This window comes from Cognatishimia sp. SS12 (assembly GCF_028369055.1).
GTDB lineage: Bacteria > Pseudomonadota > Alphaproteobacteria > Rhodobacterales > Rhodobacteraceae > Cognatishimia.
Genome location: NZ_JAQNCZ010000001.1, coordinates 732,801 through 788,162 on the forward strand (window position 1 = coordinate 732,801; position 55,362 = coordinate 788,162).

At 59.3% G+C, this 55,362-nt stretch carries 60 protein-coding genes and 1 tRNA gene (2 of these 61 running past the window's edge); 43 read left to right on the forward strand and 18 right to left on the reverse strand.

The genetic code is table 11. From position 1 onward, the window contains the following. Window positions 1-930, reverse strand: the 5' portion of a protein-coding gene (locus N6L24_RS03615; RefSeq protein WP_271843267.1) for an FAD-dependent monooxygenase. 246 nt of this gene lie to the left of the window's left edge; the window shows 930 of its 1,176 coding nt (coding positions 1-930); it begins with the start codon at window positions 928-930; its stop codon lies off the left edge, out of view. A 72-nt stretch (window positions 931-1,002) separates the two neighbouring features. Continuing rightward, window positions 1,003-1,425, reverse strand: a complete 423-nt coding sequence (gene dksA, locus N6L24_RS03620) for an RNA polymerase-binding protein DksA (protein WP_271843268.1) — start codon at window positions 1,423-1,425, stop codon at window positions 1,003-1,005. Window positions 1,426-1,595: 170 nt separating this feature from the next. On the opposite strand from dksA, the gene N6L24_RS03625 reads away from it, so the two are divergent. The 7 genes from N6L24_RS03625 (at window position 1,596) to N6L24_RS03655 (ending at window position 6,913) form a co-directional block, all read left to right on the forward strand. Further along, window positions 1,596-2,435 carry an AAA family ATPase gene (locus N6L24_RS03625; RefSeq protein ID WP_271843269.1) on the forward strand — a complete coding sequence of 280 codons (840 nt, stop codon included), beginning with the start codon at window positions 1,596-1,598 and terminating at the stop codon, window positions 2,433-2,435. Continuing rightward, window positions 2,435-3,808 (forward strand): DUF2927 domain-containing protein, encoded by a 1,374-nt coding sequence (locus N6L24_RS03630; protein WP_271843270.1) that lies wholly within the window; start codon window positions 2,435-2,437, stop codon window positions 3,806-3,808. The genes N6L24_RS03625 and N6L24_RS03630 overlap by 1 nt, the downstream gene beginning before the upstream one ends. Before the next feature lie 5 nt (window positions 3,809-3,813). Next, complete coding sequence (locus N6L24_RS03635) at window positions 3,814-3,981, forward strand: hypothetical protein (RefSeq protein WP_271843271.1); 168 nt, start codon at window positions 3,814-3,816, stop codon at window positions 3,979-3,981. A 3-nt stretch (window positions 3,982-3,984) separates the two neighbouring features. Next, complete coding sequence (locus tag N6L24_RS03640; RefSeq protein WP_271843272.1) at window positions 3,985-5,169, forward strand: vWA domain-containing protein; 1,185 nt, start codon at window positions 3,985-3,987, stop codon at window positions 5,167-5,169. Window positions 5,170-5,239: 70 nt separating this feature from the next. Further along, on the forward strand, window positions 5,240-5,578 hold the full coding sequence (locus N6L24_RS03645; RefSeq protein ID WP_271843273.1) for a hypothetical protein: 339 nt from the start codon (window positions 5,240-5,242) through the stop codon (window positions 5,576-5,578). Next, window positions 5,575-6,186 (forward strand): DedA family protein, encoded by a 612-nt coding sequence (locus N6L24_RS03650; RefSeq protein ID WP_271843274.1) that lies wholly within the window; start codon window positions 5,575-5,577, stop codon window positions 6,184-6,186. Before N6L24_RS03645 ends, N6L24_RS03650 begins: the two co-directional genes overlap by 4 nt. Window positions 6,187-6,217: 31 nt before the next feature. Then, window positions 6,218-6,913 (forward strand): M48 family metallopeptidase, encoded by a 696-nt coding sequence (locus tag N6L24_RS03655; RefSeq protein WP_271843275.1) that lies wholly within the window; start codon window positions 6,218-6,220, stop codon window positions 6,911-6,913. 4 nt (window positions 6,914-6,917) lie between these two features. Here the strand turns inward: N6L24_RS03655 and N6L24_RS03660 are convergent, their stop codons facing one another. From N6L24_RS03660 to tgt, 7 genes are all read right to left on the reverse strand, one after another. Continuing rightward, a complete protein-coding gene (locus tag N6L24_RS03660) occupies window positions 6,918-7,457 on the reverse strand; it encodes an RSP_2648 family PIN domain-containing protein (protein ID WP_271843276.1) in 540 nt (179 codons plus the stop codon). Further along, the gene (locus N6L24_RS03665; protein WP_271843277.1) at window positions 7,454-8,647 is read right to left on the reverse strand and encodes an RSP_2647 family RNA methyltransferase; all 1,194 of its coding nucleotides are present in this window, start codon (window positions 8,645-8,647) and stop codon (window positions 7,454-7,456) included. Before N6L24_RS03665 ends, N6L24_RS03660 begins: the two co-directional genes overlap by 4 nt. A gap of 66 nt (window positions 8,648-8,713) precedes the next feature. Next, entirely contained in the window at window positions 8,714-8,971 is a 258-nt protein-coding gene (locus N6L24_RS03670; RefSeq protein WP_271843278.1) for a hypothetical protein, read from the reverse strand. 3 nt (window positions 8,972-8,974) lie between these two features. Then, window positions 8,975-11,770, reverse strand: a complete 2,796-nt coding sequence (locus tag N6L24_RS03675; RefSeq protein WP_271843279.1) for a glutamine-synthetase adenylyltransferase — start codon at window positions 11,768-11,770, stop codon at window positions 8,975-8,977. A 133-nt stretch (window positions 11,771-11,903) separates the two neighbouring features. Further along, window positions 11,904-11,979: transfer RNA gene (locus N6L24_RS03680), tRNA-Val, on the reverse strand. A 157-nt stretch (window positions 11,980-12,136) separates the two neighbouring features. Next, on the reverse strand, window positions 12,137-14,539 hold the full coding sequence (gene lon, locus N6L24_RS03685; protein WP_271843280.1) for an endopeptidase La: 2,403 nt from the start codon (window positions 14,537-14,539) through the stop codon (window positions 12,137-12,139). A gap of 425 nt (window positions 14,540-14,964) precedes the next feature. After that, the gene (gene tgt / locus N6L24_RS03690) at window positions 14,965-16,095 is read right to left on the reverse strand and encodes a tRNA guanosine(34) transglycosylase Tgt (protein WP_271843281.1); all 1,131 of its coding nucleotides are present in this window, start codon (window positions 16,093-16,095) and stop codon (window positions 14,965-14,967) included. Between the two features lie 68 nt (window positions 16,096-16,163). Between tgt and rimK the strand changes: the two genes are divergently transcribed. The 9 genes from rimK to tpiA all read left to right on the forward strand — a co-directional run bounded on the left by rimK (window position 16,164) and on the right by tpiA (window position 22,761). Continuing rightward, window positions 16,164-17,576 carry a 30S ribosomal protein S6--L-glutamate ligase gene (gene rimK / locus N6L24_RS03695; RefSeq protein WP_271843282.1) on the forward strand — a complete coding sequence of 471 codons (1,413 nt, stop codon included), beginning with the start codon at window positions 16,164-16,166 and terminating at the stop codon, window positions 17,574-17,576. 54 nt (window positions 17,577-17,630) lie between these two features. Further along, window positions 17,631-18,518, forward strand: coding sequence for an SPFH domain-containing protein (locus N6L24_RS03700; RefSeq protein ID WP_271843283.1), 888 nt, complete (start codon window positions 17,631-17,633; stop codon window positions 18,516-18,518). Beyond that, on the forward strand, window positions 18,518-18,796 hold the full coding sequence (locus N6L24_RS03705) for an NfeD family protein (protein ID WP_271843284.1): 279 nt from the start codon (window positions 18,518-18,520) through the stop codon (window positions 18,794-18,796). The genes N6L24_RS03700 and N6L24_RS03705 overlap by 1 nt, the downstream gene beginning before the upstream one ends. Before the next feature lie 15 nt (window positions 18,797-18,811). Then, window positions 18,812-19,537 carry a gamma-glutamylcyclotransferase gene (locus N6L24_RS03710; protein ID WP_271843285.1) on the forward strand — a complete coding sequence of 242 codons (726 nt, stop codon included), beginning with the start codon at window positions 18,812-18,814 and terminating at the stop codon, window positions 19,535-19,537. Window positions 19,538-19,611: 74 nt separating this feature from the next. Further along, window positions 19,612-19,974, forward strand: a complete 363-nt coding sequence (locus N6L24_RS03715) for an SUF system Fe-S cluster assembly protein (protein WP_271843286.1) — start codon at window positions 19,612-19,614, stop codon at window positions 19,972-19,974. Window positions 19,975-20,112: 138 nt separating this feature from the next. Then, window positions 20,113-20,781: a hypothetical protein gene (locus N6L24_RS03720; RefSeq protein ID WP_271843287.1), complete on the forward strand. Its 669-nt coding sequence runs from the start codon at window positions 20,113-20,115 to the stop codon at window positions 20,779-20,781. Next, complete coding sequence (locus N6L24_RS03725) at window positions 20,774-21,508, forward strand: DUF3307 domain-containing protein (RefSeq protein WP_271843288.1); 735 nt, start codon at window positions 20,774-20,776, stop codon at window positions 21,506-21,508. The genes N6L24_RS03720 and N6L24_RS03725 overlap by 8 nt, the downstream gene beginning before the upstream one ends. A 34-nt stretch (window positions 21,509-21,542) precedes the next feature. Beyond that, window positions 21,543-21,893, forward strand: coding sequence for a HesB/IscA family protein (locus N6L24_RS03730; RefSeq protein ID WP_271843289.1), 351 nt, complete (start codon window positions 21,543-21,545; stop codon window positions 21,891-21,893). Window positions 21,894-22,014: 121 nt separating this feature from the next. Then, window positions 22,015-22,761: a triose-phosphate isomerase gene (gene tpiA / locus N6L24_RS03735; protein WP_271843290.1), complete on the forward strand. Its 747-nt coding sequence runs from the start codon at window positions 22,015-22,017 to the stop codon at window positions 22,759-22,761. A gap of 46 nt (window positions 22,762-22,807) precedes the next feature. Here the strand turns inward: tpiA and N6L24_RS03740 are convergent, their stop codons facing one another. Further along, the gene (locus tag N6L24_RS03740) at window positions 22,808-24,691 is read right to left on the reverse strand and encodes an SLC13 family permease (RefSeq protein WP_271843291.1); all 1,884 of its coding nucleotides are present in this window, start codon (window positions 24,689-24,691) and stop codon (window positions 22,808-22,810) included. Window positions 24,692-24,815: 124 nt separating this feature from the next. Here N6L24_RS03740 and N6L24_RS03745 point away from each other — a divergent pair, with 124 nt between their 5' ends. Continuing rightward, window positions 24,816-26,000: a cytochrome P450 gene (locus N6L24_RS03745; RefSeq protein ID WP_271843292.1), complete on the forward strand. Its 1,185-nt coding sequence runs from the start codon at window positions 24,816-24,818 to the stop codon at window positions 25,998-26,000. Here N6L24_RS03745 and N6L24_RS03750 read toward each other — a convergent pair. Continuing rightward, window positions 25,991-26,467, reverse strand: a complete 477-nt coding sequence (locus N6L24_RS03750; RefSeq protein WP_271843293.1) for an Lrp/AsnC family transcriptional regulator — start codon at window positions 26,465-26,467, stop codon at window positions 25,991-25,993. The genes N6L24_RS03745 and N6L24_RS03750 overlap by 10 nt on opposite strands. Window positions 26,468-26,610: 143 nt before the next feature. On the opposite strand from N6L24_RS03750, the gene cysG reads away from it, so the two are divergent. From cysG to N6L24_RS03780, 6 genes are all read left to right on the forward strand, one after another. Continuing rightward, window positions 26,611-28,005 carry a siroheme synthase CysG gene (cysG, locus tag N6L24_RS03755; protein ID WP_271843294.1) on the forward strand — a complete coding sequence of 465 codons (1,395 nt, stop codon included), beginning with the start codon at window positions 26,611-26,613 and terminating at the stop codon, window positions 28,003-28,005. A gap of 1 nt (window position 28,006) precedes the next feature. Continuing rightward, window positions 28,007-28,309, forward strand: a complete 303-nt coding sequence (locus tag N6L24_RS03760) for a DUF2849 domain-containing protein (protein ID WP_271843295.1) — start codon at window positions 28,007-28,009, stop codon at window positions 28,307-28,309. A 2-nt stretch (window positions 28,310-28,311) separates the two neighbouring features. Then, entirely contained in the window at window positions 28,312-29,982 is a 1,671-nt protein-coding gene (locus tag N6L24_RS03765) for a nitrite/sulfite reductase (RefSeq protein ID WP_271843296.1), read from the forward strand. Continuing rightward, entirely contained in the window at window positions 29,972-30,766 is a 795-nt protein-coding gene (locus tag N6L24_RS03770; RefSeq protein ID WP_271843297.1) for a phosphoadenylyl-sulfate reductase, read from the forward strand. Before N6L24_RS03765 ends, N6L24_RS03770 begins: the two co-directional genes overlap by 11 nt. After that, window positions 30,763-31,182: a DUF934 domain-containing protein gene (locus N6L24_RS03775; RefSeq protein WP_271843298.1), complete on the forward strand. Its 420-nt coding sequence runs from the start codon at window positions 30,763-30,765 to the stop codon at window positions 31,180-31,182. The genes N6L24_RS03770 and N6L24_RS03775 overlap by 4 nt, the downstream gene beginning before the upstream one ends. Window positions 31,183-31,291: 109 nt before the next feature. Further along, on the forward strand, window positions 31,292-32,152 hold the full coding sequence (locus N6L24_RS03780) for a ferredoxin--NADP reductase (RefSeq protein WP_271843299.1): 861 nt from the start codon (window positions 31,292-31,294) through the stop codon (window positions 32,150-32,152). A gap of 136 nt (window positions 32,153-32,288) precedes the next feature. On the opposite strand, the gene N6L24_RS03785 is transcribed toward N6L24_RS03780, so the two are convergent. Continuing rightward, window positions 32,289-33,122 (reverse strand): translation initiation factor 3, encoded by an 834-nt coding sequence (locus N6L24_RS03785; RefSeq protein ID WP_271843300.1) that lies wholly within the window; start codon window positions 33,120-33,122, stop codon window positions 32,289-32,291. 285 nt (window positions 33,123-33,407) lie between these two features. On the opposite strand from N6L24_RS03785, the gene infC reads away from it, so the two are divergent. After that, complete coding sequence (infC, locus tag N6L24_RS03790; RefSeq protein WP_334312310.1) at window positions 33,408-33,866, forward strand: translation initiation factor IF-3; 459 nt, start codon at window positions 33,408-33,410, stop codon at window positions 33,864-33,866. A 90-nt stretch (window positions 33,867-33,956) separates the two neighbouring features. On the opposite strand, the gene N6L24_RS03795 is transcribed toward infC, so the two are convergent. Further along, on the reverse strand, window positions 33,957-34,343 hold the full coding sequence (locus N6L24_RS03795; protein WP_271843301.1) for a GFA family protein: 387 nt from the start codon (window positions 34,341-34,343) through the stop codon (window positions 33,957-33,959). A gap of 101 nt (window positions 34,344-34,444) precedes the next feature. Here N6L24_RS03795 and N6L24_RS03800 point away from each other — a divergent pair, with 101 nt between their 5' ends. From N6L24_RS03800 to N6L24_RS03860, 13 genes are all read left to right on the forward strand, one after another. Next, a complete protein-coding gene (locus N6L24_RS03800) occupies window positions 34,445-34,807 on the forward strand; it encodes an ArsR/SmtB family transcription factor (protein WP_271843302.1) in 363 nt (120 codons plus the stop codon). Next, window positions 34,797-35,234 carry an SRPBCC family protein gene (locus tag N6L24_RS03805; RefSeq protein WP_271843303.1) on the forward strand — a complete coding sequence of 146 codons (438 nt, stop codon included), beginning with the start codon at window positions 34,797-34,799 and terminating at the stop codon, window positions 35,232-35,234. The genes N6L24_RS03800 and N6L24_RS03805 overlap by 11 nt, the downstream gene beginning before the upstream one ends. Before the next feature lie 22 nt (window positions 35,235-35,256). After that, the gene (locus tag N6L24_RS03810; protein ID WP_271843304.1) at window positions 35,257-35,631 is read left to right on the forward strand and encodes a DUF1761 domain-containing protein; all 375 of its coding nucleotides are present in this window, start codon (window positions 35,257-35,259) and stop codon (window positions 35,629-35,631) included. A 119-nt stretch (window positions 35,632-35,750) separates the two neighbouring features. Then, window positions 35,751-36,791: a dihydroorotase gene (pyrC, locus tag N6L24_RS03815; RefSeq protein WP_271843305.1), complete on the forward strand. Its 1,041-nt coding sequence runs from the start codon at window positions 35,751-35,753 to the stop codon at window positions 36,789-36,791. Between the two features lie 90 nt (window positions 36,792-36,881). After that, window positions 36,882-37,562 (forward strand): orotate phosphoribosyltransferase, encoded by a 681-nt coding sequence (locus tag N6L24_RS03820; RefSeq protein WP_271843306.1) that lies wholly within the window; start codon window positions 36,882-36,884, stop codon window positions 37,560-37,562. Between the two features lie 266 nt (window positions 37,563-37,828). Further along, window positions 37,829-39,313, forward strand: a complete 1,485-nt coding sequence (locus N6L24_RS03825; RefSeq protein WP_271843307.1) for a replicative DNA helicase — start codon at window positions 37,829-37,831, stop codon at window positions 39,311-39,313. A 135-nt stretch (window positions 39,314-39,448) separates the two neighbouring features. Then, a complete protein-coding gene (alr, locus tag N6L24_RS03830; RefSeq protein ID WP_271843308.1) occupies window positions 39,449-40,483 on the forward strand; it encodes an alanine racemase in 1,035 nt (344 codons plus the stop codon). Next, the gene (locus N6L24_RS03835; protein WP_271843309.1) at window positions 40,480-41,262 is read left to right on the forward strand and encodes an MlaE family ABC transporter permease; all 783 of its coding nucleotides are present in this window, start codon (window positions 40,480-40,482) and stop codon (window positions 41,260-41,262) included. Before alr ends, N6L24_RS03835 begins: the two co-directional genes overlap by 4 nt. Next, window positions 41,259-42,005 (forward strand): ABC transporter ATP-binding protein, encoded by a 747-nt coding sequence (locus tag N6L24_RS03840; protein ID WP_271843310.1) that lies wholly within the window; start codon window positions 41,259-41,261, stop codon window positions 42,003-42,005. The genes N6L24_RS03835 and N6L24_RS03840 overlap by 4 nt, the downstream gene beginning before the upstream one ends. Window positions 42,006-42,196: 191 nt before the next feature. Next, window positions 42,197-42,997, forward strand: a complete 801-nt coding sequence (locus tag N6L24_RS03845; RefSeq protein WP_271843311.1) for a DNA repair protein — start codon at window positions 42,197-42,199, stop codon at window positions 42,995-42,997. A 117-nt stretch (window positions 42,998-43,114) separates the two neighbouring features. Beyond that, window positions 43,115-43,540, forward strand: coding sequence for a paraquat-inducible protein A (locus N6L24_RS03850; RefSeq protein WP_271843473.1), 426 nt, complete (start codon window positions 43,115-43,117; stop codon window positions 43,538-43,540). A 17-nt stretch (window positions 43,541-43,557) separates the two neighbouring features. Further along, window positions 43,558-44,925, forward strand: coding sequence for a DNA repair protein RadA (radA, locus tag N6L24_RS03855; protein ID WP_271843312.1), 1,368 nt, complete (start codon window positions 43,558-43,560; stop codon window positions 44,923-44,925). Window positions 44,926-44,953: 28 nt separating this feature from the next. Beyond that, the gene (locus N6L24_RS03860) at window positions 44,954-45,508 is read left to right on the forward strand and encodes a CvpA family protein (RefSeq protein ID WP_271843313.1); all 555 of its coding nucleotides are present in this window, start codon (window positions 44,954-44,956) and stop codon (window positions 45,506-45,508) included. A 236-nt stretch (window positions 45,509-45,744) separates the two neighbouring features. Here N6L24_RS03860 and N6L24_RS03865 read toward each other — a convergent pair whose 3' ends face one another. Next, window positions 45,745-46,260 carry a hypothetical protein gene (locus N6L24_RS03865; RefSeq protein WP_271843314.1) on the reverse strand — a complete coding sequence of 172 codons (516 nt, stop codon included), beginning with the start codon at window positions 46,258-46,260 and terminating at the stop codon, window positions 45,745-45,747. Next, on the reverse strand, window positions 46,257-47,120 hold the full coding sequence (locus N6L24_RS03870) for a minor capsid protein (protein WP_271843315.1): 864 nt from the start codon (window positions 47,118-47,120) through the stop codon (window positions 46,257-46,259). The genes N6L24_RS03865 and N6L24_RS03870 overlap by 4 nt, the downstream gene beginning before the upstream one ends. A gap of 573 nt (window positions 47,121-47,693) precedes the next feature. Here N6L24_RS03870 and purF point away from each other — a divergent pair. The 6 genes from purF to N6L24_RS03900 all read left to right on the forward strand — a co-directional run bounded on the left by purF (window position 47,694) and on the right by N6L24_RS03900 (window position 53,226). Then, window positions 47,694-49,211: an amidophosphoribosyltransferase gene (purF, locus tag N6L24_RS03875; protein WP_271843316.1), complete on the forward strand. Its 1,518-nt coding sequence runs from the start codon at window positions 47,694-47,696 to the stop codon at window positions 49,209-49,211. 4 nt (window positions 49,212-49,215) lie between these two features. Continuing rightward, window positions 49,216-49,680: a DUF1284 domain-containing protein gene (locus N6L24_RS03880; RefSeq protein ID WP_271843317.1), complete on the forward strand. Its 465-nt coding sequence runs from the start codon at window positions 49,216-49,218 to the stop codon at window positions 49,678-49,680. A gap of 31 nt (window positions 49,681-49,711) precedes the next feature. Further along, on the forward strand, window positions 49,712-50,356 hold the full coding sequence (locus N6L24_RS03885) for an SDR family NAD(P)-dependent oxidoreductase (RefSeq protein ID WP_271843318.1): 645 nt from the start codon (window positions 49,712-49,714) through the stop codon (window positions 50,354-50,356). Window positions 50,357-50,473: 117 nt separating this feature from the next. Beyond that, window positions 50,474-51,262 (forward strand): 5'/3'-nucleotidase SurE, encoded by a 789-nt coding sequence (surE, locus tag N6L24_RS03890; protein WP_271843319.1) that lies wholly within the window; start codon window positions 50,474-50,476, stop codon window positions 51,260-51,262. Next, window positions 51,252-51,899 carry a protein-L-isoaspartate(D-aspartate) O-methyltransferase gene (locus N6L24_RS03895; protein ID WP_271843320.1) on the forward strand — a complete coding sequence of 216 codons (648 nt, stop codon included), beginning with the start codon at window positions 51,252-51,254 and terminating at the stop codon, window positions 51,897-51,899. The genes surE and N6L24_RS03895 overlap by 11 nt, the downstream gene beginning before the upstream one ends. A gap of 127 nt (window positions 51,900-52,026) precedes the next feature. Next, complete coding sequence (locus N6L24_RS03900) at window positions 52,027-53,226, forward strand: peptidoglycan DD-metalloendopeptidase family protein (protein ID WP_271843321.1); 1,200 nt, start codon at window positions 52,027-52,029, stop codon at window positions 53,224-53,226. 50 nt (window positions 53,227-53,276) lie between these two features. On the opposite strand, the gene N6L24_RS03905 is transcribed toward N6L24_RS03900, so the two are convergent. The 3 genes in view from N6L24_RS03905 to tatB are tightly spaced (each overlapping or abutting the next) and all read right to left on the reverse strand, a layout consistent with a single transcriptional unit that may run on beyond the window. Further along, window positions 53,277-54,137, reverse strand: coding sequence for an ATP-binding protein (locus N6L24_RS03905; RefSeq protein ID WP_271843322.1), 861 nt, complete (start codon window positions 54,135-54,137; stop codon window positions 53,277-53,279). Beyond that, entirely contained in the window at window positions 54,124-55,023 is a 900-nt protein-coding gene (gene tatC / locus N6L24_RS03910) for a twin-arginine translocase subunit TatC (protein WP_271843323.1), read from the reverse strand. The genes N6L24_RS03905 and tatC overlap by 14 nt, the downstream gene beginning before the upstream one ends. Then, a protein-coding gene (gene tatB, locus N6L24_RS03915) for a Sec-independent protein translocase protein TatB (RefSeq protein WP_442872572.1) crosses the window boundary here: on the reverse strand, window positions 55,023-55,362 show its 3' portion. Its footprint extends 20 nt past the window's final position; the window shows 340 of its 360 coding nt (coding positions 21-360); its start codon lies beyond the right edge, outside the window; it ends in the stop codon at window positions 55,023-55,025. The genes tatC and tatB overlap by 1 nt, the downstream gene beginning before the upstream one ends.

Genomic DNA, 55,362 nt, shown 5'->3' on the forward strand with positions numbered 1-55,362 from the left:
CACCAGCACCCAGGCATCTTCGATGGCCATGACTGCCCCCTGCGCCATGAACGGCAAGGTCGGATGCGCCGCATCCCCCAGCAGCACCACATTGTCCTGATGCCAACGCGGGGCCACCGGGTGGCGAAACAGCCCCCAAAGGCCAGTGGCTTTCACCTCAGCCAGCATCGCGGGCACCGCCCCGCCGAAATCGGCAAAGGCCGCGCGCATATTGTCTGGCGAATCGCGCAAGGCCCAGCCTTCCTCTACCCAATGGCTGCGCTCCTGCACTGCGACCAGATTGACCAGGCGACCGCCGCGCAGCGGATAGCTCACCAGATGGCGTTTCGGTCCCATGTGGATCTGCGCAACATTTGGGTGATCAAAGCGATTGGGCACCGTCGCCCGCCAGGCGCATTGGCCGGTAAAGAAGGGCGCAGATGTCCCATTGAGCACGCCGCGCGCCACCGAATGCAGCCCATCTGCCGCCACCACCAGATCGGCAATCAATTCGGCACCATTGGCCAGCATCACTTTGGGGCGGGGCCCCGGCACGACGGTTTTGGCCTTTTGCAACAGGCGGAGTTTCACGCCGATCCCCCGACAGGCCGCGGCCAGCCGGTCGATCAAATCGGCGCGATGCATAAACAGATGTGCGCCCGTCGCGTCACCGCCAACATCGATGCGTGCCACGGTCATTCCGGCGCGGTAATCACGCAATTCAACGGCTTTGGCTGCGACGCCCAGTTGGCGCATATCCTCCCCCAGACCAAGCGCATCCAGGACACGCAGGCCATTGGGGCTGATCTGCAAACCCGCGCCCACTTCGCTGATGGTTTCGGCCTGTTCCAGAACGGTGACAGAGGCCCCGCGATGCGCAAAGGCCAGCGCGGTTGTCAGCCCGCCAATGCCACCACCGATGACCGCAATATGCATACCCAAAAGACTCATAGGCCCCTTTTGGAACGAAAAACGCCGAGACAAAAGCCCCGGCGCATTCATATTCGGTCTGACACGCGCGAATTAATCGTCGCGATGCACCTTTTCACGGCGCTCGTGACGCTCTTGCGCCTCAAGTGTCATGGTCGCAATCGGCCGTGCATCCAGACGTTTCAGCGAAATCGGCTCACCGGTTTTCTCGCAGTAGCCGTATTCGCCCTCGTCGATACGGCGCAGTGCGGCATCAATTTTGGCAACCAGCTTGCGCTGGCGATCCCGGGTGCGCAGCTCGAGCGCGCGGTCGGTCTCTTCGCTGGCCCGGTCGGCAATGTCGGGAATCGCCCGTGTGTTATCTTGCAGGCCTTCGATGGTGTCGCGGCTGTCGGCAACCAGGTCTTGCTTCCAGTCATTCAACTTGCGACGAAAGTATTCCAACTGCCGTTCATTCATGAACGGTTCATCATCCGCGGGACGGTAATCATCCGGCAGGAAGGTTTCAGCTTTCATTTCCGCTCCCTCTCAATGGGCAGGTTCAAGTTCGAAATTCACTTGTCCCTGTCTCCCGTAGCGGGGATGTATCTCAGTGATTGCAGATTGTCACTACCCCTTACGTCGCATTGCAGCGAATTTCGCTTCACGTTACGTTGACGCCACGATTGAGCGCAGCAGGACCAAAAATGAAGTTTGAAGGCACGCAGAATTACATCTCAACCGCTGATCTTACGATCGCCGTGAACGCAGCCGTCACGCTGGAGCGCCCCCTGCTGGTCAAAGGTGAGCCGGGCACAGGCAAGACAGAATTGGCCAAACAGGTGGCCGACGGCCTGGGCCTGCGCTTGATCGAGTGGAACATCAAATCCACCACCAAAGCCCAGCAGGGCCTTTATGAATATGACGCCGTCAGCCGCCTGCGCGACAGCCAATTGGGTGAGGCGCGCGTGCATGATGTCAAGAATTACATCCGCAAGGGCAAGCTCTGGGAGGCCTTTGACGCGGATGAAAAGCTTGTGCTGCTGATTGATGAAATCGACAAGGCCGACATTGAATTCCCCAATGACCTTCTGCAGGAACTCGATAAAATGGCGTTCCACGTCTATGAGACCGGGGAAACGATCACCGCCAAACATCGCCCGGTCATCATCATCACCTCAAACAATGAAAAAGAGCTGCCAGACGCCTTTCTGCGGCGCTGTTTTTTCCACTACATCACCTTTCCAGATCCGGAAACGATGAAGGCCATCGTGCGGGTGCATCATCCCAATATCAAAGAGGCGCTGCTGACCGCGGCATTGACCGAATTTTACGACATCCGCGAGACGCGCGGACTCAAGAAAAAACCCTCCACCAGCGAGGTGATTGACTGGCTCAAGCTGCTGCTGGCCGAAGACCTCTCGCCCGAAGATTTGAAACGCGATGGTGCCAATATTCTGCCCAAGCTGCATGGCGCGCTTTTGAAGAATGAGCAGGACGTTCAGCTGTTTGAACGCCTTGCGTTTATGGCGCGGGCCAAACGCTGATGCTGACACGGACAACCCGAATTGTTCTGGCCACGAGCCTGCTTCTGGCAGCCTGTTCACCCGCAAGCGCACCGCCCCCGATCGCGGGCGCGACCGTTGCCGAGACCAGCTTGCCGCCCGTCAAAAGCTTTCGCGCCGCCGCTGCCGCCCCCACGGAACGCGCCAACAGCGACATTGCGCGCGATTTCCTGGACCTCAGTTTTGCCTTGGAAAGCGGGCGCAACCTGCCGGTGCTGACCCGCTTTGATGAGCCGATCACCGTCAAGCTCACCGGGCGCAACACGCCGATCCTGCGCAATGATCTGGCGCAGCTTTTGGCGCGGCTGCGCACCGAAGCGAAAATTGACATTCGGCAGGTCAGCGAGGGCCGGGCCAGCATCACGATCGAGGCTGTGGCCAAACGCGACATCCGCCGCGCCCTGCCCCATGCGGCCTGTTTCGTTGTGCCCAACGTCAGCAGCCTGGCGGAGTACCGCCGCGCAAGGGGGGCCGCCCGCACCGACTGGGCCGCGCTGCGCAGCCGCGAGCAGTTGGCGATTTTCCTGCCCTATGACACCAGCCCGCAGGACATGCGCGACTGCCTGCACGAAGAACTGGCGCAGGCCATAGGCCCGCTCAACGACCTTTATCGTCTGGATGACAGCGTCTTTAACGATGACAATTTCCATGCGGTGCTGACCGGCTTTGATATGCTGATCTTGCGCGCGTATTACGATCCGATGTTGGCCAATGGCATGACCCGCACGCAGGTCGCCGCGCGTCTGCCCGCCATTCTGAGCCGCCTCAACCCCGGCGGGGATGCGCGCCCCGTCCGCCTGCGCGGAGAAACCAGTCGCGCATGGATCGACGCCATTCAAAACGCGCTTGGGCCCAGCGGCACAGGCGGCAAACGCCTATCGCACGCCACCCGCGCGCTGAGCATTGCGCAGACTGCAGGCTGGAATGATCATCGCCTTGCCTTCAGTCACTACGCGCTGGCGCGTCTTTATCAGGGGCAAGATGGCGCGCGCTCAAACCATCACTACCGCGCCGCCGCCCGCGCCTTTGAAACCAGCGCGCCGGCTGGGCCGCATCTGGCGATTGTCTCAACGCAACTTGCCGCTTATGCGCTCAGCGATAACAAACCCGGCGATGCCTTGACCCTGATCGAGGCCAGCCTGCCCGCCGCCTACGAATATGAAAACGCGGTGCAGCTGGCGTCTCTGCTGATGCTGAAATCCGAAGCGCTTTCGGCACTGGGACGCGAGACCGAAGCGGATGCCGCGCGGCTGGACAGTCTGGGCTGGGCGCGCTACGGCTTTGGCCCCGATTGGGCGGTGCGCGCCAAGCTGCGCGAGGTCGCCTCGCTCAATCCTAAGAACAGGAGCTTCTGACCCTCATGATCGTAATTATCGCAGCGCTGCTTGGCGCGTTGATCGGCACCACCACCGCCAAACGTCGCGGCGGCCGCCTGCCCGACATCCTGCAATATGCCGTTGGCTATGCGCTGGCTTTCACAGTGGCGGGCGTCATCCTGACGCTGGTGATCGAAAAATCGCTGACCTAACCCATGTTTCAGCCGCTGTTTGACAACCTGAGGCAAGCGGGCGTGCCTGTCAGCCTGCGCGAATATCTGGGGTTTCTGTCAGCGTTGAAAACCGGCCTGGTCACATATGACACCGAGGCCTTTTATTATCTTGCCCGCACCATCATGGTGAAGGACGAGCGCAACCTGGATAAGTTTGATCGCGCCTTTGCCGCAACCTTTGAAGGCTTGGGCGAAATCAGCGCCGAAAATGTGCTGGACGCGCTCGACCTGCCCGAAGACTGGCTGCGCAAGATCGCCGAAAAACATTTGAGCGATGCCGAAAAGGCCGAGATCGAGGCTTTGGGCGGGTTTGACGCGCTGATGGACACTTTGCGCGAACGGCTGAAAGAACAGCAGGGCCGCCACCAGGGGGGCAACAAATGGATCGGCACAGCCGGCACCAGCCCCTTTGGGGCCTACGGCTATAACCCAGAAGGCGTGCGCATCGGCCAGACCGAAAGCCGCCACCAACGTGCGGTCAAAGTCTGGGACAAACGTCAGTTTCGCAATCTGGACGACAATGTTGAACTGGGCACCCGCAACATCAAGGTCGCGCTGAAACGGTTGCGCCGCTGGGCGCGGGACGGTGCGGCAGTTGAATTGGATCTGGACGGGACCATTCGCGCCACGGCCGAACATGGGTATCTGGATGTGCAAACCCGGCCCGAGCGGCGCAATGCTGTCAAAGTCCTGCTTTTCTTAGATGTCGGCGGCTCGATGGATGCGCATATCAAAGTGGTGGAAGAGCTGTTTTCTGCGGCGCGCGCGGAATTCAAGCACATGGAATATTTCTATTTCCACAACTGCCTTTATGACGGCCTCTGGCGCGACAATGCCCGCCGCTGGGACGCGCAGACCCCCACCTGGGATGTGTTGCGCACCTATGGCAGCGATTACAAATGCATCTTTGTTGGCGATGCCTCGATGTCGCCATATGAAATCGCCTATGCGGGCGGGGCCAGCGAATTTTGGAATGAAGAGCCCGGGCAAACCTGGCTTGAGCGCGCGCGGACCCAATGGCCAGATCACCTATGGATCAACCCGGTGCCAGAACCCCATTGGCCCTATACCAAGTCCATCCAAATGATCCGCGACATCTTTGAAGATCGTATGGTGCCCATGACTTTGGCAGGGCTGGAGCGCGGCATGCGCGAATTGGCCCGCTGACCCTTGCCAATCCTGTTGCGCTGGCGTTTGATCACAGGGTGATATCGACCGCCCGGAAAGCCCCTGCCCCATGCTGCGCCTGATCAAATCCCATCCCATCGCGGCCACTGGTTTTGCGCTGGCCCTGGCGCTGACGCTGTTCTTCATGGCGCGGATGGTGCTGGACCTGCTCTATTGGGCCGATCCGGCGCATCGCAATCAATCCCCCGAAGCCTGGATGACACCGCGATACATTGCCCATTCCTGGGGGCTTGATCCCAAGGATGTGCGCGCTGTTGTCGGCCTTGGCCCCGAACGTCCGCGCGCGCGCCCAACGCTGGATTGGATTGCGAAATCCCGCGACGTCCCCGTTGAAATTGTGCTGGAAGAAGTCAACGCTCTGCTGACCCAGAAAGGGGCCAAGAAATGAGCGAGGCCCTGATCAGCGCCCTGGCGACCTATGGCAGCGCGCTGCTGTTCATCACCACTTTGCTGAGCTGTCTCGCCCTACCGGTGCCTTCTTCTTTGCTGATGCTCAGCGCGGGCGCATTTGTGGCCACCGGGGATCTGGCCCTGTCAACGGTTGGCCTGGCGGCGCTTGCCGGGGCAATTTGCGGCGACCAACTGGGTTATGTCCTGGGCGCGCGGGGCCGCGGGGCGCTTGTCAGCTTCATGAACCGCACAAAGCCCCGCGCCCGCATGATGGCCCGCGCTGAGGCCTATCTGCACAAATGGGGCGGGCTTGGGGTGTTTCTGTCGCGCTGGCTGTTTTCGCCGCTTGGCCCCTATATCAACTTCGCCGGAGGCGCGGCGCATATGTCCCATTGGCGCTTTAGTCTGTTTTCAGTGCTGGGCGAAATCGTCTGGGTCGGGTTTTATGTCGGGCTTGGCTATCTATTTGCTGACAATTTGGCGATGGCCTCAGAACTCGCTGGCGACATGCTGGGGGTTCTGGCCGGGCTGTCCTTGATGTTTGGTTTTGGGTTCTGGCTCTATCATCATCACCGCAAAAAGCAGGCCACCGTGACGGCCAATTGACCTGAGGCCGCCCACACCCCATATCTGACATATGTTGCGTTTCACCCCCATCCTGCTGGCGATTCTCTATGCCATTGTGGTTTATAGATTTTCCGCCTGGCGCACCGCAAAAATGCTGGATCAGCAGTCTTCGCGCCTTGCGGACCCGGCGCTTGAGCAATTGATCAGCAAGATGGCTTCGGCCCTCGATCTGCCACGCATCCGCGTGCACATCTATGAAATTGAACCCGTCAATGGGCTGGCTGCGCCCGATGGGCGCATTTTCATCACGCGCGGCTTTTACAAGAAATACACCCACGGGGAGGTCACCGGACCAGAAATCGCCAGCGTGATTGCCCATGAGCTTGGCCATGTGGCCCTGGGCCATTCGCGGCGCAGGATGATCGACTTTTCGGGCCAAAACGCCCTGCGCACCGCGCTGGCCATGGTGCTCTCACGGATCATTCCGGGCATCGGCGGCTGGATAGCCAATATGCTGACCACGCTTTTGGCTGCGCGCCTCTCGCGCTCTGATGAATATGAAGCGGACGAATATGCCGCCGCGCTGCTGACCAAATCCGGCATCGGCACCGCGCCGCAAAAATCCCTGTTTCACAAGCTTGAGGCCCTGACAGCCGGCGCAGGCGGCGCGATGCCCGCTTGGCTTCTCAGCCACCCCAAAACGGCGCAGCGGATCGACGCGATCGACAAACTCGAAGATAAATGGGGCGTGAAACGCGACGGATAACGCCTTAAGCGTAGAGCTTCGCCAGCCGCGGGAGCCGCGCCTTTTTCAACAATGCGCGCTTTTCCCAAACCTTCCCCGAAAGGCGGTTGGCCTCGGCTAAAACCTCATCCACCACGGTATCCACCAGCTCAGGCGTCTTGTCCCATTGCCCGCGCAGCAGCGTATCCGGGTCAATCCGGGTCAGCCCCTCTTCGGCCAGAATATGTCTGGGGAAATCCTTGGCATTGACCGTGACGATGACATCACAAGACCCGGCAATGGCGGCAGCCAGCACATGGATATCTGCCGGATCTGGCAAATACAGCCGCGCCTCCAGCCCCTCGGGCCAACGCAGGGCATGGCTTGGCCAATCCGATTTCAGCAGGGCAATTTCTGCCCGCGCTTGCGCTTCGCCGGTGGGGCCAAGTTTGCGCGCCGCCCGCGCCCATTCTTCCAAAATGCGATCTGACCAACGCGGTTCAAACGCGCCGCGTTTTGCCACCCCAAGAAGCAGCGCCCGCATCACGGTCGGATACATCACGCAGGTGTCCAGCAGCGCCCTCATAGACGGAAGAACAGCGCCTTCAGATAGCCGCTTTCCGCCAGCTGTGGCATCAAGGGATGATCCGGCCCGGCAAAACCCGTGTGGATCAACTGCCCGCGCCGACCGGCCCGGCCAATGCCGCGCGCCGAGGCATTGCGAAACAGCGACAGCTCGGCCGCGTGCGAGCAGGAACAAAGACCCAGATAGCCGCCCTCAGCCACCAGCGGGGCCGCCAGACGCGCCACGCGCTCATAGGCGCGCAGCCCTTTTTCGAGCGCGGGTTTATTGGGGGCAAAGGCAGGCGGATCACAGATCACCACGTCAAACTGCGCGCCCTCCTCCGCCAGCGCTTCAAGCTGGGCAAAGGCATCGCCCTTGCGGGTTGTGAACCGATCCGTCATGCCCGCTTGGGCCGCGCCTTCTTCGGCCAGCGCAAGCGCCGCTGCAGAGCCATCCACAGCAACGGCACTGGCCGCGCCGCCCGCCAGCGCCGCGAGGGAAAAGCCGCCGACGTGTGAAAACACATCAAGGACCCGCGCGCCGCGCGACAGGCGCGCCGCAAAGGCATGGTTGGGGCGCTGATCAAAAAACAGCCCGGTTTTCTGCCCGCCCATCAGATCAGCCATATAGGTTGCGCCATTCATCGTGACCGGCACCGGGGCTGCCGGGGCGGTACCAAGCAGAACAGCGCTGTCCTCGTCCAGCCCCTCAAGGCTGCGCGCACGACCAGAGCCGTTTTTCAGCACCGTGGTCACGCCCGTCACTTCGGCCAGGGCGGCGGTCATCTGCGGCAGCAGCGCCTCGGCCCAGGCGGCATTGGGCTGCAACACACAGATATCGCCAAACCGGTCGATCACCACGCCGGGTAGCCCATCAGTTTCGGCATGCACCAGACGATAGAACGGCTGATCATAAAGCCGGGCGCGCAGCGCCAGGGCCCGGGCGAATTTCGCAGCAAACCAGGCTGTGTCGATCTGCGCCGCTGGATCACGATCCAGCATACGGCAGATAATCTTGCTGGCCGGGTTGACCGCAACCAGCCCCAATGGACGGCGCTCTGAATCTTCGAGCACTGCAAGGCTGCCAGCGGCGAGTTTTTTGGTGCGCCGGTCAACGACCAGCTCGTTTTCATAAACCCAAGGGAAGCCATGGCGCAGGGCCCGCGCATTGGCTTTGGGTTTCAGGCGAACGGTGGGGAAATCAACTGTCATGGCCGCTTCCTACTGGCAATTTGCCGTTAAGAAAAGCGCGAAACCCCGCAAGGCCTGAACGCTGCTCTAACGCTGGCGGCGCCAGCCGCCGCGCCGGCGTGTGCCCGCGCCTTGCATCTGCACTGTGCCTTCGCGCAAAATCTCTGTCATCGGGTGGTCGGGATGCGCGCGGCCATAATGATCCAGAAGGGTCTGGATCTCGTCCTGCGCGGCCATGTCCGAGGGCAGACCCAGCGCCCAGTCAAGAAAAATACTGCGGCATTGCACCGTGTTGATGCCGTCGATCGCATAAGCTTCTTTGATCAAACCCTTGGGATCAAACATGATTTACCCTTTCATTTGCGCCGGACGTGCCAATGCGGCCTCAATCACCGCGCTCGCCTTTGCGGCAGCATCTGACAGCAGCGCTTCCAGCGCAGACAGACTTGGCGCATGCAGCACCCGTTGTAAAAAGGCGCAGCCACCCGCGCCGAGGTCTTTGGGGTCAGGCGCCGAACTGCCCAAAAGCCGGGTGGCAATCTGCAAGGTCAGATATTGATCATAGACCGTTTTCAAAGTGTCCGCTTCGTCCCCGGACAACCAGCCGCACGCAGCACCCGCGTCAAGAGCCGCGCGAATGTCGCAATCCGCGCAGCCCGCCATCAGGGCCGCGGCCTGCGCCGTCAATTCGATATCCTGTAGCCGCCCCGCGCCGATCTTTGCATCCAGCGGCCCGGCACTGCTTTTCGCCGAGGCGATCTTAGCGCGCATGTCACGCACATCGGCGCGCAGTTTCGCCTCGTCTGATGGCTGTGCCAGCAGCTGGGCGCGAAACGCTTCGACTTCCTCCATCAGATCCGCCGCCCCGGTGACGGCCCGCGCGCGGGTCAGCGCCAGATGCTCCCAGGTCCAGGCCTGGTTTTTCTGATAATCCTGAAACGACGCCAGTGAGGTGGCCACCGGCCCCTGCGTGCCAGATGGGCGCAGACGCATGTCCACCTCGTAAAGCCGCCCTTCGGCCATCGGCGCACTGAGCGCTGTGACCAACGCTTGCGTCAGCCGGGCGTAATACATGCGACTGGGCAAAGGCCGTTTGCCCTCTGACATCTCAACCCCGGCGGGATCATAGATCACGATCAGATCAAGGTCAGAGCTTGCGTTCAACATCCGCGCGCCCAGCGACCCCATGCCCAGTACCATTGCGCCGCGCCCGGGCATTGGGCCATGTTTCTCGGCAAACTTATCGGCGACCACCGGCCAGAGCGCGCCAAGCACAACATCCGCCAGTTCGGCATAATGTCGGCCCGCTTCCGGCGCCGTGATCAAACCGCGCAGGTGATGCACGCCAATGCGGAAATGCCATTCTTTTGTCCAGCGCCGCGCGGCATCCAGCTTGCGTTCGTAATCATCGCCTTCGGCAGCCAATCGGGGCGCAAGGCTGTTTTGCAATGCCTCTGCGCCGGGCCAGTCGGCGAAAAATGACCCGCCAATCACCGCATCAAATACCCCGGAATTCCGCGACAGATAGCGCGCAAGTTCTGGCGCAGTTCCAACAATATCAATCAGCAGATCGACCAATTGCGGGTTGGCTTCGAAGAGCGAAAACACCTGCACACCCGCAGGCAACCCGGCCAGAAAGCCATCCAGCGCCAAAAGCGCCTCCCCGGGGCGGGCGGTGCCCGACAGTTTTTGCAGCAATTCCGGGCGCAGGCGGTTGAAAATTTTTACCGCGCGCTCTGATCGCAGGGCCGGATAGCTGCGCCAACGCTCCAGCACGTCGGGGTCAAAGGCATGACTGGGTTCGTCTGGCGCAGGTGCCATCGCATCGGGCGCGAAGAAGCCTTCGGTCAGCTCATGCACCTCTTCGATCCGGGCGCGGATATCATCGCGCAGCGCCTGCTGGTCCAGCCCCATCAGGCAAGCGATCCGCTCGATCCCCTCTGCGGATTTGGGCAGATCATGGGTCTGGGCATCATTGATCATCTGAATGCGATGCTCCAGCTCGCGGTGTGCGCGGTAATGCGCGCTCAGCTTGGTGGAAACATCCGCGGGCACCCAGCCCTTGCCTGCCAGCGCGCCAAGCATCGGCACGGTCTTGCGCCCGCGCAACTCAGGATCACGCCCCCCGGCGATGAGCTGGCGGGTCTGTGTGAAAAACTCGATCTCGCGAATGCCGCCCCGGCCGAGTTTCATATTGTGCCCTTCCAGCGGCTGATGACCGCCCAGCCCCTTGTGTTCGCGAATGCGCAGGCGCATGTCATGGGCATCCTGAATGGCGGCAAAATCCAGATGCTTGCGCCAGACAAACGGGCGCAGGGCCTCAATGAACCGCGCCCCGGCTGCCACATCGCCGGCGGCGGGCCGCGCCTTGATGTAAGCGGCACGTTCCCAAGTGCGTCCAAGGCTTTCGTAATAGCGCTCTGCCGCCTCCATGGCGAGGCAAACGGGCGTCACCGCCGGATCGGGGCGCAGGCGCAGATCGGTGCGAAAAACATAGCCTTCGCCAGTCAGATCGCTGAGCATCGCCATCGCGCGGCGCGTGGCTCGCACAAAGCTGGCGCGGGCATCATAAAAATCCGCCGGGTCAAACCGAGTTTCATCAAACAAGCAGATCAGGTCGATATCGCTGGAATAATTCAATTCATGCGCGCCCATCTTGCCCATGGCCAACGCCACCATGCCGCCGCAGGTGGCGATGTCATCCTCGCTGGCACCCGGCAGTTTCTTGCGTCGAATCTCGGTGGCGATGGTCGCCTGCAACGCCAATTGGCACGACAGATCCGCGAAATCCGTCAACGCGCCCGTGACCTTTTCCAAGGGCCAGACCGCTGCGATATCCGCCAATGCGGTCATAAGCGCCACGCGGCGTTTGGCCTGTCGCAGTGCAAAGGGCAATTGGTCCGGTGCCGTGGCGCGCAGGTCTTCAAAAATGGTGTCCAACGCCGTGTCCGGTGCTTCCAGCGCTTGAGGCAGCCAGTCGGCCTCGCGCCTTAAGAGCGTGTTGAGGTAAAAACTGCTGCCCGCAACCCCCGCCACAAGCGCCGCAAGATCGCCGGAAAACATCGGGTAGAGCGCGGCGGTTTCCTGCCCCAGATCAGCATCAAAGGCGCGCGGCAAACGGGTGATCGCAGATTGAAATTCCATGCCCAAAGCATGCGGCGCGGCGCTGTGAGCGTCAACATCAGGCAGACGCACTTGGCATGAAAAATTCGCAGGATCATCATGCAGCAACCGATCATTTGAACGGATGGCAAGGCAATCATTTCAATTGGGGAAATGGTGGGTCGTGAGAGGCTCGAACTCCCGACATCTTCGGTGTAAACGAAGCGCTCTACCAACTGAGCTAACGACCCGATGACGCGGCTTTTAGCTCTGGCGCGCCGAGGCTTCAAGCGGAAAATGCATCAATGCGGCAACTTCTTTTGCGCCGCTAAACGCCCAAAAAAGGCCCATAAAAAAACGCGCCCATGGGCGCGTTTAGTTTTTATATCAATGCGTTATACGCAAGATTTAATGTGTCACCGCGCCGGCTGCACTCTCAGGCTTAAGCGCCGCTGCCGCAGCTTCTTCGGCGGCTTCGTCCCATTCAACCGGCTCAGGCTTTGCGACAAGCGCCTTTTCCAGCACTTCGGAGACATGGGTGACCGGGATGATATCGAGCCCCTCTTTCACATTGTCCGGGATATCGGCGAGATCTTTTTCATTCTCTTCTGGGATCAGCACGGTTTTGATCCCGCCGCGCAGGGCCGCCAGCAGTTTTTCTTTCAGCCCACCAATCGGCATGGCATTGCCGCGCAGCGACACCTCACCCGTCATCGCGATATCCTTGCGGATCGGAATGCCGGTCAGCACAGACACAATGGATGTCACCATCGCCAAACCCGCCGACGGGCCATCCTTGGGCGTGGCCCCATCGGGCACGTGCACGTGGATATCCCATTTCTCAAACATCGGCGGTTTGACCCCGATCCGCGGCGCAATCGAGCGCACATAAGACGAGGCTGCATCGATGGATTCTTTCATCACATCGCCCAGCTTACCCGTGGTCTTCATCCGCCCTTTGCCGGGCAGTTTGAGCGCTTCGATATGCAGAAGATCACCGCCGACGCTGGTATAGGCCAGCCCGGTGACAACACCGACCTGGTCTTTGCTTTCAGCCAGACCATAGCGATATTTTTTCACGCCGAGGAAATCATGCAGGTTTTCCGGGGTGACAGTGACTGTCTCCTCTTGGCCCTTCACGATCTTGGTGATCGCCTTACGCGCTGTCTTGCCAATCTCACGCTCAAGGTTCCGCACGCCCGCTTCGCGGGTGTAGGTGCGGATCATTTCCTGCAAGGCTTCCGGCTCCAGCGTGAATTCCTTGGCTTTGAGGCCGTGGTTCTTCACCTGCTTCGGAATGAGGTGACGATGCGCAATCTCAGCTTTTTCATCCTCGGTGTAACCCGCCAGCGGAATGATCTCCATCCGGTCGAGCAATGGCCCCGGCATGTTGTAGCTGTTGGAGGTCGTCAGGAACATCACATCAGATAGATCATATTCCACCTCAAGGTAGTGATCGACAAAGGTGCTGTTTTGCTCTGGATCCAGAACCTCAAGCATGGCGGATGCGGGGTCGCCCCGGAAATCCTGCCCCATCTTGTCGATTTCATCGAGCAAGATCAGAGGGTTGGTGGTTTTCGCCTTTTTCAACGCTTGAATGATCTTGCCGGGCATGGAGCCAATATAGGTCCGGCGGTGGCCACGAATTTCGGATTCATCGCGCACGCCACCCAGCGAGATGCGAATAAATTCACGTCCCGTGGCCTTGGCAACCGATTTCCCGAGCGAGGTTTTCCCCACGCCTGGAGGGCCCACGAGGCACAGGATTGGCCCCTTGAGTTTGGCAGAGCGTTTTTGAACCGCCAGATATTCGACAATGCGTTCTTTTACTTTTTCCAGCCCAAAGTGGTCCTGATCCAGCACATCCTGCGCCTTGTTCAGATCCTTTTTGACGCGGGATTTCTTGCCCCACGGGATAGACAGCATCCAATCCAGATAGTTGCGCACCACCGTGGCTTCGGCGGACATGGGCGACATATTCTTGAGCTTCTTCAGCTCTGCGTCAGCCTTTTCACGCGCCTCTTTGGACAGTTTGGTCGCTGCAATTTTCTCTTCCAGCTCCTGGATTTCACCAGAGCCATCCTCGCCATCGCCCAATTCCTTCTGAATGGCTTTCATTTGCTCATTCAGGTAATATTCGCGCTGGGTCTTCTCCATCTGGGATTTGACGCGGGTTTTGATCTTTTTCTCGACCTGCAGCACGGACATTTCGCCCTGCATCAGCCCATAGACCTTTTCCAGCCGTTCGGACACAGACAGGGTTTCCAGCAGCTCTTGCTTCTGGTCCACTTCGACACCCAAATGACCGGCCACCAGATCGGCCAGACGCGCCGGCTCTTCGGTGTCCGAGACGGCATTCAGCGCCTCTTCAGGGATGTTTTTCTTGACCTTGGCATAGCGCTCAAACTCATCCCCGACAGAGCGCAGTAGCGCTTCGATCGTGGTGGCGTCGCCCGGAATTTCGCTGAGGTATTCTGCGGTGGCTTCAAAGAAAACATCGTTTTCGATGAAATCATTGATCTGCACCCGTGCCTGCCCTTCGACCAGCACTTTGACGGTGCCATCAGGGAGTTTCAGCAGCTGCAGCACATTGGCCAGCACGCCGGTGCGATAGATGCCTTCGGCTTCCGGATCGTCCTCGGCGGGATCAATCTGGCTGGCCAGAAGGATTTGCTTGTCGTCCTGCATCACCTCTTCGAGGGCGCGCACGGATTTTTCCCGGCCCACGAAAAGCGGCACGATCATATGTGGAAACACCACGATGTCGCGCAGCGGCAGAACGGGATAGGAGGAATTGAGTGGCTCTTGCATGCTCGGTCCTTATCTTTGGCAAGACAGCCCGGTCCCGCTTGGCGGCAACGCTCGCTGTCTCCTCTTCAGAGGCTTTATTTGGGAAGGCACCCGCGGCCTTTCAACCTGTGCCTCATTATGTTGCCTCCCAGAATGCCTGCTGATCGGAGGGATCACAAGGGAGGATTTGGCGAGATTCATCCCATGTTAATGCAGACCCGCAAACTTTGGCCGATGACAGCAGAATTTGATCGCCCACCGCGCGTGTCGCCCAAAATTCGGTCTGCGCCGAAACGTCAAAGGGCATTTGACACGTTTGAAGGCAGGCCATAAATTGAGTTCAGATACGGCGCGGGTCCGCCCGCGACCGCTTCCCGAAAGGGACACAGATGCAGAGGAGTGGGTCACCCGCTCCTCTGTTTTCGTTTCGCACTTAAGTTTTAGCCTTAAAGCGGCTCAATATCGCCCTGCGCGCGGCCAGCGTGGAAATCCTTTTCCCAGGCGTCAAATGTGCCGGCGGAAATCGCATCGCGCATACCCTGCATGATGTCCTGGAAATATTGCAGGTTATGCCAAGTCAGCAGCATGCCAGAAATCATCTCGTTGCTGCGGAACACATGGTGCAAATAGGCACGGGAATAATTCTGACAGGCCGGACAGCTGCAATTTGCATCCAGCTGGCGCGGATCGTCCGCGTGGCGCGCGTTTTTGATGTTCACCACCCCGTTGCGGGTAAAGGCTTGGCCCGTGCGGCCCGAACGGCTGGGCAACACGCAATCCATCATATCGACGCCGCGTTTCACCGCGCCAACGATATCATCGGGTTTGCCAACGCCCATCAGATAACGGGGCTTATCCACCGGGCAGAAATCTGGCGCATAGTCCAGACAGTCAAACATCGCCTCTTGGCCTTCGCCCACGGCCAGACCGCCGATGGCATAGCCTTCAAAACCAATCTCTTTCAGCGCCTCAGCGCTTTCTTCACGCAGGTCCTGCTCCAGCCCGCCCTGCATGATCCCAAACAGGGCATGGCCGGGCCGGTCGCCAAAAGCCTCGCGGCTGCGTTTGGCCCATCGCATCGACAGCTGCATGCTTTCCGCAATGCGTTTGCGATCTGCGGGCAAGGCCGGGCATTCGTCAAAGCACATCACAATGTCCGAGCCCAAGAGACGCTGAATCTCCATTGAGCGTTCCGGCGTCAATTCATGTTTTGAACCGTCGATATGGCTTTTGAAGGTCACACCCTTTTCGGTCAGCTTGCGCAGACCGGCCAGCGACATCACCTGAAATCCACCGGAATCCGTCAGAATCGGGCGCTCCCAGTTCATGAATTTGTGCAGACCGCCCAGACGATCTATGCGTTCCGCCGTGGGGCGCAGCATCAAATGATAGGTGTTGCCCAGCAGGATATCGGCTCCGGTGGCGCGCACGCTTTCCGGCATCATGGCTTTGACTGTCGCAGCCGTGCCAACCGGCATAAAGGCCGGCGTGCGGATCTCGCCGCGTGGCGTATTGATCACGCCGGTGCGTGCCTTGCCGTCGGTTGCCTTCAGTTCGAAGTTGAAAAGCTCTGCCATCTCGTATTCCTGCTGCCGTAAATCACCGCTCTGCCGGTGATTCCCCCTAATGCCAAGGAGCCACGCCCATGTCCACCACCGAGCCGCGCCCAGATCTGACACTGGGCTGGGAGGAATGGGTGTCGCTGCCCGATCTCGGCCTGCCTGCCTTGCGCGTCAAGGTTGACACCGGCGCGCGCACGTCCGCGTTGCAAGCCTCTGATATCGAGGTGTTTGGCCCGCAAGACGCCCCCATGGTGCGCTTTGCCGTGCATCCGATCCCCGGCGATGAGAGCCTGATCATCGCCTGCTCGGCCCCCATAAAGGACCGGCGCGAAATCACCTCGTCCAACGGGGAAAGCGAAATGCGCTATGTGATCGAAACTGCGCTGGCGGTAAACGGCCAGAGCTGGCCTGTGGAACTAACGCTGACTGATCGGCGCGGCATGGCGCTGCATATGCTGCTGGGGCGGCAGGCGCTTGAGCATGTCACCGTGCAGCCCTCCGAGCGGTTCTGCCAGCCGGAGCTCGACTATTCGGTCTATTCCACTGCGCAGATCCGCCGCACCGCGCCGCGCCGGGCGCTGCGTATCGCCGTGCTGAGCCGCGAGGACAATTATTCCACCCGCCGGCTGGTGGAAGCGGGCGAAGCAAAGGGGCATACGGTTGAGGTCATCGACACCACCCGCTGCTATATGGCGATCAATACGTTGGCACCGGAAATTCACTATGATGGCAAGCGCTTGCCGCGCTATGACGCCGTCATCCCGCGCATCGGGGCCTCGATCACCCAATATGGCACCGCCCTGCTGCGCCAGTTTGAAACCATTGGCACCTATTGTGTGAATGGCTCAGCGGGGATCACCGCAAGCCGAGACAAGCTGCACGCCCATCAGGTGCTGGCGCGCCAGCGTATCGGCATGCCCGCGACGGCCTTTGCGGCCTCCCCCAAGGACACCCAGAATCTGATTGGTATCGCCGGGGGCGCGCCGCTCATCGTCAAGCTGCTGGAAAGCACGCAAGGCAAAGGCGTGGTTCTCGCGGAAACCCCCAAGGCGGCGGAATCCGTCATTACCGCCTTTCGCGGGCTGAAGGCCAATTTTCTGGTGCAGCAATTCGTCAAAGAGGCGGCGGGCGAAGATATCCGCTGTCTTGTGGTTGGCGGCAAAGTGGTTGCCGCGATGAAGCGGTCCGGCAGCGAAGGGGATTTCCGCTCCAATCTGCATCTGGGCGGCTCCGCGACTGCGGTCAAGATCAGCAAGGAAGAACGCACCACCGCCCTGAAAGCGGCGCGCGCCTTTGGGCTGACCGTGGCCGGAGTCGATTTGTTGCGGTCCTCATCGGGCCCCAAAGTGCTCGAAGTTAATTCCTCCCCCGGTCTTGAAGGGATCGAGAAAATCAGCGGCAAAGACATCGCCGCGCTGATTTTCAATGAGGTTGAGGCCAATGCCCGCCCTGCCCCGCAACGCCGCCGCAAAGAGATGCGCGCCGCCGCCTCTTGACCCCACCGCCCCCAAGGCCGATCTTGAAGCCATGATTTACATAAGGAATTTCTGATGTCCGACGATCTAACCCCGTTGCTGTCTGGCAATATCGTGCTGCTTGTGGCGGCGGCTTTTGTGATCATTGTGATCCTGAAAGGCGTGCGCATCGTGCCGCAGTCTGAAAAACATGTGGTCGAGCGCTTTGGCCGCCTGCGGTCGGTACTGGGGCCGGGCATCAACTTTATCGTGCCGTTTCTGGATGTGGTGCGGCACCAAATCTCGATCCTTGAACGGCAGCTGCCCACCGCCAGCCAAGACGCGATCACCAAGGACAACGTGTTGGTGCAGGTCGATACCTCGGTCTTTTACCGCATTATCGAACCGGAAAAGACGGTCTATCGCATCCGCGACGTGGATGGCGCAATTGCCACCACCGTGGCCGGGATCGTGCGCGCTGAGATCGGCAAAATGGATCTGGACGAGGTGCAATCCAATCGCTCCGCTTTGATCGCCACCATCAAAACGCTGGTGGAGGACGCGGTGGACAATTGGGGCATCGAAGTGACCCGCGCGGAAATTCTGGATGTCAATCTGGATCAAGCCACCCGCGATGCGATGTTGCAGCAGCTGAACGCCGAACGTGCCCGCCGTGCCCAAGTGACAGAGGCCGAAGGCGCAAAGCGCGCGGTTGAATTGCAGGCCGATGCTGAACTTTATGCGTCGGAACAATCCGCCAAGGCGCGGCGCATTCAGGCCGACGCCGAAGCCTATGCCACAGGCGTTGTGGCGCAGGCCATCAAGGAAAACGGGCTGGAAGCCGCGCAATACCAAGTAGCGCTCAAGCAGGTTGAGGCGCTGAACGCGCTGGGCAATGGCGACGGCAAGCAAACCATCGTGCTGCCCGCCGCCGCATTGGAAGCCTTTGGCGATGCGTTCAAATTGCTGAAAGGCGGTGCATGATGGCGACGGTGATCACGCTCTGGTGGGTCTGGATCGCGGCCGCCTTTGTGCTGGGCATTCTGGAAATGGTCCTGCCCGGCTTTATCTTTTTGGGCTTTGCCATTGGCGCGGCGCTGGTGGGGTTGGCGATGCTTGGCCCGCTCGCGCTGCTGTCGCCTGCTGCCATTTTGCTGATCTTTGCTGCGCTCTCGTTGGTCGCTTGGCTGCTTTTGCGGCGGTTCTTTTCCCTGCCGCAGGGCCAGGTCAAAACCTTTGATCACGATATCAACGATGGCTGAAAGCAAGAAATGCCTGTGAGCGCCGATCCCTATCGCCACCACCCCGGCCTACGTGGCCGGATCATTGACCCGCAGGAGTCGTTTTTTCGCGAGTTCCGCGTTGAAACCATTCTGGCCGCGCACCCCGAGCTTGAGCCAATCAGGCCGCATCTGCATTCTGACGCCACGCGCGATGCAAACCGGAAGGCCGCGCTGGATGGCCACATGCATGAGGATCTTTGGGTGTTCGCCTATGGGTCGCTGATGTGGGATCCGGCCTTTTATTTTTCCGAAGTGCGCCGCACATTTGTGCCCCAGTATGCGCGCCGTTTTATCCTGCGCGAGGTCTATGGCGGGCGGGGCACCAAAGAGGCACCGGGTCTCATGGCCGCGCTGGATCACGGGGATGGCTGTGATGGGTTGCTGTTCAAAATTCCGCAGGCCCAGATTGAGGAAGAAACCGAAATTCTTTGGCGGCGCGAACTGGTGGCCCCCGGCTATGTGCCGACGTTTGTCACCGCACAGTTTGCCGATCAGACCGCGCAGGCGCTGACCTTTGTCGCTGATCACGACGCAGAGCAGATTTGCGGCGATATCAGCCACGCCGAGCAGATCAATTGCCTGGCAAATGGGGCCGGGATCCTCGGCACCAGTCTGGAATACCTGGAAAACATCGTCGCGCAATTTGATGCGCTGGGGATCAGCGATCCGCATTGCACACAGCTTTTGGCGGACGCACGGGCCGCGCAGGCCGCGCTTTAGCGGCTTTATCCTGCCCTCTGGACGTTGCACCGCATATTCCCTATATCAACACTCAGGAATAGACAGGTAAGCAAATGACTCAGGAATCTCAGCCGATCGAGGGCACGCCCCTTATTGCCCCCTCCAGCACCGACCACCCGCTGCACGAAGCGGCGGTTGAGGCCTGCCGGAGCGTCTTTGACCCCGAGATTCCCGTCAATATTTATGATCTGGGTCTGATCTATACCATTCTGATCAATGAGGAGTCCGAGGTCAGCGTGACCATGACCCTAACCGCGCCCGGCTGCCCGGTTGCCGGTGAAATGCCAGGCTGGGTGGAAGAGGCGATTTCTGGCGTTCCCGGCGTCAAGACCGTTGATGTGCAACTGGTCTGGGAGCCCCCCTGGGGCATGGAAATGATGTCTGACGAAGCCCGATTGGAATTGGGGTTCATGTAAGCAGCGGCCCTTCGGGGCCGTTTTTTGTTGTGCATCCTGATTGGGATACCCCCCAGATTAGCACGCATTTTAGGGTGCATATCTCATAAAGCACCCAAAAAAGGTTGCATTACTCCACATGCACCCTATTATAGATGCATGTCACACTATCGTTCCTCCGTCCTGACGGGCGACTTGGTGAAATCCTCCAGGTTGACCCCGGCCCAGATCACCCAAGCGTTTGACGCGCTGGGCCACTGCGCAGAGGTGGCCGCCACCTGGCATGGTGCCCCGCTCAAATTCACCCGACACCGCGGCGATGGCTGGCAGGTTTTGCTGCACCGCCCCCGCTATGCCCTGCGCACCGCTTTGTTTTTCAGGGCCACAATAAAATCGCTTGGCCCTGAGTTTGACAGTTACATCGGCATCGCCACTGGCGAGGCGGCCATGACGATGACTGCGGATTTGAACGATCGCAACGAGGCAGTTTTTGTGCAATCCGGCCATGCCCTTGAGGACATCAAAACCAAAACCGGCAAAGCCTTGGCGACATTGAAATCCATGAACAGCTTTGCGCCGAAACTGGCCTATGCCACACCGGGTGCCGAAGCCGCGGCTGTTGCGCTGGCCGATCACATCGCCGAGGACTGGACCCCCAACCAAGCTGAGGCCATGGCGCATATGCTGTCGCCAATCCAAGACATGTCCTATACCGATCTGGCAAAGACATTAGACAAATCCAGACAGGTGGTGACAAAAACTCTGCTTTCTGCTGGATATCAAAGCCTTTATCTCGCGCTGCATTTGCTGGAAAACCAAGATGATTGAAACCTTTGTCGCCCTTTTTGCCGCCCATGTGCTGGCAGATTATGTGTTTCAATCCGGTATTATGGCCGCCAACAAACATCGGCTTGCCCATTTGGCGCTGCACGGTCTGGTCGTACTCCTGACCGCCACGCTCATCACCGGCACATTTGGCGCGCCGGTGGTGGTTCTGACCGCGCTGCACGTCACGACAGATGCCATCAAGGCGCGCGCTGGCCAGACCATAGCCGCGCATTTGGCCGATCAACTGGCGCATCTGATCACCCTGGCACTGATTGCGCTTGCGGTACCCGACCTCTGGCACAGCGGCATCTGGGCCAACGGACAGCTTGCCCCTGCCCCCGTTTGGCTGCCGCATGGGCTGCTCCTGATCTTTGGAGCGATCTATGCCACGCGCGCCGGCGGCTTTGCCGTTGGCCTTTTGATGGCCCCGTACGGACCAGAGTTTTCGGCCGACAGCCTGCCGGGCGGCGGCAAGATGATCGGCCTGCTGGAGCGCGGGCTGATCTATGTGTTGACGCTCGCAGGGCTGCCAATTGGCATTGGGTTTCTGATCGCGGCCAAATCTGTGTTACGCTTTGAAAGCCCCAAAGAAGGTGCCATCGCCGAAAATCGCAAACGCTCAGAATACGTCATCATCGGCACGCTGGCCTCTTTTGGGTGGGCCATTCTGGTCAGTCTTGCCGTGGTTTTTCTGCTCGGGCAATTACCAGACCTTGGCATTGACTGACTAAAACACTAAGTAAGCAGGAAAGGAGAACGCAATGTTCGGCATTCCAGGCAAACAGGCGGTGACAATCACCCCAAAGGCGGCAGCACAAATCGTCAAGCTGATGCAGAGTGACGGTCACGAAGGGCTGCGCATTGGCGTTAAGAAAGGCGGCTGCGCTGGCATGGAATACACCATGGAATATGTCGACAGCACCGACCCGATGGACGAGGTCGTCGAGCAAGACGGCGCGCGGGTCATGATCGCCCCCATGGCGCAGATGTTCCTGTTTGGCACCGAGATTGACTATGAAACCTCGCTGCTGGAATCCGGGTTCAAATTCAACAACCCCAATGTCACCGAAGCCTGCGGCTGCGGCGAATCCATCAAATTCGCGGATATGTAAACGCCGCGTTCCGCCGCTGTTCCCTGATGTGCGACATTTGCGTTAACGCCAACGGGTTGACGCCCTCACCCGTTCTGCCCAAAAGACTTTCAATGGATTTTTGAATGGGAAGGGAGGCGACATGCGCCGTAAACTCGCCGCGGGCAATTGGAAAATGAATGGCCTTGCGGCCAATCTGACAGAGCTGGACGCCATGAAAGCGGCGGCCGCAGCCGATAAGGTAGACGTGCTCATCTGCCCCCCCGCCACGCTGATCAGCCGCGCCGCCGACGCCGCCGCCGGCAGCTCCATTGCCATCGGCGCGCAGGATTGCCATGCCAACGCCTCTGGCGCGCATACCGGCGACCTCAGCGCCGCCATGCTGGCGGATGCCGGCGCAAGCCATGTTATCACCGGCCACAGCGAACGCCGCGTGGACCACAGCGATAGCGACGCGGATGTCGCCGCCAAGTCGCAGGCCGCTTTTGACGCGGGTCTGATTGCCGTGATTTGCCTGGGTGAAAGCCTGGCGCAGCGCGAGGCCGGCGACACGCTGGACGTTATCGGCACGCAGCTCGCCGGCTCCACCCCCGACAGCGCCACCGCCGCCAATACCGTCATTGCTTATGAACCTGTCTGGGCGATTGGCACCGGCAAAGTGCCAACCTTGGAACAGATCGCCGAGGTGCATGATTTCATCCGCGCCAAATTGGTAGCCCGCTTTGGGGCCGAGGGCGACGGCATGCGCATTCTTTATGGCGGATCGGTCAAACCCGGCAATGCAGATGAGATTTTTGCTGTCTCCAACGTCGACGGCGCGCTGGTGGGCGGCGCAAGCCTGAAGGCCAGCGATTTTAACGCCATCATCACCGCGCTCGGCAACGCCTAAGCGGTCGCAAGCCATGGGAACGCGCCCAGAAAACGGGGCGCGTTCATTAATACACTAGGTTCATCACCGTCAGCGACACCAGCAGGAATAGCACGGTCATGATGCCGCCACTCTTGACGAAATCCATCACCTTATAGCCCGCAGGCCCCATGATCAGCGCGTTCACCTGATGGGTCGGGATCAGAAAGCTGTTGGAGGTGCTGATCGCCACTGTCAGCGCAAAAATCCCCGGATCGCCGCCCGCCGCCATCGCGATGGACACTGCCAAAGGTACCAAAAGCACCGTTGCCCCGACATTGGACATCACCAGGGTGAAGACGGTGGCGAGCACCGCAACCCCGGCCTGCAGCCCCCAAAGCGGCCAACCATCCAGCAACGCCAGAATTTGCTGCGCGATCCAGGCCGCCGTGCCGGTATTTTGCACCGCCTGCCCCAAGGGTATGAGACTGGCTAAGAGAAACACGGTGGACCAACTGACCGCTTCGTACGCTTCGTCAATGTCCAGCACCCGGGTCACAATCATGCCCGAGGCCCCCACCAGCAGGCAGAGCGACAGGCGCACGTCACTGAATAGAATGAGCGCAAGCGCAATTGCGAAAAACAGCATTGCCCAACCCAGTTTGCGCGGGCGCAGCTCTTCACGGGGGAAATCCTGCGTCACAACCACGAAATCGCGGTTTCGGGTCAGGCGGGTCAGCGATTCCCAGGTTATATGCACGACCAGCGTGTCCCCAGCCTTATAGGGCACTTCGGCAATGGCTGTGGGTTCGTGATCTTCGGTCTCAATATAGCTGAGCGTTTCCTCGTCGCGGTGAATCGCCAGCATCGACGCGGTGTAGGTCTTGCGGAACTTGATCTCATGCGCAGTCTTGCCAATCAGACTGGAGCCGGGCGGAATGACCAGCTCGGCCACCCCGGATTTGGTGGAGGCATAATCTTCGGCAAAAACTTCGAGATCCTTGTGCAGGGTGAAATCTTCGTTCAGCACCATGGCGCGAATCTCGCGGATCGGCCCCAGCACCGCCAAACGGCAGGGCGTTTCAATCTGCGTGGTGATCAACGGCGCAAACCAGCGCTGCCCGCTGACCGCAGAGCCAATCACATAGACATGATATTTCTGCATCAGCTCATCAAAGGTCAGGCGCTGGCACGGGTGACGTTCCGGGATCGAAATTTCGACAATATCGGTGTGCAGGCCATAGATGTTGCGCAGGTATTCCTTCAGCGATTGCGCTGATGTCCCGTCCCCCGTCTTGCTGCCCTTGGGCAGAACCCAGCGACCAAAGACCACGAAATACACGATCCCGGTCAAGATCAGGCAAAGACCGATCGGCGTCACCGAAAACAGGCTGAACGGGGCCATCTGTTGCCCGTCGGGCAAGCCGGAATTTGCCGAAATAATCAAATCATTCAGCAGGATAAGAGGCGACGAGCCCACCATGGTCATGGTGCCGCCCAAGATGGCGCAAAACCCCATCGGCATCAAAAGCCGCGACAGCGGAATTTCCGTGCGCACCGAAATGCGGCTGACCACCGGCAAGAACAGCGCCGCTGCGCCGACGTTCTGCATAAAGGAAGAAATCACGCCGACCGTGCCCGAAATGATCGGTATAATCCGCCCTTCGGTTGTGCCGCCGCGCTTTAAGATCACGGCAGCGACCTTGCCCATGATTCCGGTCTTGTCGAGCCCCGCGCCAATGATCATCACCGCAATGATCGACACCACCGCATTTGAGGCAAAACCGTCAAACAGCTGGGCCACATCTGCGACATTCGCCGTTGCGGGGAATTGCGAAATAAGCCCCAAAAGCACCATCACAATGATGGCGGCCAAATCGATCCGAACGATTTCAGAGACAAACAAAAAAACCGTGAATGCCAGAACTCCGAGCACCACGGTCATTTCAAACGTGAGTGTTACTGCTTCCATTGCGCCTCCTGTGTAATTTTATTGCACGCCAATTGCGAGACGCGCAATATTCCGCCGGGAAATTTCTTCACATATTCAGCAAATTCGACTTGCGGCGCCTTAAAACCGCGCTGAAACTGCGCGCATGAAAACGCTGCAGCAATCGCCCACCGATCCGGATTTCGTCCAAAACCCCTATCGGTTCTATGACCGCGCGCGCCAAGACGGCGCGGTGCATTTCTGGGACGACTATGGCATGCCGGCCGCCTTTTCCTACAGCACCGTGTCGATGCTGCTGAAGGACCGCCGATTGGGCCGTGAAATACCCGCAGACCAACGCCAGCCCCCGGCCCAGCACACCGCCGCCTTTTACGCGGTCGAAGCGCATTCGATGCTGGAACTTGAGCCACCGCGCCACACCCGCCTGCGCGGGCTGGTCATGCGGGCCTTCACCAGCCGCCGCATACAGGATCTGGGCCCAGAGATCCGGGCGCTCTGCCGCTCGATCTGCGCGACCTTTCCGTCAGACCCCTTTGATCTTATTGACCTCTATGCCAGCGAAATCCCGGTGATCGTGATTGCAAGGCTGCTGGGCGTGCCCGAGGACATGCGCAGCCAGCTTCTCAGCTGGTCCCATGCCATGGTGGGCATGTACCAGGCTGCCCGCACCCCCGAGATGGAATATGCCGCCGCCGAGGCCGCGCAGGCCTTTTCCGATTTTCTGCGTGGCTATATCGACCTGCGGCGCAGCCAGCCCGGCGATGATCTGATCAGCGAGCTGATTGCGGCTGAAGAAGATGGCACCCAGCTTTCCACCGAAGAACTGATTTCAACCTGCATCCTGCTGCTAAATGCGGGGCACGAAGCCTCAGTGCATACGCTGGGCAATGCGGTGAAAACGCTGCTGGAAACCGGCGCAGATCCGGCCCGCCTCCTTACCAATGATCGCGTGGCCACCACGGTGGAAGAGCTGATCCGCTATGATCCGCCGCTGCATATGTTTACGCGCTATGCCTATGACACGATTGAGGTGAACGGCGTCACACTCAAGCCCGGTGATCAGATTGCCCTGATGCTAGGCGCGGCCAATCGTGACCCCGCGATGTGGGAGGCCCCGGGCCGCTTTAATCCTGATCGGCCCATTCAAACCAATATGGCCTTTGGCGCTGGCCGTCATTTTTGCATCGGCGCAGCGCTAGCGCGGCTTGAGCTGCAAATTGCGCTGCAGGTGTTGTTTGAGAGCTGCCCGAAGCTCACATTAACCGAACCGCCGCGCTACGCGAATATCTACCATTTTCATGGGCTAAATCGGCTAATGGTTCAGGTCTGAGGGGTGCTCAGCGGCAAAAGCGTGGTGGATTTGATCTCTTCCATCGACAGGAGCGCGGTCACATTATGCACCCGCACCTCTGAGATCAGCGCCTGATAGAACACGTCATAGGCACGCGCATTTGCGACGCGCACTTTCAGTATGTAATCAATATCGCCCGCCAGTCGGTGCGCCTCTTGCACTTCTGGGCGATCCTGAAGCGCCTTGAGGAACTTTGCCTGCCAATCGGCCTCATGGGCGCTGGTGCGGATCAGCACAAAGAAACAGGCCTCAAATCCAAGCGCCTCTGCATCCAGCAAAGCCGTTTGTTGCTTGATGATTCCGCCCTCGCGCAGCTTGCGAATACGATTCCAAACCGGCGTCTTGGAAGAGCCCACACGACGGGCAATTTCGTCCAGAGACAACGCCGCATCGCGCTGTAGCTCATCAAGAATTTTCCGATCCATATCGTCTATTCGCAACGCCATTCTCAATTCCTCAGCTATTCAGAACTTTTCGCCGTATTTTCACGATCAGCGAAACGTTTGTTTTAATTTTATCCGACATCTAGCGAATATGGGGAACAATTTCCTATATTGCACTCAAAGTCAAACGCCAAAGGCCACGTCCGATGAAACACTTTCCCATCTTCCTGTCTGTGAAAGGACAGCGCATTGCCCTTTCGGGCGGCGGGGATGCGGCTGTGGCCAAACTGCGTCTGCTGTTGAAAACAGAGGCGTTGCTGACAGTCTATGCCGAAAACGCCACTGCTGAAATCCGCGATTGGGCGGCGGCTGGCCGCCTGACGCTGATTGCGCGCAGCTTGCGTGCGGGCGATCTGGCGGGCGAAGTGCTGTTTTACGCGGCAGACGAAGACGCTGCTGAGGACGCGCGCACCTCGGCCATCGCGCGTGCTGCGGGCGTGTTGGCCAATATCGTCGACAATCTGGAAGACAGCCAATTCATCACCCCGGCAATTGTTGATCGCGACCCGGTCACAGTGGCAATTGGCACCGAAGGCGCCGCGCCGGTTCTGGCCCGCGCAATCAAAGCCGATCTGGAAGAGCGTCTGCCGAGCCATCTGGGCCTGCTGGCGCGTGTCGGCAAAGGCTTTCGCAAAGCCGCAGAGGCCCTGCCCTTTGGCCGCGCCCGCCGCGCCTTTTGGGCGGATTACTATTTCAAAGCAGGCCCGCGCGTGGCCGCCAACGGTTCGGTTGCCGCGCAGCAGGCGCTGGATGAGCTGCTGTTTGAGCACCTCGCGCAAGATGCCGCGCAGGGCCATGTGGCCTTTGTCGGCGCTGGCCCCGGTGATCCCGAATTGCTGACGCTGAAAGCGCGCAAAGCGCTGGATACCGCGGATGTGGTGATCTACGACCGTTTGGTTGCCCCGGAAATTCTGGAACTTGCCCGCCGTGAAGCGCAGCTGATCGATGCCGGCAAAACCCCATACGGGCAGCACACCCCACAAGACACCATCAACGAGATGATCGTTTCGCATGCCAAAGCAGGCCATCAGGTTGTGCGTCTGAAATCCGGTGATGCCACCGTCTTTGGTCGTCTGGACGAAGAGTTGACCGCCTGCGACGCGGCCGGCGTGGCGTATCACGTGGTGCCCGGCATTACGGCGGCCTCTGCCGCTGTGGCCTCCATCGGGCAAAGCCTGACCAAGCGCGGCCGCAATTCTGGCGTGCGCTTCCTGACCGGGCATGATGTGGCAGGCTTTGCCGATCATGACTGGCGTGAGCTGGCGCAGCCCGGCCAAGTCGCGGCCATCTATATGGGCAAGAAAGCCGCGCGCTTCATTCAGGGCCGCCTGATTATGCATGGCGCCGACCCTGCCACCGAAATCACCGTGGTGGAAAACGCCTCGCGCGCCGATCAGCGTGTGCTGGCGACCACGCTTTCCGCCCTTGCAACCGATTTGGCGACCGCAGCGTTCAGCGGCCCGGCCTTGACTTTCCTTGGCCTCTCCCCGCGCGCTGCACAGACGTCGCTGACCAAGATTCAACAACAGGAGCTCGCCTGATATGGCCCGCGCTTTTACACCCAAAGTTGTCACCGCAAACCACCTTCTGGAAGGTGACGTGATCTATATGACCGCCAGTGGCGACTGGACCCGCGAGCTGCGCGACGCTGAGCTGCTGACCGACGAAGCGGATGCGGATCTGCGCCTGCTCGAAGCGCAGCAGCAGACCGCTGTGACCGTTGGTGCCTATCTGGCAGATGCAAAATCCGGCCCCGATGGCCGCCCCGAACCCACCCACTTCCGCGAAGAGTTCCGCCGCACCGGCCCTTCGAACTACTTCCACGGCAAACAGGCAGAGGCATAATCATGTATCAGTACAACGACTTTGACAGCGCCTTTCTGGCTGAACGCAACCGTCAGTTCCGCGCCCAGGTGGGCCGCCGCATCGATGGCTCGCTGACCGAAGATGAATTCCGCCCACTGCGCCTGATGAACGGGCTGTATCTGCAGCTGCACGCTTATATGCTGCGCGTGGCCATCCCTTATGGCACGCTGTCTTCGGCGCAGATGGACAAGCTGGCTCTGCTGGCTGAAAAGTGGGACAAAGGCTATGGCCATTTCACCACCCGCCAGAATATTCAATACAACTGGCCAAAGCTGAACGATGTGCCAGATATGCTGGACGCGCTGGCAGAGGTGAACCTGCATGCGATCCAAACCTCGGGCAACACCATCCGCAACGTGACCGCAGACCATTTTGCGGGCGCATCGGCTGACGAGGTGGCCGATCCGCGCCCTGTGGCGGAATTGATCCGCCAGTGGTCCACAGATCACCCGGAATTCCAGGCGCTGCCACGCAAGTTCAAAATCGCTGTCTCCGGCGCGCGTGACAATGACCGCGCGGTGATTATGGCGCATGACATCGGCCTTTATATCGTTGAAAACGACGCAGGCGAAGTTGGCTACCAGCTGGTGGTCGGCGGCGGTCTGGGCCGCACGCCCATGATCGGCAAAGTGCTGAAGGATTTCATCCGCCAGGACGATCTGCTGGCCTATCTGGAAGCAACCGTTTCGGTCTGGAACCTGCTGGGGCGTCGCGACAACAAATATAAGGCACGCATCAAGATCACCGTACACGAGCATGGCATCGAAGAAATCCGCCGCCGCGTGGAAGATCGCTTTGCTCTGATCCGCCCGACGTTTGGCGGCTTTGACGTCGCATTGCTGAAAGAGATCGAAGCGTTCTTTGCGAACCCGGAATTCACCAGCGCGCCGGTCGATGCCTATACCGCCGCCTATGATGCTGACCCGCTGTTCCGCAGCTGGGCCGATGCCAACCTGTCGGCGCACAAAAATGACGACTATGCGATTGTTACCATTTCGCTGAAGAAACACGGCGAAACACCGGGCGACGCCAGCGCCGCGCAGATGCGCGCCATGGCCGAACTGGCCCGCCAATATGGCCATGACGAGCTGCGCATCAGCCATGAGCAGAACGTGATCCTGCCGCATGTGCATAAATCCCATCTGCCGGCGATCTATGCCGCGCTGAAAGAGCAGGATCTGCACACCGCGAATATCGGCCTGATTTCCGATATCATCGCCTGCCCCGGTATGGATTATTGCGCGCTGGCAACCGCCCGCTCGATCCCTGTGGCGCAGCAGATTGCAACCCGCTTTGACGAACTGAAGCTGGAGCATGACATCGGCCATCTGCAGATCAAGATCTCGGGCTGCATCAACGCTTGTGGCCACCACCATGTCGGTCACATCGGCATTCTTGGCCTGGACCGCGCGGGCGTCGAAAACTACCAGATCACCCTGGGCGGTGACGCGACCAACACGGCGGCCATCGGGCAGCGCGTTGGTCCGGGCTTTGCCTATGATGAAATCGTACCGGCAATCGAACGCACGGTGCGGGGCTATCTTGACCTGCGCGAGGACGAAAACGAGACGTTTATCGAAACGTTCAACCGCGTCGGCCTCGCCCCGTTCAAAGCCTATATTTACCCTGAGGCGCAGGCCAATGCCGCATGATCTCATCACAGACAGCTCGGCTGTGTCCGCTGTGAACCTGAGCGCGTCGGATCAGCCTGATCCGCTGCGCGAAAAGGTCGCCGCGCTCAACAGCCGCTACAAGCACCACTCGGCCACCGCCGTGCTGGAGCGTGCGCTGAAAGACCCTGATGTGGGCAAGCTGACCATGGTCAGCTCCTTCGGGGCGGAAAGCGTGGCGCTGCTGCATCTGGTGGCCATGGTGGACAATTCGGTGCCCGTGCTTTTTGTGGACACCGAAATGCTGTTTGCCGAGACGCTCGAATATCAGCTGGAAATCACCGAGCGGCTGAACCTCAGCAATGTGCAGGTGATCCGCGCAAGCGCTGCGACGCTTGATGCCGAAGACCCCGATGGCACGCTGCATCAGCGTGACACGGATGCCTGCTGTGCCCTGCGCAAAACCCGCCCCTTGCAAAAGGCGCTGCGCGGTTATGATGGTTGGATCACCGGACGCAAACGTTTTCAGGCGGGCACGCGCGCGCAGCTCGAATTCTTTGAGATCGAAGATTTCACCGGCCGCATCAAGGTGAACCCGCTGGCCTTTTGGGCCCCCGAAGATGTACGCGCCTATCTGGAAGAAAACCGCCTGCCGAAACATCCGCTGGTGGCCAAAGGCTACCCCTCGATCGGCTGCGCCCCTTGCACAAGCCCGGTGAAACCGGGAGAAGACCCAAGATCAGGCCGCTGGCGCGGTCAGGATAAAACCGAATGCGGCATCCATTTTGTCAATGGCAAGATGGTGCGCAAAGGAGAAACAGCATGAGTGTGATTGTCACCGATTCCGGCTTTGCCGCCGATGATTGGACCAAAGGCTTTGTGGCCGAGTTTGAAACCGCCGCGGCCAATGATGTGGCCGCGCTGGATCTGGCCTCTGACACCAGCCCGGAAAGCCTGAGCAACCTGCTCAGCTCGGTTGAGATGATCCGGGTGGATTTCCCATCGGCGGCGGACGGGCGCGGCTTTACCATTGCGCGCCAATTGCGCCTGATGGGCTACAAAGGCCGCTTGCGGGCCAAGGGACACGTGCTGGCGGACCAATACGCCATGGCGCGTCGCTCGGGCTTTGACGAGGTGGAAATCTCGGACGATCTCGCCGCGCGTCAACCCGAAGACCAATGGCTGTTCCGCGCCGACTGGCAGGCCCACGATTATCAGTCGCGCCTGCGCGCCAAGAGCTAACGACAAAGGGCAATTGCACGCAGCTCATGCCGGAGTTGCCGAGATTGCCCTTTTTACCTGACTAGAAACTGTTACATGGAGGGCGGGTAATACCGCCCGATTTGACGATATGAATGAGCAAACCGCAGTGACCGAAGCATCTGCCGTAGCGGCACCCAAAAAACCCGCCCTGCCTGACCCGCAGACCGTGACCGAAGTGAAACATTGGACAGATCGTCTGTTTTCTTTCCGCTGCACCCGTCCGGCCTCTTTGCGATTCCGGTCTGGTGAATTTGTGATGATCGGTCTGATGGGCGATCCTGACCCCAAGACCGGCAAGCAGAAACCTTTGCTGCGGGCCTATTCCATCGCCTCCCCGTCCTGGGATGAAGAGATGGAATTTTACTCGATCAAAGTGCAGGACGGTCCGCTGACCTCCAAGCTGCAGCACATCAAAGTCGGTGACGAAATCATCCTGCGTCCCAAACCCGTGGGCACATTGGTGCATGACGCGCTGATCCCGGGCAAACGCATCTGGTTCTTTGCGACCGGCACCGGCTTTGCGCCATTTGCCTCGCTGCTGCGCGAGCCTGAGACCTATGAGAAATTCGACGAAGTCATCATCACCCACACCTGCCGCGAAGCCGGTGAGCTGACCTATGGTGCGGAGCTGATCGAAAGCCTGAAGCACGATGAGCTGCTCAATGAGGTGATCGGCGAAGGCTTCTGGAAGAAGATCAAATACTACCCGACCACCACCCGCGAAGAGAGCCCGAAGATGGGCCGCATCACGGACCTCATGCGCTCTGGCGAAGCCTTCAAAGACCTTGGGGTTGAGCCGCTGAACCCAGACACCGACCGCGCGATGATCTGTGGCAACCTGGCGTTTAACCTTGAGCTGAAGGACCTGTTTGAGAACACCTATGGTCTGGAAGAAGGCGCAAACTCCAAGCCAGCGCACTACGTGGTTGAGAAAGCCTTCCTCGACTAAAACGTCGCGACGTTGAAAGAACAACAAAAGCCGCCTTTCGGGGCGGTTTTTTTGTGGCTGGGGCCCGTGGCCGCGACAAAAGAAAACCGCATGGCCAAACGGCCACGCGGTTTCCGATGTGTTTATGCGCTAAAGCTTATTGTTCTGGTGCAATGCCCAAAGCTTCGCGGATGGTGCCAAGCGCGTCGCTCAGCAGCGCCGGATCGTCCTGAACACGCTGCAGCGTTTGCTCCAGTACCGTTTTCTGCAGGGCTGGCAGGTCGACACCCTCAAGCACTTTCGAGACAGCCTCCATGTTGAAGTTCTCAACAGTCAGAAGATCCGTCAGAGCCATGTCTTGGCCCTCAACCTCAACCATCGTGTCGGCGCTCAGCTCAGCATCCGCGGTGCCTTCCATCGCCTCGGTCTCGGCCATGGCTTCTGCGTCAGCTGTCGTCTCAGCATCCGTCGCGCCCTCGACCGCTTCGGCGGTCTCGCTCATCGCCTCTTCCGTGGCCTCGGCAGTCTCACTCATCGCTTCTTCGGTGGCTTGCGCCGTTTCGGCGACCGCCTCTTCAGTCGCTTCTGCAGTCTCGCTCGCGGCCTCTGCGGTGTCCTCAGCCATGTCTGCGGCGGTGGTTTCCGCAGTTTCGGCTGCGTTTTCGGTGAGGTTCAGCGCTTCGGACGCGGCGTTTTCCGCCTCAGCGACCAATTCGTCAGCCTTGTTTTGCGCTTCTTCAACCAATGCCTTGGCTTCATCCTGCACCTGCTGCACGGCCTCTTCCGCCGCTTCGGTCACAGCCTCAACCGCGGTTTCCACTTCGGCCTCAACCTCAGCAACGGTCTCTTCGGCCTCAACTGGGGCTGGCGCTGTCACTTCTGCTTCGGCCTGCACCGCGGTCGTTGTCTCGACCTCTGGCTCATCCGTAATTTGCCAAATGGCAACCCCGCCAACGACGGCTGCAACGGCAACCCAGATCAAATTCTTCATGGGATCTACTCCAATTCTATTGTCTTCTCGCGAATGCGAGACATATTTCCCGTGTCACATCAATTGTATCACGAAGAAAATAGAACAAGGGGAAAGCCGCGATATTTGCATCAAATCCGCTGATTATCGGGTTGAATCGGCTGAAAGCCACCTATAGTTTGTGGCATCAAATCTGCTAATTATTGAAGGATCAAAACCATAGCCCGCAGACCACATAACGCGCCTCCGCAGCGCGATACAGGCCCTCGCATCAATGATCGCATCCGTGCACCGGAAATTCGACTGATTGGCGCAGAAGGCGAAAACCACGGTGTAGTCAGCCCCGCCAAAGCCATGTCGCTGGCGCGTGAGGTCGATCTGGACCTGGTCGAAATTTCGCCAAATGCCACGCCGCCCGTCTGTAAGATCATGGACTATGGCAAGTTCAAATACGAACAGCAAAAGCGCGAATCCGAGGCGCGTAAAAAGCAAACCACCATTCAGGTGAAAGAGGTGAAATTCCGCCCCAACACCGACACGCATGACTACGAAGTCAAAATGCGCAATGTGGTTAAGTTCTTGGAAAAGGGTGACAAGGTCAAAGTGACCCTGCGCTTCCGTGGCCGTGAAATGGCGCACCAGAACCTGGGCCGTGAGCTGCTGGAACGTGTGGCCGAGGACACCAAGGAATTGGGCAAAGTCGAAAACTTCCCCAAGATGGAAGGCCGCCAGATGGTCATGCTGATTGGGCCGCTGGCGAAATAAGCCGCGCTCAATTTGACAGTTTGAAACCCCGGCCCTCGTGGTCGGGGTTTTGCTTTTGGCGACAGTTGGGTGCCTCAGCTGCGCCGCGTTTCAATATTTCTGAATTTGCTCGGCCTGACAGGTGATGTCGTAATACCCCGCCTTGTCTTTGACAAAGATATGTTTCGTCAGCTGCAAATCAGCCCCGGGATCGATGCAGCCTGCCGCAATGGCCAGCCGATCGCCGCCGCCCTTCATCTTGTAAAACAAGCTTGATCCGCACTCCGCGCAGAACCCGCGCTGCGCAAAGCCCGACGATTGATACCACCGCAGCCCCGACTTGTCCTGAAACACCAAAGCGCTTTCCTGCGCCACGGTCGAGGCCCAGACATGGCCGCTGGTGCGGCGGCACTGCGAACAATGACAGGCCGTCACCTCCCGCCGCACCGCAGTGACCGTAAATGTGACAGCCCCACATTCGCATCGCCCTGATGGCATCCTGACCTCCTGTCTTTTGTCCGCCCCGCAGCCTGCTGACGGACCGCGCAAATAGCAAGCCTCCTTTCATTCACCCAAAAGGTTGACTGATAGCGCGCGACATGTTATTCACCCATATGGTTGAACGAAGTGATGACGCCCAGCTCAGCGACATTCTGAAAGCCGCCAGCGATCCGACCCGACGCGCCCTGCTTACGCTGCTCGCGCAGCACGGCCCGTCGCGTGTGACCGCCCTGGCCCAGCATTTCGACATGAGCCTGAATTCCGTGTCCAAGCACATCAAAGTGCTGGAACGCGCCGGGTTGGTCGCACGCCGCACAGAATGGCGTGAACACATCATCGAGGTGCAAATGGCGCCGCTGCGGCGCATCGACACCTGGTTTGCCGACCTGCGCTCGATATGGGCCCTCCGCCTTGAGGCGCTGAATGAGATTTTGACAAAGGAGACTGCCAATGACGACTGACATCCGCAAAGACCTGCATCTCAGCGTGGATCATGTGATCAATGCCGCCCCCGAGGTGGTATATAACGCCTGGCTCAACCCGGAAACGCTGGCCAAATTCATGCGCCCTGCCCCCGGGATGGGCGCGCCCAAGGTCAGCAATGATCCGCGCGAAGGCGGCGCGTTTGAAATCATCATGAGCCCCGGTGATCAGCATCTGCCCCATCGCGGCATCTATCGCAAACTCTCACCCCATGATCAGATTGTCTTTACATGGGAAAGCGCCTTTTCCCCCGCCGGCTCCGAGGTCACGATTGATCTGCGCCCCGAAGGGGATGGCACCCATGTGACCCTGACCCATGTGACCTTCTTTGGCGAAGAAGAACGCGACAACCACCAGCAGGGTTGGGCGCAAATCCTGGCCACGCTGGCCGAAACTTTGGCCTGAAACACCCGGAAGGAGCGAGATCATGGAACCTCTGAATATCACCGCCGTTCTGGCCGGCACGGCCCTGTCCTTTGTGGCGGGCTGGGCCTATTACAGCCCCAAGGCGCTTGGGCGCAGCTGGGCGACAGGCAGCGGCATCAGCCCCGAGCCGCCAGCAACCCTGCCCTGGGCGGCCATGGCGCTGCAACTCATCGGGCTTTTTCTGCTGGCGCTTGTGGTTGGGCTGACCGCGCAAAGCAATGCGCTTTTCACCGCGATCTTTGCCATTCTGGCAGCGGCCGGCATGGTGATGGCGCAGGATGCCTTCAGCCAGAAATCCGGCACCGCCACCTTAATTGACGGCGGCTATGTGGTGCTTGCAGGGGTTTTGATGATCCTCTGTCAGGGCCTGCTCTGATTCAAACCCGCTGTGGCGTGCAGCGCTACAGTGATCGACATAGCCACAGACCTAATTTTTCATACCGCAGCCGTGCAAACCCCCTAGCACGGCTGCGTCATCTTGTGTAATCCGGCGACATGACCCAAAGCCTGACCATTGCCCGCCCCGATGACTGGCACCTGCACCTGCGCGATGGCGCAATGCTGCAAGCCGTCCTACCGGAATCCGCCCGCCATTTCGCCCGTGCCATCATCATGCCCAATCTGGTGCCGCCGGTTGTGACCCACGCCGATGCCGCAGCGTATCACCAGCGTATCCTGGCTGCCCTGCCGGCGGATCAGTCGTTTGACCCGCTGATGGTGCTCTACCTCACCGAAGAAACCGACCCCGAAGATGTCGCCGCCGCCCATGCCAGCGGTCTGGTCAAAGCGGTCAAGCTTTATCCCGCCGGGGCCACCACCAACTCTGCCTCTGGCGTGCAGGATTTTGACAAGGTGCGCGGCGTGCTGGAAAAAATGGCTGAAATCGGCCTGCCGCTCTGCGTGCATGGCGAAGTCACCAATTCCGACATCGACATCTTTGACCGCGAAGCTGTGTTCATTGACCGGGTGCTCGACCCCATTCGCCGCGCCACACCGGGCCTGCGGGTGGTGATGGAACATATCACCACTAAGGATGGCGTCGATTATGTCAAAGCCAACGACAGCGATCTGGGCGCAACCATCACCACGCACCATCTGATCATCAACCGCAACCACATCCTCGCAGGCGGCATCAAGCCGCATTACTACTGCCTGCCCGTGGCCAAACGCGAAAGCCACCGCCTTGCTCTGCGTGCCGCAGCAACCTCGGGGGATGCGCGGTTTTTCCTCGGCACGGATTCTGCGCCGCATATCGACCCGCTGAAAGAAAACGCCTGTGGCTGCGCCGGCTGTTTCACCGCCACCAATACCATGGCGCTGCTGGCCCATGTGTTCGAAGAAGAAGGCGCGCTGGATCAGCTGGAGAAATTCGCCTCGCGCAATGGCCCCGGTTTTTATGGCCTGCCCGTAAATACCGAGACTCTGACACTCACAAAGTCAGACCAACCAACACAATTCCCAGAAAAAATCGCCAGTGGCGACGGCCCTGTCACCGTCTTTGATCCGGGCTTCCCGGTCTACTGGGATGTCGCCTAGGCTTCATCTTTTCTCAAATACTCCCGCCGGAGGCGCCCGCGCCCTCGGCCCTTCCGCAGCTTCACAGTCTCAGCAAAGGACGCCCGCGCCATGATCCCGACCAGCTATCCTGCCAAAGAAGAAATCGCCCGCCTCACCGCGCGCATGCTTTTGGAAATCAAGGCCGTGAACTTCAACACCGACGAGCCGTTTATTCTGGCGTCTGGCCTGCCCTCGCCGAGCTATATCGACTGCCGCAAGCTGATCTCGTTCCCGCGTATCCGCAGCACGCTGATGGATTTCCTCAGCATCACAGTGATGCGCGAGGCGGGCTTTGAAGCCTTTGACAATATCGCTGGCGGGGAAACCGCGGGTATTCCTTTTGCGGCGCTGGTCGCCGATCGCATGGCGCTGCCGATGACCTATGTGCGCAAGAAACCCAAAGGCTATGGCCGCAACGCCCGGATCGAAGGCGCGATGAGCGACGGCGAGCGGGTGCTGCTGGTGGAAGATCTGACCACCGATGGCGGCTCCAAACTGTCGTTTGTCGATGCGATCCGCGACACTGGGGCGACCTGTGGCCATACGGCGGTGATTTTCTACTACGATATCTTCCCGGAAACCGAAAAAACGCTCGGCGATCACGGCGTGGCGCTGCATTACCTTTGCACCTGGTGGGATGTTCTGGCCGAAGCGCGGGCGCAAAATGCCTTTTCTGAAGAGACTTTGGCCGAGGTGGAGCGCTTCCTGAAGGATCCGCGCGCCTGGCAAGAGGCAAATAAACGCGACTAAACCTGTGGACAGATTGTGCATATCTTTCGCCGATTCTCTGATTCGGCGGCGAAAGGCCATGTCAGATTTGGCGGTTTCGCTGTGATGTGACACACTATCTAGGCGCAGCGCGAATCTGCGCCACCAAAGGTCAAAAAGACCCACAGGCTTATCCACGGGTTATCCCCGCAGATTTCAAGATAGGCGGCACCGGTGCTTCTGGCTACAAGAACAGCCAAGGACCATGCCGCAGACACCTAAGACCCGCGCATGACCGGGGGAGCAGTATGAACGAGATTTCGACCATCAATCCGGTTGGCCCAGAGACGCAGAATGCCGACCCGATGCCGCATTCCATTGAGGCTGAGCAACAGCTTTTGGGCGCGATCCTGACCAACAACGATATCTATGACCGCGTTGCCTCGGTGATCAACGCCAGCCATTTTTATGACCCGGTGCACGCCCGCATCTATGAGGTTGCCGCCGCGCGCATCGCCAAAAACAACCTCGCCTCCCCGGTGACGCTCAAAGCTTTCCTTGAGGATGACGAAGGTCTGAAAGAACTGGGCGGCCCGGCCTATCTGGCGCGCCTCGCCGGGGCAGCCATCTCGGCCTATGCGGCCAAAGACTATGCGCAGATGATCTATGACATGGCGATCCGCCGTGAACTCATCGGCCTTGGTCACACCATCGCGGACCGCGCACAGCAGATGGACGTAACCGAAGAGCCGCGCGAACAGATCGTTCAGGCGGAACAGGCGCTTTATAAACTTTCCGAGCAGGGCAAGACCGACAGTGGCTTTGTCTCCTTCCTGAAGGCGGTGACAGAAGCGGTGCAAACCGCCAACGCCGCCTATCAGCGGGATGGGGGGCTGGCCGGTGTCTCCACCGGGTTGATCGATCTAGATGCCAAACTGGGTGGGCTACATCCATCCGACTTGTTGATTCTCGCCGGGCGTCCGTCGATGGGGAAAACCTCGCTGGCGACCAACATCGCCTTTAACGTCGCCAAAGCCTATAAAAAGGGCATCCGCCCCGATGGCACCGAAGGCGCGGTCGAGGGCGGTATCGTCGGCTTTTACTCGCTTGAAATGAGCTCAGAACAGTTGGCGGCGCGGATTCTGTCGGAAGCCTCCGAGGTGCCCTCCCAGCAGATCCGCCGCGGCGACATGACCGAACAGGAATTCCGCCGTTTTGTCGATGCCGCCAAGGCGCTTGAGGCCTGCCCGCTTTACATCGACGACACCCCCGCCCTGCCCATCGCGCAGCTGGCGGCGCGGGCGCGGCGCCTCAAACGGACCCATGGGCTGGATGTGCTGATCATCGACTATCTGCAGCTCTGTCGCGGCACCGCAGAGAACCGTGTGCAGGAGATCGGCGAGATTTCCATGGGCATGAAAGCCATCGCCAAAGAACTCAACATCCCCGTCATCGCGCTCTCGCAGCTGTCGCGGTCGGTGGAAAGCCGGGATGACAAACGCCCGCAACTCTCAGACCTGCGTGAATCAGGCTCCATCGAGCAGGACGCCGACGTGGTCATGTTCGTTTTCCGGGAAGAATATTACAAAGAACGCGAAAAACCGGGCGAACATGACCTCGAAAAAATGGCCACGTGGCAGGAAGAGATGGAGCGGCTGCATGGCCGCGCCGAGGTAATTATTGGCAAGCAGCGTCACGGCCCCATCGGCACCGTGGATCTGTCGTTCGAAAGCCAATTCACCCGTTTTGGCAACCTGGTGAAGCCCTGGCAACAGGATCAGGGCGCGCATTGATCCGGGGCGCTGAGCTGCGGCGCAAGGTGGCAGAACCGACACGGTTTGCCACCGCCAGCGCCGCCGCCCTGAACGCATTGCCGGCAAAGCACAAAAGCGCTTGACCTGACGCGCTCGGCGCTTCAACAAACAGCCATGTCTACAGCAACGCTTTCCATTGATCTGTCTGCCCTTGTGCGCAATTGGCGCGCGCTGGATGCAAAATCCACTTGCGAGACTGGCGCCGTCGTCAAAGCCGATGGCTACGGTCTGGGGGTCGCCCGCGTCGCCCGCGCGCTGGCCCAGGCCGGGGTACGCAAATTTTTCGTGGCCGCCACCGAAGAAGGCGTCGCCGTGCGCCAAGCGCTTGGCCCGGGGCCGGAAATCAACGTCTTCTCCGGCCATATGCCCGGCGATACCGATATGATCCATGACATGCAGTTGACCCCGATGATCAATTCCATCGATCAAATGCTGCGCCATGTCGAAAGCCTGCCGGGCGCACCTTTTGGGGTGCAGCTGGACACCGGCATGAACCGCCTTGGCATGGAACCTGCCGAATGGGCCGCCCTGCGCGAGATCGCCGTGCAGCAAAACGCAACCCTAATCATGTCACATCTGGCTTGCGCGGATGAGCCGGAACACGCGATGAACGCCCAGCAGCTGGCGCAGTTCAAAGACATGACCTCCGGCCTGAACATCCCGCGCAGCCTCTCGGCGACCGGCGGCATCCTTTTGGGCAAAGACTATCACTTTGACCTGACCCGCCCCGGTGTTGGCCTTTACGGCGGTGCCCCTTTTGCCGATGCAGAGCCGGTGGCGCATGTGTCGATCCCGGTGATCCAATGCCGCGACCTGGAGGCTGGCGAAACCGTTGGCTACTCCAACACCTGGACCGCCGCGCGCCCAAGCCGTGTTGCCACCATTGCCGCTGGCTATGCCGATGGTCTGCTGCGCGCCATGGGCCCGGATATCTCGGTCTATCACGGCAGCGAGGCCTGCCCGGTCATCGGCCGCATTTCCATGGATATGATTGGCGTGGATATCACCGATCTCGGCGAAGACCCGCGCGAACTCGACATTCTGACCGAAGATCAGACCGTTGATGTTCTGGCTGAGGCCGCGGGCACCATCGGCTATGAAATCCTCACCTCGCTTGGCGCGCGCTATCAGCGGCGGTATCTCTCATGATCCTGCTCAGCCCGCTGCAGCATCTCGGACGCGCGGTTCTGGGACTGCTGGCCACCATCGGCCAGGTGGCGATTTTTGCCTTTGACGGGCTCAGCCACATGCTGCGCCCGCCGTTTTACTGGCGCGAGTTTCTCGCCGCGCTGTTGCAGATCGGCTGGCTGTCGCTGCCGGTGGTCGGGCTGACCGCCTTTTTCACCGGCGGTGCCCTTGCCTTGCAGATCTATGCTGGCGGCGCCCGTTTCAGCGCCGAAGCGGTCGTGCCGCAGATTGTCGCCATTGGCATGGTGCGCGAACTGGGCCCTGTTTTGGTCGGCCTGATGATTGCCGCGCGGGTCACATCCTCGATTGCCGCTGAAATCGCCACTATGAAAGTGACCGAGCAGATTGACGCGCTGGTGACACTTTCGACTCACCCGATGAAGTATCTCACCGCCCCGCGTGTGCTCGCCGCGTTGATTGTGGTGCCGATTTTGGTCGGCATTGGCGATATCATCGGCATTTTTGGCGGCTATGTGGTTGGGGTGCAACAGCTGGGGTTCAACTCTGCCAGCTATCTGAAAAACACCGCCGACTTTCTGGAGCTCTCTGACATCCTCAGCTCGCTGATCAAAGGGGCCGCGTTTGGCGGGATCGCCGCCACGATGGGCTGTTATTTCGGTATGCAATCCGGGCGCGGTGCCCAGGGCGTCGGCCAGGCCACCAAAGCCTCGGTTCAGGCCGCGGCGGTGCTGATCCTGGCGGCCAATTTCATTCTCACATCGGTGTTCTTCTCGTCATGATCACGCTGGAAAACGTTCACAAGAGCTTTGGGCCAAAACAGGTGCTGCGCGGGGTGGATCTGACGATCCCCAAAGGCGAAAGCATGGTGATCATCGGCGGCTCGGGCACTGGCAAATCGGTGGCCTTAAAATGCGTGCTGGGGCTGATCACCCCGGATCAGGGCCGCATCCTTGTCGATGGGCAGGACGCTGCCCGGGCCGAGCGGGATGCCTTTTTGGCGCGCTTTGGCATGCTGTTTCAGGGCGGCGCGCTGTTTGACAGTCTAAGTGTCTGGCAGAACGTGGCTTTTCGCCTGCTGCGCGGCTCTCTCAAACGGCCGAAAGCCGAGGCCCGCGAGATCGCGATCGAAAAACTGCGCCGCGTGGGGCTGACCCCGGATGTGGCGGATCTTTTCCCCTCAGAACTCTCGGGCGGCATGCAGAAACGGGTCGGACTGGCCCGCGCCATTGCCGCAGAACCAGAGATCATATTCTTTGATGAACCCACCACCGGGCTTGACCCGATCATGTCCGGCGTCATCAATGATCTGATCCGTGAAATCGTGGTGGAAATGGGTGCAACCGCCATGACCATCACCCACGACATGACCAGCGTGCGCGCCATCGCCGACAAGGTCGCCATGCTGCATGACGGCGTGATCAAATGGACAGGTCCCGTGGCGCAGCTGGACAGCAGCGGCGATCCGCATTTGGATCAGTTCATCCATGGCCGCGCCGAGGGGCCAATTGCCGCCGTGCGCTAGACCAAAACCCGCGCTTTTCAACACATAACATCGCAATTTCCCGCCCCCGCTTCGGAGGGTGAATTTTTTGCTTGCCAGCGCTCGACTCTCCCCCGTCGCGCCCTACTTCTTTGGCATCCGGTTGTTTATCAACAGAAATTTCTTGCCAGATAGGCAACCGGGTGAGAGGATAGAGACTAGGGGATAGAAAAATGGGTAATGGTTTCAGCAAGTTTCTGCTGACAGGTCTGGGTGTGATCCAGGCCTCAGCTTTGGTAATTCTTCTCGGTCTGGCTCTTGCCATGGGCCTTATGTCGGCGCTGGCCGCCTTGGGCGTCTGGCCTTGGCTTTCACTTGATCTGCGCTTTGGCGAAACGGAAATCGCCAATGCCGGCATGATTCTGCAACTTGGCCTGACGGCATTGGCCTTTGGCCTTTTTGCCTTCCTGCCCAGCCATAATCGCATCATGCAGCTTGAGCGCAGCCACCGTAAATTCCGCATGAATATGAAAGACGTGGCCGAGGCCTATTGGCTCAGCCACAGCGCCGACCGCGCCGATACTTTCAAACTTGCGGGGGAATTTGATTCTATTCGCGAACGCCTCACGCACATGCGCAATCATCCGGACCTCAAAGAACTGGAACCGGAGATCTTAGAGATCGCCGCCCAAATGTCGCATCAGTCGCGGGACCTGGCCAAAGTCTATTCTGACGAAAAAGTCGCCCGCGCCCGGCAGTTCCTTGAACAACGTCAAACCGAGGTCGACGCGCTGACAGATCGCATCGACATGGCGCAGCAGACCTGCGAAAGCCTGAAACGCTGGCTTGCCGATGTCGAAGCCGATGAGCGCAGCGCAGCAACGCAGATCGAGCGGCTGGAAGCCGATCTGATGGAGCTATTGCCCGAACTTGGCTATGAGCTGGACGACGATCCAACCATCGTCAAACTTGCCCCAAAAATGCCGGGCGACGACAAAAAGAAACGCCGCGATCAGTCACAGCCGAAACACTAGGCCCGCGCGCTTCATCTTTTCCAAAATACTCCCGCCGGAGGCAGCGCAACATCTGCCCCCGGCGCAGTCACCTCATAAACAGGTGTCGTTGCGCCGCAATTGCGCTACACCACGCGCATGTTGCGTATTCTCAATCTCGCCCTGCTTGTCCTCTTCCCCATCAGCTGGGCAGCGCCGTTGATGCGCGCGGGGCTGTTGCCGCTGTTTGGTCTGTCGGAAGTTTCCGTCCTCTCCGGTCTGGCGACGCTCTGGCACAGCGATATTGTGCTGGCGCTTCTGGTGGCGTTTTTTGCGCTATTCGCCCCCATATGCAAAACCATTCTTATCGCCCTGATCCATTTTGGCCGCGCGTCAGAAAACCTCTTGAAGCCATTAACAATACTCGGAAAATTTGCGATGGCTGATGTGTTCTTGATTGCGATATATATCGTTTTGGTCAAAGGCATCGGCCTTGGCCATGTGCAGACCGCCTGGGGGCTGTATTTGTTCACGGCCTGCATTTTTGCCTCGTTGATCATTAGCCATTTGACGCGCCGCCCATAAGGGGGCAAAACGAGAACATGGCAAAATCAAAACTCAGCTTTTCCTGTTCGGCCTGCGGGTCGGTGTTCAACAAATGGTCCGGGCGCTGCGATGGCTGCGGCGAATGGAACACCATTTCCGAAGACACCCCGATTTCTTCCGGCCCGTCCAGCGCCACGCTTGGGGCCTCCAAGGGCAAATCCATCGCGCTGACCGATCTGCGCACCGAGGAAGCCCCCCCACCCCGCACATTCTCGGGACTTTCAGAGCTGGACCGTGTTTTGGGCGGCGGGCTGGTGCCGGCCTCGGCTACATTGGTGGGCGGTGATCCAGGCATCGGCAAATCCACGCTGCTCTTGCAAGCGGCCGCGCAATTTGCCCGGCAGGGGCTGAAAACCATCTATGTCAGCGGCGAAGAGGCCTCCGCCCAGGTACGCATGCGCGCGCAGCGGCTCGGCTTGACCGATGCGCCGGTGCAACTGGCCGCAGAAACCAACCTGCGCGATATTCTGACCACGCTGGATGTGGAAAAGCCGCAGCTTGCCATCATTGATTCCATCCAAACCATGTGGAGCGATACGGTCGGCTCAGCCCCCGGATCGGTCAGTCAGGTGCGCGCGGCGGCGCATGAGCTGACCTCTTTTGCCAAACGCAAGAATATCGCTGTCATTCTGGTGGGCCATGTCACTAAGGACGGGCAGATTGCCGGGCCACGTGTGGTGGAACATATGGTTGACACGGTGCTCTATTTCGAAGGCGAGCGCGGCCATCAATTTCGCGTGCTGCGCGCGGTGAAAAACCGCTTTGGGGCCTCGGATGAAATTGGCGTGTTTGAAATGACTGGGCGCGGGCTGGCCGAAGTCACCAACCCCTCTGCGCTGTTTCTGTCAGAACGCGGCACGCCTGCGCCCGGCTCTGTTGTCTTTGCCGGGATTGAAGGCACGCGCCCGGTGCTTGTCGAACTGCAGGCGCTGGTCGCGCCCAGCCCGCACGCGCAGCCACGCCGCGCGGTTGTCGGTTGGGACAGCGCGCGCCTTGCGATGATTCTCGCAGTGCTCGAAGCGCGCTGCGGCATCCCCTTTACCGGGCTGGATGTCTATCTGAACGTCGCGGGCGGCATGAAGATCAGCGAGCCAGCCGCCGACCTCGCCGTGGCGGCCGCGCTGCTTTCGGCGCGCGAAGACGCCAGTATCCCCGCGGAAACCGTGGTATTTGGCGAAATTTCTCTCTCGGGCGCGCTGCGACCGGTCAGCCAGACAGAAAACAGGTTGAAAGAAGCCCAAAAACTTGGTTTCACCTCTGCAATAGCCCCAAAAGGGGGGAAATCGCCGGATGTGCCGGGCATGGCGCTCAACACTCTTGGGGATTTGACTCAATTCGTGGGCGACATATTTGGCGCTGGGTAGCGTCAAAACAGAGGGACAGGACTGAACTATGGATGGTTTCACCATTATCGACGGCGTTGTCGCGGGCGTCATTATTGTGTCTGCCTTGCTGGCCTATTCGCGCGGACTGGTACGCGAAGGCATGGCGATTGTGGGCTGGTTGGCCGCCGCTGTTTTGGCCTTTCTCTTTGCGCCGCAGATCGAACCTCTGGTGAAAGAGGTGCCCTATGTCGGCCAATATCTGGCAGACAGCTGCGAGCTGGGCATTATTGCCGGCTTTGCCGCGGTCTTCGCGGCCGCGCTGGTGGTGGTCTCACTCTTCACACCGCTGTTTTCCTCGCTGGTGCAGCGCACCGCTTTGGGCGGTCTGGATCAGGGGCTTGGCTTTCTCTTCGGGGTTTTGCGCGGCATTCTTCTCGTGGCGATTGCCTTTTTTGTCTATGAAACCGTTGTCACCAGCCAGGACATCCCGATGGTCGACAACAGCCGCTCCGCCGTGGTCTTTGCCCAGATGACCGGCCAGATCGAAGAACGCGACCCCGCCCAAGCACTGGGGTGGATCACCTCACAATACGAAGAGCTGGTGGGCCACTGCAGCGCATAAGCTGCACGGTACAATCGACGGTATGACAAAGCCCGGCCATGCGCCGGGCTTTTTTGGTGGGCTGGGGGTTAAGGCGGATAGCAGGCGAGAGGCCAAAGCGTCGGATGCTGCACCATGCACCGATGTCCGCTGCTCAAGCTATGGATATAAACCTGACAAAACTAAACCGGGTTTTGCAAAGGGCTTGTGGCTCAAGATTTTTAAAGGGATGGACAGGTTGTTTTTGATTTATTCATTTAAATCGTGAAGTAGCGCGTTGCGCATGATTGCCCATTGTATTGTTCTTCTTCCGATAGCCGTTTGAACATCCAAAGGGTATTCACGTGCAAATCGACGGGTGCTCCGATGTAGTTTGACGCCGCAGTGGCGGTGGTCAGAAGTTCAGCATACAAGAATGGGTTTTCCTCTTTCGTGACTAGGCCGGTGTCGGCGGTCCAGACAAAGGAAACGTCTGGCTTCGAGCTGTTATGTTCCGACCGAGAGATTCCAAAGGTTGCAATGTCCGTTACACGAATGGGCCAAATTTCTTTGCCAATGATGACACCCTCTGGATCACGCAGCACAACATCCGGTCTCAAGTAGCTGTTACCGAAGTCGACAAATGCCTCATAGCTCAGTTCGCTCCCATTTGGTAGTTTTACACACTGGCCAAACTTCAGCGAATATACCGAGACGAGCGCGCTTAGGGCTAGGCCACCTAGGATTGCAAAGCCACTCAATGTGACGATGAAGACGCGAAAAACTGAGATCATTCTGTATAACTGCTCCGAGTTGCATCTGCATAGATTCGCCCTTCGACCGAGCCGGACCATGTTCCGGTGATGGAATAGGGCTTCCCATCGCGAACACCTAGTCTTTGCGGGCCACCAGTTGGCAATCCAGTGCGGCCTCTCAAATAGTCGTTCAAAGGCCTGTGAATATTATCGTAGAGGATACTTCCGGGGCGGTAGTCATCTACTTCCACCCCGACGTCCAATGGGTCCGCGAATTCGTCATCAAGATAAAGGTCCAAGCTGCCTGAAAAGTCGATGATACCGTTTTGGGCCACGCTTTGCCCAGAGAATGATCCACCGATTGTGGTGTCGCCGATACTGAAGACAACTCCTGTCATATCATACGTATTTTCAAAGCCATAAGAGACGGATCCACCACGCGCACTTCTTGCTGCATCCGCTATTTGGTCTTGAAGTTCCTTTCCACGTCGATCAATGAAAGCTGATATGATCTTTTGACTATGCCCGATTTGCCTGAGCGTCACGCCACGTCCACCACCGTAAAAATAGTGATTTACGAAGTCAGTGTTAGACCAGCCGGACTTGGTGCCAACCCCATCGATGGAGAGGCGCAAATACTCGGATGTTTCCGGATAGTAGGGTTCTGCAGTGCATCGACAGTTGTAATCTTCTCCCGGATGGCCTCCAACAGGCGGATCGTCCCATGCAAAAACCTGTCCTTCTCGGTTAGCATGCGATGAGCGAACTTTTCCATCATTTCGGGTGCGCCAAATATAGTGGGCGGTTGGTCGCGCTCGCTTGACAGACAGTTCAATGGGCGTTCCTTTGCGAAGGTATGCCATAAACGCCGTTTTGTATAAGTTCTGATCGACGAACATCGTTGTGCCACCCTGTTGCAGTTACCGGTGATTATCGTTGTTCCGGTCAGCTAATTTTCCGTTAACCACTCGTACGCACTTTCAAAAGCAGCCCTTAGGGCAGCCACCATCAAAGCGCACAGTGTCCCCCACACCCGTCATCCCCCCCTTCCCCCTACGTCACGCTATTTGCCATAATCTCTGTTACCTTCGTGACATATTGCACGCGACCCACTAAGAGAGGCTCAAGTTTGACTATTGGATTCGGATCGCGCACTTGTCCCGCCTGTCGACACACGCTGGTATTAAAGCTGCCCCTATGGCTGCGCCCTATCTGGTGCCCTATGGCAGCGCGCATGCGAATGCCACCAAAGCCCCCCTCGTCTCTTCATCTGCAACGCGCCCGGTCTCTGGCGCGTTTTTTTGCGCCGTTTCGCGCCGCGCAGCATCGCAGAAGGCCCCGGGGGCCCATGATTTTTCTGACCAAACGCGAATCTGTGATACACATCTGGCAAAGCGGCGCGCGTTGCTGCCCCTTTCAGAGCAAAAGCAGATGCAACACCGACAACTGACCTGTGGAATTGGAGCCGATCTATGTGCGGGATTCTAGGCATCTCTAACCTGAATACTGATGTCTTTGCTGAAATTTACGACGGCCTGCTGATGTTGCAGCACCGCGGTCAGGATGCCTCTGGCATCGTCACCTACAATGGCGAATTCTTTCGCGAGAAAAAGGCCAACGGGCTCGTCAAAGACGTCTTTGGCCCGGCCGAGGCGGAAACACTGACCGGCCGCGTGGGCATTGGCCATGTGCGCTATCCGACTGCCGGCTCGCTCAGCGCAGCTGAGGCGCAGCCGTTTTTCGTCAATGCGCCCTATGGCATCTATCTGGTGCACAACGGCAATATCACCAACACCGCCGAGCAAAGCGCCAAGGTGACCGGCAAATACAGCCGTCATCTGCGCACCACCTCGGATTCCGAAATCCTGCTGAATGTTCTGGCCGATAAAATTTCGGACGCCATCAAGGTCAATGGCACCGGCGATGCGATCCGCAATGTTTTTGCCGGCGTGAAAATGACGATGGAGCGCGTGCAAGGGGCCTATTCGGTCATCACCATGATTGCGGGCGTTGGCCTCATGGCCTTCCGCGACCCGCATGGCATTCGCCCGCTTTCGGTCGGCAAACGCGCGGTCGCGGGTCAGGGCGATGATTATTGCTTTGCATCCGAAGATGTCGCCTTTGGCATCAACGGCTTTGAAAAGCTGCGCGATGTGAAGCCCGGTGAAGCGATCCTGATCGACATGGAGGGCCAGATGCACAGCTATCAGGCTGCCGAAGGCAAGCTGACGCCCTGCATCTTTGAATATGTCTATCTGGCGCGGCCGGATTCGATGCTCGACAAGATCTCTGTCTACAAATCGCAGACCCGTATGGGCATGACCCTCGCCAAACAAATCGCGGACAGCGGGCTGGAGATTGACACCATCATCCCAGTGCCTGATTCCGCGCGCCCCGTCGCGCTTGAGGTCGCCAATGCCACCGGCATCCGCTACCGCGAAGGTCTGGTGAAAAATCGCTATGTCGGGCGCACCTTTATTATGCCCGGTCAGGCAGAGCGCCAAAAATCCGTCCGCCGCAAGCTGAATGCGATCCCGTTGGAGTTCAAAGACAAGAACGTCCTGCTGATCGACGATTCCATTGTGCGCGGCAATACGATCAAAAAGATCGTTCAGATGTGCCGCGAAGCAGGCGCGAAAAAGGTCTATATCGCCAGCGCCTCGCCGCCGGTGAAATACCCGAACGTCTACGGGATCGATATGCCGACCAAACATGAACTGGTGGCCGATGGCCGCACAGTCGAAGAGATCCGTCAGGAACTGGGCGCAGATGCGCTGTTCTATCAGAAGCTCGAGGATCTGGTTTGGGCCGCTCAGGAAGGCAACCCGGAAATCGAGGCCTTTGATTGTTCTTGCTTTGACGGCAATTACATCACCGGCAGCGTCAGCGCCGATTATCTTGCCTCGCTGGAAACCACCTCGCGTGTCAGCGCCAAGATCAAAGATTTTCCAGATAAGGCCAGCAGCGACAAGGCTGCTGTCAACGGCTAAGCTTATGGCGCGGGGCGGACATCCTGTCAGGTTCCGGCCGCACCATTTTCTCTGCGCCCTGGGGTTTCAGGGCGCAGGCTATTCTGCCGCTTTTACCCGCAACATGAGCGAGATTGTCGATGGCACGCTGCGGGCCAAAGGCGGCGAACAAACGCGCATCACTGTCACCTTCGTGGCCGACAGCATCTGCACCCCCTGCCCCGAGCGCCGCGCACTGGGCTGCGTCAAGATCAATACCATTCGCGCGCTCGACGAACGCCACGCCAAGGCGCTTGGCCTGAAAAACGGCGATTGCATCACCTGGGGCGAGGCGCTGAAGCGCATCAAGAACAATGTGCCACCTGGCAGCCTTTCCCGCCTGTGCCAGAATTGCCAATGGCTGTCCTTGGGGGCCTGCGAGGCTGCGCTGGCGCGGCTGCATGCCGCAGATGGCCACAGCACCGCAGAATTGCCCACCGAGGGGTCTTGACCTTGTGGGCGCGGCCCCGCAAAGGAGTGTCATGACAGAGAAAATCGCATTAGTGACCGGCGCATCGCGTGGCTTGGGCTTTGCCTTTGCCGAAACGCTTGCGCCCGAATACCACATCGTCGCCGTCGGCCGCACCGTTGGTGGGCTTGAGGATCTGGACGACCGCATCAAGGCCAAAGGCGGCGCAGCGACGCTGGCCCCGATGGATATCACCAACACCGACGCCATGGCGCAACTGTGCCGCTCGATCTTTGATCGTTGGGGCAAGGTTGACCTTTGGGTGCATACCGCGGTGCATGGCGCGCCGCTGACCCCGGCGGGGCACATCGACCAGAAGGATTGGGCAAAATCCGTGGCCAGCAATGTCACCGCCACCGGGCAGCTCATTCCGTTTATGGCCCCGCTGTTGGACCATGAGGGGCACGCTGTGTTCTTTGACGATCCGCGCGGCGGCGAAAAATTCTTCGGCTCTTACGGGGCCACCAAAGCGGCGCAGATTGCCCTAGCCAAAAGCTGGCAGGCCGAAACTGCCAGCACCGGCCCCAAGGTTAGCATTCTGACCCCCAAGGGCATGCCCACCGGCACCCGCGCACGGTTTTTCCCCGGCGAGGACCGCGCAAACCTCAGCAGCCCGCAAGAGGAAGCGCGGCGACTGGTTGGGGAATTGGGCCTCTGAAGCGACCCGCCGCGCCGTTGCAATTCTGCGGCGCTTTCAGTGTTTTCCCTGCCCTCGCTTGCCGTGGGCAGGTTCCTCTTTTAGAGAAGGGAAAACACCTTGGGGGGCCGCATCACCATGCGCATATTGATCACCAATGATGATGGCATCAACGCCCCCGGCCTTCAGACACTGGCTGCGATAGCTGACGAGATTGCAGGCCCATCCGGCGAGGTTTGGACCGTTGCGCCAGCCTTTGAGCAATCGGGCGTTGCCCATGCCATCAGCTACACCCACCCCACCATGATTGCCCAAATGGGCGAACGCCGTTTCGCCGCTGAGGGCAGCCCGGCGGACTGCGTTTTGGCAGGTCTTTATGATGTGATGAAGGACACGCCACCCGATTTGGTGCTGTCCGGTGTCAACCGGGGCAACAACTCGGCGGAGAATACGCTCTATTCCGGGACCATTGGTGCCGCGATGGAGGCCGCGCTACAAGGGTTGCCGGCCATTGCCCTCTCGCAGTTTTACGGGCCGGGCAACCGAGATTTGGCTGATCCGTTTGAGGCGGCGGCCCAACATGGCGCTCGCATCATTCGCCGGCTTTTGGACCAACCTCGGGATGACGCCGCGCGCTATGGGCTGTTTTACAACGTCAATTTCCCGCCGGTTGCGGCAACAGAGGTCAAAGGCACCAAAGTGGTGGCGCAGGGACGCCGCGCGGTGAACTTCTCGGTCGAGGCGCAGGTCAGCCCCTCTGGGCGGCGCTTTCTTTGGGCGCGCACCGGCGATCAGCGCCAGCCCTCGGGCGCAAAAACCGATGCCACCGCCAATCTGGCGGGCTATATATCCGTCACCCCAATGCGCGCCGATCTGACCGCGCAGGATGCTTTGGACAGTTTGAAAGCGATTGAACATGACGGATGATATCGCGCAGCGCAAAATGCAATTCCTCTTTGCTCTGCGCAGCAAAGGCGTCACCGATGCGCGCGTGCTGACCGCAATGGAAAAAATTGACCGGGGCCATTTTGTCAAAGGCCTGTTTGCCGAGCGCGCCTATGAAGATACGCCGCTGCCCATTCCCTGCGGGCAGACCATCAGCCAGCCCTCTGTGGTCGGGTTGATGACACAGGCGCTGAATGTTTCGCCGCGCGACAAGGTTTTGGAGATCGGGACAGGCTCTGGCTATCAGGCCGCGATCCTTAGCCAGCTGGCGCGCCGTGTCTATACGGTGGATCGGCACCGCCGCCTTGTGGCGGGCGCACAAGAGGTGTTCACCGCGCTCGATCTAGCGAATGTCACAGCGTTCACCGCTGATGGCAGCTTTGGTCTGCCCGACCAGGCCCCCTTTGATCGCATCATCGTCACCGCCGCCGCCGAGGACGCCCCCGGCCCGCTGCTCGCGCAGCTCAAAGTGGGTGGCATCATGGTGCTGCCGGTCGGCCAGTCGGACACGGTGCAAAGCATGATCCGCGTGCTGCGGCATGAAAACGGTTTTGACTATGAAGAGCTGCGCCCAGTGCGCTTTGTCCCGCTGATTGAAGGCTTGGCGCGTGACAACTAGGCGTCTTTTTGCCTATAACACCCCCAACCACGGTTGAGCGCGGCATATTTCGTCGTTGCCACGTAGTATTGAACACGTAAAGAAGCCCCACACGATAGAAAAACCGGGGCTCAACGAGGATATCGAGATGACAGCCACCCTGCGTCCGCTGAAATCCACCGCTATGGCGGTGTCATTGTTTGGCCTGCTGGCCGCCTGCCAAGGGCCGTTTGATCTGGATTTGCGTGGCGGGTTAGGCCAGAGCCTTGACACCTCTGCGGCTGCCACAAGCGTCACAGCCCGCCGTCCACAACCGGACTCGCGCGGGGTCATTTCTTACCCGAATTATCAGGTCGCTCTGGCGCGGCGCGGCGACACGTTGGATGATGTGGCGCAGCGGGTCGGGATCAGCGCTGCGGAATTGTCTGAATACAACGCCATCGACCGGGGCGACCGGCTGCGCGCCGGCGAAGTCATCGCCCTGCCCCGCCGCATAGGCCAACCTGCGGATGGCTCTGGACAGGTGGTGCCGCCCTCTGATGTCGATATCACCTCGCTGGCGGGCAATGCGATCAACAACGCTGCCCCAACTGTTGCCACGGAAACCCTTGAACCCACGCAGACCGCCGCGCCGGTACCTGCCGATGCGCAGGTCGGCTATGAGCCGATCCGCCACACGGTGCAGCGCGGCGAAACCGCCTTTACCATCGCGCGGCTTTACAACGTACCAGTGCGCTCGCTTGCGGAATGGAACGGCCTTGGCACTGATTTCTCAATCCGGGAAAACCAGATCCTGCTGATCCCGCCGGCGCAGCCGTCGGCCCCTGCCAGCTCGCTGCGGCCCCAGACCCGCACCAGCAGCGCCACCAGCGCACCGGGACAAGGCAGCGTGACCCCCGTACCGCCAAGCGCGGCAAAACCGCTGCCCAAGAACACCTCTGCAGCGGCGGCCAGCAAACCGGCCTCGCCGGATCTATCCAAGACACAAACTGCCGCATCAAGCGCCAAAATGGGCTACCCGGTGGATGGCAAAATCATCCGCGCCTATAGCAAGGGCAAGAACAACGGTATCGATATTTCAGCGCCAGCGGGCAGCTCGGTCAAATCCGCCGCCGACGGCACGGTGGCTGCCATCACCACCGATGCCGATGACGTCACCATCGTGGTCGTGCGCCACCCGGGCAATATCATGACGGTCTATTACAACGTTGATGGCGTCACGGTTGCCAAGGGCAGCAGCGTGAAGCGCGGCCAGAAAATCGCGGCAGTGCCCGGCAAAGACAGCTATGTGCACTTTGAGGTGCGCAAGGGTTTTGACAGCGTCGATCCCATGCCCTACCTGCAGTAAGCCACTGATATTAAACAAAAGCCCCGCAGATCGCTGCGGGGCTTTTGTGTTTATGCCGTTCCATCATCGCTGAGCTTGACACCCCTGCGACCCGCAAGGTCAGTGAAATACTGCCAGGCCACCCGGCCCGAACGCGCACCGCGCGTCGCCTGCCATTCAATCGCCTCGGCCCGCAATGTCTCTGCGTCAATCTCAACCCCGTAGCTGTCGCAATAGCCGCGGATCATCGCAAGATATTCATCCTGACTACAGGGGTGGAACCCGAGCCACAGGCCAAAACGATCGGACAGCGAGACTTTTTCTTCGACCGCTTCGGAGGGATTGATGCTTGAGCTGCGTTCATTTTCAATCATGTCGCGCGGCATCAGGTGCCGACGATTTGAGGTCGCGTAAAACACCACATTGTCAGGCCGGCCCTCAATGCCGCCATCCAGCACCGCCTTGAGGCTTTTGTAGTGCTGATCGTCATGGGAAAACGACAGGTCGTCGCAAAACAGCAAAAACCGCTCGGCCCGGCCCCGCAAGAGGTTGAGGAGCCGCGACACGCTTGGCAAATCTTCGCGCTGAAGCTCGACAATCTTGAGCGGCAGCCCCTGGCGCAGCACTTCGGCATGGGCCGCTTTGACCAGCGAAGATTTCCCCATGCCGCGCGCGCCCCACAAAAGCGCATTGTTGGCCGGCAGGCCGCGGGCAAATTGCAGGGTGTTTTCCAGCAGCGTATCGCGCGAGCGGTTGATACCCACCAGCAGGTCAATCTCCATTCGGCTGACCTGCGGCACCGGGGTCAGCCGGTCAGGCTCCACATGCCAGACAAAGGCATCTGCCGCATCAAAATCCGGGGATGGAAGAGGCGCAGGTGCCATACGCTCCAGCGCCTCTGCTATACGTTTCAGGGTCTTACGATTTGGCATTTGAATCTATGTCATCTTCCAGATCTGCAAGGTCTTCGGCCTCTTCATCGTCAAAATACCCTTCTTCACGCAGTTTGGCGTCACGTTGTTTTTCCACCCGGCGCACAAGGAAGATCGATATTTCATACAGACCATAGACCACGACAAACAGGATCACCTGCGTAATCACATCCGGCGGCGTCACCAGCGCGGCAAGCACCAGAATGGCCACCACCGCATATTTGCGCACATTGCCCAGCCCCTCAGAGCTGACCAGCCCGGCCTTGCCCATCAGCGTCAGCAATACCGGCAGCTGAAAACACAGACCAAAGGCGACGATGAATTTGATCGTCAGATTCAGATATTCCTGGGCCGAGCCCTGAAACACCACGGACAGCCCCTGGCTGACCTCTTCGCCGACAACTGCCGTGCCATCCGCACCAAACTGTTGGAACCCAAGGAAAAAGTCGTAAGCCAGCGGCGTAACGACGTAAAATGCAAAGCTTGCCCCCAAGAGGAACATGAAGGGCGATGCCACCATAAAAGGCAAAAACGCATTCTTTTCATTGCGATAGAGACCCGGCGCAACAAAGCGCCACATCTGTAGCCCGATGTAAGGAAAGGCCAGGATAAAGCCGCCCAAGAAAGAAATCTTGATCGCAACGAAAAACCCTTCCTGTGGGCTGATGAAGATCAGATCACAATCCTGCCCCCGTTCAGCCAACACCTGACACAGCGGATGGGTCAGAAAGTTAAACAGCGGCGTTGCGACGGTAAAGCAGAGCACCATGCCCACCACAAAGGCGGCCACTGAATGGATCAGCCGCGTGCGCAGCTCTGCCAGATGTTCGATCAGGGGCGCGGCGCTGTCGTCAATCTCGTCCTGCATATTCTCGCTCTGGCTCATCAGCTGTCTTTCGTCTTATCAGCAGCGGGCGGTGTGTCAGGCTTGGGGGATTTTTTGCCCTCAAGGTCCAGCTCCGTCACAGATTTCGCGGCGGATTTCACCCCATCCATCGCCGATTTCGCCGGATTGCTGATGGTGTTCAGCCCATCGGTGGCTTTCTTAAAGCCCTCAGCAGCGTCTTTCACACCTGCCTCATCCGCCGCCTGGTTCATGGCATAGGAAAACTCCCGCGCCATGGCTTTGGCCTTGCCGACATACCGGCCGACTTGGCGGAACACCATGGGCAGATCCTTGGGCCCGATGACAATCAGCGCGACAACGCCAATCACCAGAAGTTCT

Coding starts and splice junctions, on each gene's coding strand:
- N6L24_RS03705 (WP_271843284.1), top strand. CDS start 18,518: ATGGCGACGGTGATCACGCTCTGGTGGGTCTGGATCGCGGCCGCCTTT.
- N6L24_RS03870 (WP_271843315.1), bottom strand. CDS start 47,120: ATGTTCGTCGATCAGAACTTATACAAAACGGCGTTTATGGCATACCTT.
- radA (WP_271843312.1), top strand. CDS start 43,558: ATGGCAAAATCAAAACTCAGCTTTTCCTGTTCGGCCTGCGGGTCGGTG.
- N6L24_RS03905 (WP_271843322.1), bottom strand. CDS start 54,137: ATGCCAAATCGTAAGACCCTGAAACGTATAGCAGAGGCGCTGGAGCGT.
- surE (WP_271843319.1), top strand. CDS start 50,474: ATGCGCATATTGATCACCAATGATGATGGCATCAACGCCCCCGGCCTT.
- N6L24_RS03795 (WP_271843301.1), bottom strand. CDS start 34,343: ATGCCATCAGGGCGATGCGAATGTGGGGCTGTCACATTTACGGTCACT.
- N6L24_RS03780 (WP_271843299.1), top strand. CDS start 31,292: ATGAATGAGCAAACCGCAGTGACCGAAGCATCTGCCGTAGCGGCACCC.
- N6L24_RS03845 (WP_271843311.1), top strand. CDS start 42,197: ATGGGTAATGGTTTCAGCAAGTTTCTGCTGACAGGTCTGGGTGTGATC.
- N6L24_RS03745 (WP_271843292.1), top strand. CDS start 24,816: ATGAAAACGCTGCAGCAATCGCCCACCGATCCGGATTTCGTCCAAAAC.
- N6L24_RS03665 (WP_271843277.1), bottom strand. CDS start 8,647: ATGACAGTTGATTTCCCCACCGTTCGCCTGAAACCCAAAGCCAATGCG.
- N6L24_RS03835 (WP_271843309.1), top strand. CDS start 40,480: ATGATCCTGCTCAGCCCGCTGCAGCATCTCGGACGCGCGGTTCTGGGA.
- N6L24_RS03840 (WP_271843310.1), top strand. CDS start 41,259: ATGATCACGCTGGAAAACGTTCACAAGAGCTTTGGGCCAAAACAGGTG.
- N6L24_RS03655 (WP_271843275.1), top strand. CDS start 6,218: ATGTTGCGTTTCACCCCCATCCTGCTGGCGATTCTCTATGCCATTGTG.
- alr (WP_271843308.1), top strand. CDS start 39,449: ATGTCTACAGCAACGCTTTCCATTGATCTGTCTGCCCTTGTGCGCAAT.
- lon (WP_271843280.1), bottom strand. CDS start 14,539: ATGCAAGAGCCACTCAATTCCTCCTATCCCGTTCTGCCGCTGCGCGAC.
- tatC (WP_271843323.1), bottom strand. CDS start 55,023: ATGAGCCAGAGCGAGAATATGCAGGACGAGATTGACGACAGCGCCGCG.
- N6L24_RS03750 (WP_271843293.1), bottom strand. CDS start 26,467: ATGGCGTTGCGAATAGACGATATGGATCGGAAAATTCTTGATGAGCTA.
- N6L24_RS03715 (WP_271843286.1), top strand. CDS start 19,612: ATGACTCAGGAATCTCAGCCGATCGAGGGCACGCCCCTTATTGCCCCC.
- N6L24_RS03765 (WP_271843296.1), top strand. CDS start 28,312: ATGTATCAGTACAACGACTTTGACAGCGCCTTTCTGGCTGAACGCAAC.
- N6L24_RS03675 (WP_271843279.1), bottom strand. CDS start 11,770: ATGGAATTTCAATCTGCGATCACCCGTTTGCCGCGCGCCTTTGATGCT.
- N6L24_RS03700 (WP_271843283.1), top strand. CDS start 17,631: ATGTCCGACGATCTAACCCCGTTGCTGTCTGGCAATATCGTGCTGCTT.
- N6L24_RS03820 (WP_271843306.1), top strand. CDS start 36,882: ATGATCCCGACCAGCTATCCTGCCAAAGAAGAAATCGCCCGCCTCACC.
- tpiA (WP_271843290.1), top strand. CDS start 22,015: ATGCGCCGTAAACTCGCCGCGGGCAATTGGAAAATGAATGGCCTTGCG.
- N6L24_RS03865 (WP_271843314.1), bottom strand. CDS start 46,260: ATGATCTCAGTTTTTCGCGTCTTCATCGTCACATTGAGTGGCTTTGCA.
- N6L24_RS03800 (WP_271843302.1), top strand. CDS start 34,445: ATGTTATTCACCCATATGGTTGAACGAAGTGATGACGCCCAGCTCAGC.
- N6L24_RS03770 (WP_271843297.1), top strand. CDS start 29,972: ATGCCGCATGATCTCATCACAGACAGCTCGGCTGTGTCCGCTGTGAAC.
- N6L24_RS03635 (WP_271843271.1), top strand. CDS start 3,814: ATGATCGTAATTATCGCAGCGCTGCTTGGCGCGTTGATCGGCACCACC.
- N6L24_RS03785 (WP_271843300.1), bottom strand. CDS start 33,122: ATGAAGAATTTGATCTGGGTTGCCGTTGCAGCCGTCGTTGGCGGGGTT.
- N6L24_RS03775 (WP_271843298.1), top strand. CDS start 30,763: ATGAGTGTGATTGTCACCGATTCCGGCTTTGCCGCCGATGATTGGACC.
- N6L24_RS03895 (WP_271843320.1), top strand. CDS start 51,252: ATGACGGATGATATCGCGCAGCGCAAAATGCAATTCCTCTTTGCTCTG.
- cysG (WP_271843294.1), top strand. CDS start 26,611: ATGAAACACTTTCCCATCTTCCTGTCTGTGAAAGGACAGCGCATTGCC.
- N6L24_RS03740 (WP_271843291.1), bottom strand. CDS start 24,691: ATGGAAGCAGTAACACTCACGTTTGAAATGACCGTGGTGCTCGGAGTT.
- rimK (WP_271843282.1), top strand. CDS start 16,164: ATGTCCACCACCGAGCCGCGCCCAGATCTGACACTGGGCTGGGAGGAA.
- N6L24_RS03825 (WP_271843307.1), top strand. CDS start 37,829: ATGAACGAGATTTCGACCATCAATCCGGTTGGCCCAGAGACGCAGAAT.
- dksA (WP_271843268.1), bottom strand. CDS start 1,425: ATGAAAGCTGAAACCTTCCTGCCGGATGATTACCGTCCCGCGGATGAT.
- N6L24_RS03725 (WP_271843288.1), top strand. CDS start 20,774: ATGATTGAAACCTTTGTCGCCCTTTTTGCCGCCCATGTGCTGGCAGAT.
- N6L24_RS03760 (WP_271843295.1), top strand. CDS start 28,007: ATGGCCCGCGCTTTTACACCCAAAGTTGTCACCGCAAACCACCTTCTG.
- N6L24_RS03810 (WP_271843304.1), top strand. CDS start 35,257: ATGGAACCTCTGAATATCACCGCCGTTCTGGCCGGCACGGCCCTGTCC.
- N6L24_RS03880 (WP_271843317.1), top strand. CDS start 49,216: ATGGCGCGGGGCGGACATCCTGTCAGGTTCCGGCCGCACCATTTTCTC.
- N6L24_RS03720 (WP_271843287.1), top strand. CDS start 20,113: ATGTCACACTATCGTTCCTCCGTCCTGACGGGCGACTTGGTGAAATCC.
- tgt (WP_271843281.1), bottom strand. CDS start 16,095: ATGGCAGAGCTTTTCAACTTCGAACTGAAGGCAACCGACGGCAAGGCA.
- N6L24_RS03900 (WP_271843321.1), top strand. CDS start 52,027: ATGACAGCCACCCTGCGTCCGCTGAAATCCACCGCTATGGCGGTGTCA.
- N6L24_RS03850 (WP_271843473.1), top strand. CDS start 43,115: ATGTTGCGTATTCTCAATCTCGCCCTGCTTGTCCTCTTCCCCATCAGC.
- N6L24_RS03730 (WP_271843289.1), top strand. CDS start 21,543: ATGTTCGGCATTCCAGGCAAACAGGCGGTGACAATCACCCCAAAGGCG.
- N6L24_RS03630 (WP_271843270.1), top strand. CDS start 2,435: ATGCTGACACGGACAACCCGAATTGTTCTGGCCACGAGCCTGCTTCTG.
- N6L24_RS03885 (WP_271843318.1), top strand. CDS start 49,712: ATGACAGAGAAAATCGCATTAGTGACCGGCGCATCGCGTGGCTTGGGC.
- N6L24_RS03670 (WP_271843278.1), bottom strand. CDS start 8,971: ATGTTTGATCCCAAGGGTTTGATCAAAGAAGCTTATGCGATCGACGGC.
- N6L24_RS03650 (WP_271843274.1), top strand. CDS start 5,575: ATGAGCGAGGCCCTGATCAGCGCCCTGGCGACCTATGGCAGCGCGCTG.
- N6L24_RS03860 (WP_271843313.1), top strand. CDS start 44,954: ATGGATGGTTTCACCATTATCGACGGCGTTGTCGCGGGCGTCATTATT.
- N6L24_RS03640 (WP_271843272.1), top strand. CDS start 3,985: ATGTTTCAGCCGCTGTTTGACAACCTGAGGCAAGCGGGCGTGCCTGTC.
- N6L24_RS03805 (WP_271843303.1), top strand. CDS start 34,797: ATGACGACTGACATCCGCAAAGACCTGCATCTCAGCGTGGATCATGTG.
- N6L24_RS03625 (WP_271843269.1), top strand. CDS start 1,596: ATGAAGTTTGAAGGCACGCAGAATTACATCTCAACCGCTGATCTTACG.
- N6L24_RS03645 (WP_271843273.1), top strand. CDS start 5,240: ATGCTGCGCCTGATCAAATCCCATCCCATCGCGGCCACTGGTTTTGCG.
- N6L24_RS03660 (WP_271843276.1), bottom strand. CDS start 7,457: ATGAGGGCGCTGCTGGACACCTGCGTGATGTATCCGACCGTGATGCGG.
- purF (WP_271843316.1), top strand. CDS start 47,694: ATGTGCGGGATTCTAGGCATCTCTAACCTGAATACTGATGTCTTTGCT.
- pyrC (WP_271843305.1), top strand. CDS start 35,751: ATGACCCAAAGCCTGACCATTGCCCGCCCCGATGACTGGCACCTGCAC.